General features: G+C 66.5%; 55 protein-coding genes and 5 tRNA genes (1 of these 60 only partly in view). 16 read left to right on the forward strand and 44 right to left on the reverse strand.

The genetic code is table 11. The features are described from left to right. The first annotated feature begins 190 nt into the window (after positions 1-190). Positions 191-1,126 carry a cysteine synthase A gene (gene cysK, locus LH390_RS09420; protein ID WP_227281565.1) on the forward strand — a complete coding sequence of 312 codons (936 nt, stop codon included), beginning with the start codon at positions 191-193 and terminating at the stop codon, positions 1,124-1,126. A gap of 136 nt (positions 1,127-1,262) precedes the next feature. Continuing rightward, a complete protein-coding gene (gene epsC, locus LH390_RS09425) occupies positions 1,263-1,814 on the forward strand; it encodes a serine O-acetyltransferase EpsC (protein WP_274709878.1) in 552 nt (183 codons plus the stop codon). Between the two features lie 22 nt (positions 1,815-1,836). Here the strand turns inward: epsC and LH390_RS09430 are convergent, their stop codons facing one another. From LH390_RS09430 to LH390_RS09450, 5 genes are all read right to left on the reverse strand, one after another. Then, a complete protein-coding gene (locus LH390_RS09430) occupies positions 1,837-2,118 on the reverse strand; it encodes a GNAT family N-acetyltransferase (protein WP_227281564.1) in 282 nt (93 codons plus the stop codon). Between the two features lie 73 nt (positions 2,119-2,191). Next, positions 2,192-2,264, reverse strand: a tRNA-Phe gene (locus tag LH390_RS09435). Positions 2,265-2,296: 32 nt separating this feature from the next. Beyond that, positions 2,297-2,370: transfer RNA gene (locus LH390_RS09440), tRNA-Asp, on the reverse strand. Positions 2,371-2,506: 136 nt separating this feature from the next. Then, a tRNA-Asp gene (locus LH390_RS09445) sits at positions 2,507-2,583 on the reverse strand. A 37-nt stretch (positions 2,584-2,620) separates the two neighbouring features. Continuing rightward, a tRNA-Glu gene (locus LH390_RS09450) sits at positions 2,621-2,693 on the reverse strand. Between the two features lie 89 nt (positions 2,694-2,782). Here LH390_RS09450 and LH390_RS09455 point away from each other — a divergent pair. Beyond that, positions 2,783-3,100 (forward strand): metal-sensitive transcriptional regulator, encoded by a 318-nt coding sequence (locus LH390_RS09455; protein ID WP_227281563.1) that lies wholly within the window; start codon positions 2,783-2,785, stop codon positions 3,098-3,100. Here LH390_RS09455 and LH390_RS09460 read toward each other — a convergent pair. Together LH390_RS09460 and LH390_RS09465 are read right to left on the reverse strand one after the other, a co-directional pair. Beyond that, positions 3,097-4,395: a threonine/serine exporter family protein gene (locus LH390_RS09460; RefSeq protein ID WP_227281562.1), complete on the reverse strand. Its 1,299-nt coding sequence runs from the start codon at positions 4,393-4,395 to the stop codon at positions 3,097-3,099. The two genes, LH390_RS09455 and LH390_RS09460, sit on opposite strands and share 4 nt — an antisense overlap. Positions 4,396-4,504: 109 nt before the next feature. Further along, positions 4,505-5,140, reverse strand: coding sequence for a Fic family protein (locus tag LH390_RS09465; protein WP_227281561.1), 636 nt, complete (start codon positions 5,138-5,140; stop codon positions 4,505-4,507). A gap of 420 nt (positions 5,141-5,560) precedes the next feature. Between LH390_RS09465 and LH390_RS09470 the strand changes: the two genes are divergently transcribed. Further along, positions 5,561-5,773, forward strand: coding sequence for a hypothetical protein (locus tag LH390_RS09470; RefSeq protein ID WP_227281560.1), 213 nt, complete (start codon positions 5,561-5,563; stop codon positions 5,771-5,773). Between the two features lie 71 nt (positions 5,774-5,844). On the opposite strand, the gene LH390_RS09475 is transcribed toward LH390_RS09470, so the two are convergent. Both LH390_RS09475 and scpC read right to left on the reverse strand, forming a co-directional pair. Next, a tRNA-Lys gene (locus LH390_RS09475) sits at positions 5,845-5,920 on the reverse strand. Between the two features lie 71 nt (positions 5,921-5,991). After that, the gene (gene scpC, locus LH390_RS09480) at positions 5,992-7,497 is read right to left on the reverse strand and encodes a succinyl-CoA:acetate CoA-transferase ScpC (RefSeq protein WP_227281559.1); all 1,506 of its coding nucleotides are present in this window, start codon (positions 7,495-7,497) and stop codon (positions 5,992-5,994) included. Positions 7,498-7,667: 170 nt separating this feature from the next. Between scpC and dusB the strand changes: the two genes are divergently transcribed. Both dusB and phoU read left to right on the forward strand, forming a co-directional pair. Continuing rightward, positions 7,668-8,813 carry a tRNA dihydrouridine synthase DusB gene (dusB, locus tag LH390_RS09485; protein ID WP_227281558.1) on the forward strand — a complete coding sequence of 382 codons (1,146 nt, stop codon included), beginning with the start codon at positions 7,668-7,670 and terminating at the stop codon, positions 8,811-8,813. Between the two features lie 20 nt (positions 8,814-8,833). Next, positions 8,834-9,478 (forward strand): phosphate signaling complex protein PhoU, encoded by a 645-nt coding sequence (phoU, locus tag LH390_RS09490; protein WP_227281557.1) that lies wholly within the window; start codon positions 8,834-8,836, stop codon positions 9,476-9,478. Here the strand turns inward: phoU and pstB are convergent. The 5 genes from pstB to mshD form a co-directional block, all read right to left on the reverse strand. Next, on the reverse strand, positions 9,475-10,248 hold the full coding sequence (gene pstB, locus LH390_RS09495; protein WP_227281556.1) for a phosphate ABC transporter ATP-binding protein PstB: 774 nt from the start codon (positions 10,246-10,248) through the stop codon (positions 9,475-9,477). The two genes, phoU and pstB, sit on opposite strands and share 4 nt — an antisense overlap. A 23-nt stretch (positions 10,249-10,271) precedes the next feature. Beyond that, the gene (gene pstA, locus LH390_RS09500) at positions 10,272-11,168 is read right to left on the reverse strand and encodes a phosphate ABC transporter permease PstA (RefSeq protein ID WP_227281555.1); all 897 of its coding nucleotides are present in this window, start codon (positions 11,166-11,168) and stop codon (positions 10,272-10,274) included. Positions 11,169-11,180: 12 nt separating this feature from the next. Then, positions 11,181-12,131 carry a phosphate ABC transporter permease subunit PstC gene (gene pstC, locus LH390_RS09505; protein WP_227288210.1) on the reverse strand — a complete coding sequence of 317 codons (951 nt, stop codon included), beginning with the start codon at positions 12,129-12,131 and terminating at the stop codon, positions 11,181-11,183. Positions 12,132-12,145: 14 nt separating this feature from the next. Continuing rightward, positions 12,146-13,252, reverse strand: coding sequence for a phosphate ABC transporter substrate-binding protein PstS (gene pstS / locus LH390_RS09510; protein WP_399524975.1), 1,107 nt, complete (start codon positions 13,250-13,252; stop codon positions 12,146-12,148). A 151-nt stretch (positions 13,253-13,403) separates the two neighbouring features. Beyond that, on the reverse strand, positions 13,404-14,261 hold the full coding sequence (mshD, locus tag LH390_RS09515; protein WP_227281554.1) for a mycothiol synthase: 858 nt from the start codon (positions 14,259-14,261) through the stop codon (positions 13,404-13,406). Positions 14,262-14,293: 32 nt separating this feature from the next. Here mshD and LH390_RS09520 point away from each other — a divergent pair, with 32 nt between their 5' ends. Beyond that, positions 14,294-15,088: an LmeA family phospholipid-binding protein gene (locus LH390_RS09520; RefSeq protein WP_274709877.1), complete on the forward strand. Its 795-nt coding sequence runs from the start codon at positions 14,294-14,296 to the stop codon at positions 15,086-15,088. Here LH390_RS09520 and LH390_RS09525 read toward each other — a convergent pair. Beyond that, complete coding sequence (locus tag LH390_RS09525) at positions 15,085-16,119, reverse strand: diacylglycerol/lipid kinase family protein (protein ID WP_227281553.1); 1,035 nt, start codon at positions 16,117-16,119, stop codon at positions 15,085-15,087. The two genes, LH390_RS09520 and LH390_RS09525, sit on opposite strands and share 4 nt — an antisense overlap. Before the next feature lie 38 nt (positions 16,120-16,157). On the opposite strand from LH390_RS09525, the gene LH390_RS09530 reads away from it, so the two are divergent. Next, on the forward strand, positions 16,158-16,799 hold the full coding sequence (locus LH390_RS09530) for a heme-binding beta-barrel domain-containing protein (RefSeq protein WP_227281552.1): 642 nt from the start codon (positions 16,158-16,160) through the stop codon (positions 16,797-16,799). Here LH390_RS09530 and LH390_RS09535 read toward each other — a convergent pair. Continuing rightward, entirely contained in the window at positions 16,796-17,704 is a 909-nt protein-coding gene (locus tag LH390_RS09535; RefSeq protein WP_227281551.1) for an aminodeoxychorismate lyase, read from the reverse strand. The genes LH390_RS09530 and LH390_RS09535 overlap by 4 nt on opposite strands. A gap of 40 nt (positions 17,705-17,744) precedes the next feature. Here LH390_RS09535 and ygfZ point away from each other — a divergent pair, with 40 nt between their 5' ends. Further along, positions 17,745-18,854, forward strand: a complete 1,110-nt coding sequence (gene ygfZ / locus LH390_RS09540) for a CAF17-like 4Fe-4S cluster assembly/insertion protein YgfZ (RefSeq protein ID WP_227281550.1) — start codon at positions 17,745-17,747, stop codon at positions 18,852-18,854. 141 nt (positions 18,855-18,995) lie between these two features. After that, positions 18,996-19,190 carry a DUF3073 domain-containing protein gene (locus tag LH390_RS09545; protein WP_227281549.1) on the forward strand — a complete coding sequence of 65 codons (195 nt, stop codon included), beginning with the start codon at positions 18,996-18,998 and terminating at the stop codon, positions 19,188-19,190. A 66-nt stretch (positions 19,191-19,256) separates the two neighbouring features. Here the strand turns inward: LH390_RS09545 and LH390_RS09550 are convergent, their stop codons facing one another. The 4 genes from LH390_RS09550 to LH390_RS09565 form a co-directional block, all read right to left on the reverse strand. After that, the gene (locus tag LH390_RS09550) at positions 19,257-20,345 is read right to left on the reverse strand and encodes an inositol-3-phosphate synthase (RefSeq protein WP_227281548.1); all 1,089 of its coding nucleotides are present in this window, start codon (positions 20,343-20,345) and stop codon (positions 19,257-19,259) included. 102 nt (positions 20,346-20,447) lie between these two features. Then, positions 20,448-21,494 carry a phosphoribosylformylglycinamidine cyclo-ligase gene (gene purM / locus LH390_RS09555; protein ID WP_227281547.1) on the reverse strand — a complete coding sequence of 349 codons (1,047 nt, stop codon included), beginning with the start codon at positions 21,492-21,494 and terminating at the stop codon, positions 20,448-20,450. A gap of 22 nt (positions 21,495-21,516) precedes the next feature. Further along, a complete protein-coding gene (gene purF, locus LH390_RS09560) occupies positions 21,517-23,055 on the reverse strand; it encodes an amidophosphoribosyltransferase (protein WP_399524980.1) in 1,539 nt (512 codons plus the stop codon). A gap of 24 nt (positions 23,056-23,079) precedes the next feature. Continuing rightward, entirely contained in the window at positions 23,080-23,451 is a 372-nt protein-coding gene (locus LH390_RS09565; RefSeq protein ID WP_227281546.1) for a sterol carrier family protein, read from the reverse strand. A 19-nt stretch (positions 23,452-23,470) separates the two neighbouring features. On the opposite strand from LH390_RS09565, the gene LH390_RS09570 reads away from it, so the two are divergent. The 4 genes from LH390_RS09570 to LH390_RS09585 all read left to right on the forward strand — a co-directional run bounded on the left by LH390_RS09570 (position 23,471) and on the right by LH390_RS09585 (position 27,312). Continuing rightward, positions 23,471-24,472 carry an acyl-CoA thioesterase gene (locus tag LH390_RS09570; RefSeq protein ID WP_227281545.1) on the forward strand — a complete coding sequence of 334 codons (1,002 nt, stop codon included), beginning with the start codon at positions 23,471-23,473 and terminating at the stop codon, positions 24,470-24,472. 82 nt (positions 24,473-24,554) lie between these two features. Then, positions 24,555-25,601 (forward strand): FecCD family ABC transporter permease, encoded by a 1,047-nt coding sequence (locus LH390_RS09575; RefSeq protein ID WP_227282703.1) that lies wholly within the window; start codon positions 24,555-24,557, stop codon positions 25,599-25,601. A gap of 11 nt (positions 25,602-25,612) precedes the next feature. After that, positions 25,613-26,569, forward strand: a complete 957-nt coding sequence (locus LH390_RS09580; protein WP_227281544.1) for an ABC transporter substrate-binding protein — start codon at positions 25,613-25,615, stop codon at positions 26,567-26,569. Beyond that, positions 26,566-27,312, forward strand: coding sequence for an ABC transporter ATP-binding protein (locus LH390_RS09585; protein ID WP_227281543.1), 747 nt, complete (start codon positions 26,566-26,568; stop codon positions 27,310-27,312). Before LH390_RS09580 ends, LH390_RS09585 begins: the two co-directional genes overlap by 4 nt. Here the strand turns inward: LH390_RS09585 and trhA are convergent. From trhA to purD, 17 genes are all read right to left on the reverse strand, one after another. Continuing rightward, on the reverse strand, positions 27,309-27,980 hold the full coding sequence (gene trhA / locus LH390_RS09590; protein ID WP_227281542.1) for a PAQR family membrane homeostasis protein TrhA: 672 nt from the start codon (positions 27,978-27,980) through the stop codon (positions 27,309-27,311). The genes LH390_RS09585 and trhA overlap by 4 nt on opposite strands. Positions 27,981-27,984: 4 nt before the next feature. Beyond that, positions 27,985-30,279: a phosphoribosylformylglycinamidine synthase subunit PurL gene (gene purL, locus LH390_RS09595; protein ID WP_227281541.1), complete on the reverse strand. Its 2,295-nt coding sequence runs from the start codon at positions 30,277-30,279 to the stop codon at positions 27,985-27,987. Between the two features lie 24 nt (positions 30,280-30,303). Further along, on the reverse strand, positions 30,304-30,975 hold the full coding sequence (purQ, locus tag LH390_RS09600; protein ID WP_227281540.1) for a phosphoribosylformylglycinamidine synthase subunit PurQ: 672 nt from the start codon (positions 30,973-30,975) through the stop codon (positions 30,304-30,306). Next, on the reverse strand, positions 30,972-31,211 hold the full coding sequence (purS, locus tag LH390_RS09605; protein WP_227281539.1) for a phosphoribosylformylglycinamidine synthase subunit PurS: 240 nt from the start codon (positions 31,209-31,211) through the stop codon (positions 30,972-30,974). The genes purQ and purS overlap by 4 nt, the downstream gene beginning before the upstream one ends. Before the next feature lie 42 nt (positions 31,212-31,253). Continuing rightward, positions 31,254-31,988 (reverse strand): hypothetical protein, encoded by a 735-nt coding sequence (locus LH390_RS09610; RefSeq protein ID WP_227281538.1) that lies wholly within the window; start codon positions 31,986-31,988, stop codon positions 31,254-31,256. Then, positions 31,978-32,616, reverse strand: coding sequence for an ABC transporter ATP-binding protein (locus tag LH390_RS09615; RefSeq protein ID WP_227281537.1), 639 nt, complete (start codon positions 32,614-32,616; stop codon positions 31,978-31,980). The genes LH390_RS09610 and LH390_RS09615 overlap by 11 nt, the downstream gene beginning before the upstream one ends. Further along, positions 32,609-33,367 carry an MTB12 C-terminal domain-containing protein gene (locus tag LH390_RS11615; protein WP_311516962.1) on the reverse strand — a complete coding sequence of 253 codons (759 nt, stop codon included), beginning with the start codon at positions 33,365-33,367 and terminating at the stop codon, positions 32,609-32,611. Before LH390_RS11615 ends, LH390_RS09615 begins: the two co-directional genes overlap by 8 nt. Then, positions 33,364-34,155, reverse strand: a complete 792-nt coding sequence (locus LH390_RS09625) for a class I SAM-dependent methyltransferase (protein WP_227281536.1) — start codon at positions 34,153-34,155, stop codon at positions 33,364-33,366. Before LH390_RS09625 ends, LH390_RS11615 begins: the two co-directional genes overlap by 4 nt. A 51-nt stretch (positions 34,156-34,206) precedes the next feature. Then, positions 34,207-34,893 (reverse strand): DUF2334 domain-containing protein, encoded by a 687-nt coding sequence (locus LH390_RS09630; protein ID WP_227281535.1) that lies wholly within the window; start codon positions 34,891-34,893, stop codon positions 34,207-34,209. A gap of 38 nt (positions 34,894-34,931) precedes the next feature. After that, complete coding sequence (locus LH390_RS09635; RefSeq protein WP_227281534.1) at positions 34,932-36,413, reverse strand: cation:dicarboxylate symporter family transporter; 1,482 nt, start codon at positions 36,411-36,413, stop codon at positions 34,932-34,934. 191 nt (positions 36,414-36,604) lie between these two features. Beyond that, entirely contained in the window at positions 36,605-38,701 is a 2,097-nt protein-coding gene (locus tag LH390_RS09640; protein ID WP_227281533.1) for a S9 family peptidase, read from the reverse strand. Continuing rightward, the gene (locus LH390_RS09645) at positions 38,689-39,264 is read right to left on the reverse strand and encodes an aminotransferase class IV (protein ID WP_227281532.1); all 576 of its coding nucleotides are present in this window, start codon (positions 39,262-39,264) and stop codon (positions 38,689-38,691) included. Before LH390_RS09645 ends, LH390_RS09640 begins: the two co-directional genes overlap by 13 nt. Positions 39,265-39,274: 10 nt before the next feature. After that, positions 39,275-41,017 carry a chorismate-binding protein gene (locus LH390_RS09650; RefSeq protein WP_227281531.1) on the reverse strand — a complete coding sequence of 581 codons (1,743 nt, stop codon included), beginning with the start codon at positions 41,015-41,017 and terminating at the stop codon, positions 39,275-39,277. Continuing rightward, entirely contained in the window at positions 41,001-41,894 is an 894-nt protein-coding gene (locus LH390_RS09655; protein WP_227281530.1) for a phosphoribosylaminoimidazolesuccinocarboxamide synthase, read from the reverse strand. Before LH390_RS09655 ends, LH390_RS09650 begins: the two co-directional genes overlap by 17 nt. Before the next feature lie 45 nt (positions 41,895-41,939). Beyond that, complete coding sequence (gene purB, locus LH390_RS09660) at positions 41,940-43,364, reverse strand: adenylosuccinate lyase (protein ID WP_227281529.1); 1,425 nt, start codon at positions 43,362-43,364, stop codon at positions 41,940-41,942. Continuing rightward, positions 43,364-44,434: an HNH endonuclease signature motif containing protein gene (locus LH390_RS09665; protein WP_227281528.1), complete on the reverse strand. Its 1,071-nt coding sequence runs from the start codon at positions 44,432-44,434 to the stop codon at positions 43,364-43,366. The genes purB and LH390_RS09665 overlap by 1 nt, the downstream gene beginning before the upstream one ends. 240 nt (positions 44,435-44,674) lie before the next feature. Beyond that, positions 44,675-45,907 (reverse strand): phosphoribosylamine--glycine ligase, encoded by a 1,233-nt coding sequence (purD, locus tag LH390_RS09670; RefSeq protein WP_227281527.1) that lies wholly within the window; start codon positions 45,905-45,907, stop codon positions 44,675-44,677. A gap of 34 nt (positions 45,908-45,941) precedes the next feature. Here purD and LH390_RS09675 point away from each other — a divergent pair, with 34 nt between their 5' ends. Further along, positions 45,942-46,355: an HIT family protein gene (locus tag LH390_RS09675; RefSeq protein WP_227288212.1), complete on the forward strand. Its 414-nt coding sequence runs from the start codon at positions 45,942-45,944 to the stop codon at positions 46,353-46,355. Here the strand turns inward: LH390_RS09675 and LH390_RS09680 are convergent. The 5 genes from LH390_RS09680 to LH390_RS09700 all read right to left on the reverse strand — a co-directional run bounded on the left by LH390_RS09680 (position 46,336) and on the right by LH390_RS09700 (position 53,581). Beyond that, positions 46,336-47,739 carry a sensor histidine kinase gene (locus LH390_RS09680; RefSeq protein ID WP_227324285.1) on the reverse strand — a complete coding sequence of 468 codons (1,404 nt, stop codon included), beginning with the start codon at positions 47,737-47,739 and terminating at the stop codon, positions 46,336-46,338. The genes LH390_RS09675 and LH390_RS09680 overlap by 20 nt on opposite strands. Positions 47,740-47,748: 9 nt before the next feature. Beyond that, entirely contained in the window at positions 47,749-48,456 is a 708-nt protein-coding gene (locus LH390_RS09685; RefSeq protein WP_428845114.1) for a response regulator transcription factor, read from the reverse strand. Positions 48,457-48,573: 117 nt separating this feature from the next. Then, complete coding sequence (locus tag LH390_RS09690; protein WP_227337368.1) at positions 48,574-51,003, reverse strand: LamG domain-containing protein; 2,430 nt, start codon at positions 51,001-51,003, stop codon at positions 48,574-48,576. A gap of 37 nt (positions 51,004-51,040) precedes the next feature. Continuing rightward, positions 51,041-51,787 carry a MerR family transcriptional regulator gene (locus LH390_RS09695; RefSeq protein ID WP_428845002.1) on the reverse strand — a complete coding sequence of 249 codons (747 nt, stop codon included), beginning with the start codon at positions 51,785-51,787 and terminating at the stop codon, positions 51,041-51,043. Between the two features lie 45 nt (positions 51,788-51,832). Continuing rightward, entirely contained in the window at positions 51,833-53,581 is a 1,749-nt protein-coding gene (locus LH390_RS09700; RefSeq protein WP_227281521.1) for a pyruvate dehydrogenase, read from the reverse strand. A 168-nt stretch (positions 53,582-53,749) separates the two neighbouring features. Between LH390_RS09700 and LH390_RS09705 the strand changes: the two genes are divergently transcribed. After that, positions 53,750-55,075 carry an MFS transporter gene (locus LH390_RS09705; protein WP_227288214.1) on the forward strand — a complete coding sequence of 442 codons (1,326 nt, stop codon included), beginning with the start codon at positions 53,750-53,752 and terminating at the stop codon, positions 55,073-55,075. On the opposite strand, the gene LH390_RS09710 is transcribed toward LH390_RS09705, so the two are convergent. Continuing rightward, entirely contained in the window at positions 55,038-55,817 is a 780-nt protein-coding gene (locus LH390_RS09710; RefSeq protein WP_227281519.1) for a heme ABC transporter ATP-binding protein, read from the reverse strand. The two genes, LH390_RS09705 and LH390_RS09710, sit on opposite strands and share 38 nt — an antisense overlap. Beyond that, positions 55,814-56,686, reverse strand: the 3' portion of a protein-coding gene (locus LH390_RS09715; RefSeq protein WP_227281518.1) for a FecCD family ABC transporter permease. Its footprint extends 114 nt past the window's final position; only the last 873 of its 987 coding nucleotides appear in the window; its start codon lies beyond the right edge, outside the window — the gene reads right to left on this strand; the stop codon is at positions 55,814-55,816. The genes LH390_RS09710 and LH390_RS09715 overlap by 4 nt, the downstream gene beginning before the upstream one ends.

Consider the following 56,686-nt stretch of genomic DNA (forward strand, 5'->3'; position numbering starts at 1 on the left):
ACCTACCCCCGGTGGTAATAGACCGCTCAGTTCGCTGTTTCAGACTGGACTGTCTAGTCGGAGCGTGTATCATGGCCCCCACACGGCGCAGCGCCCGGCACAACACCTGCCCCGCGGAACCGTTAGCTGCGAGAGTGCCCACTCCGGAAGCGGCACTAGTACCAAAACACAGAAAGGTTGTCTGTCTCCCATGGCAAAGATTTACCAAGACATCACCGAGACCATCGGCCGCACCCCGCTCGTCCGACTCAACCGGCTCACCGCCGACCTCGACGCGGAGATCCTGGTCAAGGTCGAGTCCTTTAACCCGGCCAACAGCGTTAAGGACCGCATCGGCAAGGCCATCATCGAGGCCGCCGAGGCCGCGGGCGAACTCAAGCCCGGCGGCACCATCGTCGAGGCGACCTCCGGCAACACCGGCATCGCCCTGGCCATGGTCGGCGCCGCCAAGGGCTACCACGTGGTCCTGACCATGCCGGAGACCATGTCCACCGAGCGCCGGGTCATGCTGCGCGCCTACGGCGCCGAGATCGTGCTCACCCCCGGGGCCGCCGGCATGCAGGGCGCGGTGGACAAGGCCGATGAAATCGTCGCCGAGCGCGAGGGCGCCATCCTGGCCAAGCAGTTCTCCAACCCCGCCAACCCGCGCATCCACCGCGAGACCACCGCCGAGGAGATCTGGGAGGACACCGACGGCAACGTGGACATCTTCGTCGCCGGCTTCGGCACCGGCGGCACCGTCTCCGGCGTCGGCGAGGTACTCAAGGAGCGCAAGCCCGACGTCCAGGTCTACGCCGTCGAGCCCTCCGCCTCCCCGCTGCTGACCGCAGGCAAGGCCGGCCCCCACAAGATCCAGGGCATCGGCGCCAACTTCATCCCCGAGGTCCTTGACCGCAAGATCCTCGACGACGTGCTCACCGTGGACAACGACGCCGCCGTCGAATGGGCCCGCAAGCTCGGCGAGGCCGAGGGCATCCTCGGCGGCATCTCCTCCGGCGCCAACATCAAGGCCGCCCTGGACCTGGCCGCCAAGCCGGAAAACAAGGGCAAGACCATCGTCACCGTGGTCACCGACTTCGGCGAGCGCTACGTCTCCACCGTCCTCTACGAAGACATCCGCGACTAACCCACCGCCCCCAAGGCCCCGCGTTGCGACGCCCCCAGCGTCACCGCGGGGCCTTAAAACTACTCTCCCCCACCCCCCGTGACTGATAGGATGAATGCCCATGCGCACAGTGTCCACAGTGGTGTCCATGATCGCCATGATTCGGGAGGACCTGGCCAACGCCAAGGAACATGACCCCGCAGCGCGTGGCAACGTTGAAAACGCGCTCGTCTACTCCGGGCTTCACGCCATCTGGTCACACCGCATCGCCCACCGCCTGTGGATCCGCGGGGCCAAGGGGCCAGCACGCATCCTCGCCCAATTCACCCGCTTTCTCACCGGCATTGAGATCCACCCCGGGGCGACCATCGGGCGGCGCTTCTTCATCGACCACGGCATGGGCGTGGTCATCGGGGAGACCACAGAAATCGGCGACGGCGTCATGCTCTACCACGGCGTCACCCTCGGCGGGCAGGTGCTCACCCAGACCAAGCGCCACCCCACCCTGTGCGACAACGTCACCGTAGGCACCGGGGCGAAGGTCCTTGGACCCATCACCATCGGCGAAGGCTCCGCCATCGGCGCCAACGCCGTGGTGACCAAGGACGTGCCCGCACAGCACATCGCCGTGGGCATCCCCGCCACCTACCGGCCGCGCGGCTCCCACGAGCGCGTCAAACTGGTCGACCCTGACTTTTACGTCATCTAGCCGCCCCGTACCACCTGCCCGCTTAGGCCAGCAGTGCGGAGAACTCTGGGTGCTTGTCCACGAAACCCGCCACGGCTGGGCAGGTGGGGCGCACGCGCCAACCCTCCTCGCGCGCGTACTCCAGGGCCCCACTGATCAGCGGGCCGGATAACCCCTTGCCGCGAAATTCCTCGGCGACCACCGTGTGGCGGAAATCCGCCACCCCAGAGTGGTCCAGAACATAGTCCAGGTGGCCCGCCGCAGTGCCATTGACCTGAAGGACAAAACGCTGCAGCTCAGGCTCGTGCGTCACAGAAGTCTTCATGTGCGCCCACCGTACGCGAAAAACCGGCCCGGGTGATGGTACTCATCACATCCGGGCCGGTTTGTGTCGGTTGTGGCCAGAGCCAGGATCGAACTGGCGACCTTCCACTTTTCAGGCGGACGCTCTACCGACTGAGCTATCTGGCCGAGAATGTCACGCAACAATGAGGACATTCTTGCGACCCTGACGGGACTTGAACCCGCGACCTCCGCCGTGACAGGGCGGCGCGCTAACCAACTGCGCCACAGGGCCTAACGTGATGCAAGGAGACCCGCTGGGGTGCCCTGTGCACGAGAAGATACTCTACACAGAAGCTTCCAAAGCTTTCAAATCCGCAGCTTAAGCATGAAAAAAGCGCCGGATCGCTCTCACGATCCGGCGCTGTGTGTGGCGACCCTGACGGGACTTGAACCCGCGACCTCCGCCGTGACAGGGCGGCGCGCTAACCAACTGCGCCACAGGGCCTTGCCATCAAGATGTGCCCCTTGCGGGCCACATCTAGTACCCCCAACGGGATTCGAACCCGTGTCGCCGCCGTGAAAGGGCGGTGTCCTAGGCCTCTAGACGATGGGGGCAATCATGATGTCCGCGCCATCGGCGCGGCCCCCTGCAATATACGTGACGGTGCCCACGACACCAAAATTGGACCCACTAGGATGGGCCCATGAGCTCGCCCAAGGACCCCTGCTGCCCGGAGACCACCCCCGGATACTCCCCCGCAGCCAGCAGCTACATCACCCGGCTCAAGCGCATCGAGGGTCAGGTCCGCGGCCTCCAGCGCATGATCGAAGCGGACGAATACTGCATCGACGTGGTCACCCAAATCAGCGCCGCCGCCGGGGCGTTGAACTCCGTGGCCGTCGCGCTCATGGAGGACCACCTGCACCATTGTGTCGCGCAGGCCGTGCGCGCCGGCTCCGACCAAGGCGACGAAAAGATCGCGGAAGCCATGCGGGCGATCTCGCGGATGGTCAAGGGCTAGTCGTCGGCTGCGGGCTCGAGCTTCTTATCAAAGTTGATGTAGACGCCGAAGGCCCAGTCCTTATCGGTGAGCATTCGGGCGGCCACCAGGCCTGCGCCGATGGCAATCACCGTCATCATCGCCGTCGCCGCGTGGGAGACGGCATCATCCATCAGCCCCTCGTTGAGGGCGTGAATGGCCCGAAACATGGCAGGCCCCGGGATCATGATCACCGCGGCTGGCACCGTGGACGTCACCCGCGGAATATGTGCGGTGGTTACCGCTACCGCCCCCAAGCCACCGATGATCAGCCCGCCGATGAAGGCCGCCATATAGGGGCTTAAACCCGCCTCCACGAGTGCCAGCCGCGCCACGTTCGCCGTGGTGCCCACCAGGGAGGCAACGAGCACCATCCTGCGCGAGGAGTTAAACAGGAACGCAAAGCCGGCGATCCCGGCAAAACTGGCCACCGCTGCCAGCGGGTACCACTGCCACCACGCCATGGGATCAGCAACAACCGGTGCCGGATTCATCCCCGTCACCCAACTGATCATCCCCACCGAGAAGGTCGCGGTGATGATGATCGTCAGCGCGTAGGTCAGCCGTGAGATACCGGCATCCATGTCAAAGCGCGATAGGTCAATCATCGCCGAAAATAGCGGGAAACCCGGCACGAGGAACAGCACCGCCGCCACGAATCCGACGTTGAGCCGCTCCGGATCCACCACCCCCGTCAGCCCCAGCACCTGGATGATCAGGTAGTACACCAGGCAGGCGACCACCCCGCCGGCGGCAACCCCGCCGAGCTGGCGGACCTTGTGCTTGCCCATCCACCCGCGCACCGACTGCCCCGCGCACGCGGACAGCGCAACAAGGACCACCTCGGGCGTCGCAAAGCGATTAAGCACCGCAAAACTCGCGCACGCCACCCCCGCAGCCACCGCGCGAAACCAGTGCGGCCATCGCTTGACGACGCCCCGGTCAATCTCATCGAGGTACCCATTCAGCTCATCAACAGTAATGCGCCGCTGCAGGCCATGGGTGAGGTTTTCCAGGGCCTCAATGCGCGAGGCATCCACGTCCGGACTGTCCTGGTTAGCCACAATCGTGCGAAATTGTTCGCCGCGATGAAAAGTACACGTAATCGTGGTCACGGAAATGACCGCATCCATATTGTCAAAACCCAGCGCCCGCGCCGCGCGCTTCATTCCCCGAATCACCCGATAACCGCCCGCGCCCGCACCCATGAGCAGCATGCCCAGCCGCAATACCGCATCAGCTTCCAGGCCCATCTTGAACTGAGTATCTTGCGCCACGTGCCCGCACTCCTTTTGTCATCGGGTCGGCTACCTCGACGAGTCCTAAGGTAGTCGCAGCGGAGCATGAAGGCTGGCATCACCCTGGCCACCTGCACATATGCCGGCCTCACACGGTGATCAGCCCCTTGTCCAGCAGGAGCGAACGCACAGGAGCCTCCGCCCCAAAGATGTACGCGCGCGCCAGCGCATCATGAAACGCTTCCGCCAATTCGGGATCATTGTCCCGATGCGGAACCATCAACAGCTGCCCCGTGCCCGCATGAATCAGTATGTGATTGGCGGCCATAAGCGCCGTGCGCTTATTCCCATCACCAAACGGTTGCGCCGCACTTATTCGAATAAACGCCGTCAGCGCCGCATCAACGGCGGATGGCTGCGCACACATCTCGGGCACCAGCCCCTCCACATCATCGTCTGTCATCGCGGCTGGCTCGTGGCGCCCATACCGGGTGTTCACCCCAATTCCTTGCCCCGCTTGCCGCAATGCGCCGGGAACAAGCGCTGCGCTTCGCGTCATGCTCGCATTAATGCCGCGGACTATCTCAGCCGAAAGCGGCAGCTCACTAGCTTTAAGAAGATACGCCGCCGCAGCACTAAGGTCCTGCAGCACAGCCAGGTCAGCGCGGCTGACCACGTCGGAGGCATCCCCGATGGTCAGGAACTTCACCGCGCCGGCACGCCCCGTACGCACACCTTCAAAGACCACTGCCGCGGAATACAGGACCGGGACGAGATCGAGCACCGAGACCATGAATCTCCACCCACTTTCTTACAGTTCGCCCACACCGGCGAGTTCTCCCCGGACACATAGACTGAAGAAACGAATCCAACAATTGTGTAAGTAAACGGCAATTATCCAAGAGCGCTGGGCCGACTATATCTCCGCGCACTCCAATTTGCTCCACGCCAAAGCGGAGGGAGACCGGATCATCATTGGAATGAATAATTCCTTATCTGAGCGCGACGTCAATGGACTACCGACTATCACACAGTGGCGCGCATAGGCGATGCACCATTGTCCGTCCCGTGGCTACACCGTGAAGAAGCGATCTCCCGGGCACTGACCACCAATATCATCCATATCAATTGTGTACGATGGATGCTTCACGGCAACCAGCACGCACTACCCCCACAGACATGACGTATCTCTCACTTTCCTGGGATGAAGAATTCCGAAGAGATCATGATTAACGCCGTAGAAGACGGCACAGTGGTTTTTCCGCACTTCCAGGCGGCCTGGTATGGGCTGCCCCCAGGTGAGACACGCACCTTCACCGTTCCAGACGAGGTGCGCGGGCATAGCCTCCACGCCGACTTCTGGGTGCACATCGACGATCGTCACGAGCAGCAGGACTGGCCCAGCCCGACCGAATAAGGCCGGGAATGTGGCCGCAGGCAAGGGATGACTTGAACACAAGAAAACCCTCATTAACCTGGGGGTTTTAGTGGTGGGCCCCGTGGGGATCGAACCCACGACCTGCGGATTAAAAGTCCGTAGCTCTACCAACTGAGCTAGAGGCCCAACAGCGCGCCGCGCCAGGCGGCACGCTCCCGGCTATTTTAGCCTGTGCCGGTGCCAGGTCAAGATTGGGGTCACTTCAGGCGCATGGTGCCGTTTTCTGCCAGGTTGAGGTGGAAGGAGAAGGCTGTGCCCAGGTCGTGGGGGGTCTGGGCGTAGGGGCCCTTGCCAGCGCGTTCCACGTATTCTTCCAGCTGCGCGCGGTAGTCCGGGTGGGCGATGGAGATCATCTTGGCTACGCGGTCGCGGGGGGCCAGGCCACGCAGGTCGGCGTAGCCGTATTCGGTGATGACCACCATGACGTCGTGTTCGGTGTGGTCGATGTGGGAGGCGAAGGGCACGATGGCGGAGATGGCGCCGTCCTTGGCTACGGAGGGGGAGATGAAGGAGGAGATGTAGCCGTTGCGGGTGAAGTCGCCGGAGCCACCGATGCCGTTCATGACGCGCGATCCGGAGACGTTGGTGGAGTTGATGTTGCCGTAGATGTCGGCTTCGATCATGCCGTTGGTGGCGATCAGTCCAACGCGCCGGATGACCTCAGGGTGGTTGGAGATCTGCTGGGGGCGCAGGATGATGGAGTCGCGGTAGCGGGCGGCTTCGGCGTTCATCTTCTCTGCGTATTCGGGCGACAGGGAGAAGGAGGTGGCGGAGGCGACGGTCATCTTGCCGGCGTCGATGAGGTCGACCATGCCGTCTTGAATGACCTCGGTGTAGGCCTGGATGTTTTCAAACTTGGAGTCCAGCAGTCCGGCCATGACTGCGTTGGGGACGTTGCCCACGCCGGATTGCATGACGTAGTGGTCATAGCTCAGGCGCCCGGCGGCGACTTCGCCTTCGAGGAAGTCCAGGAAGTTGCCGGCGATGCGCTGGGAGATTTCATCGGCGGGCTTGAAGGGGGCGTTGCGGTCGGGGTCGTCGGTCTCCACCACGGCGACGATCTTGGCGGGGTCGACCTCGATGTAGGTGGTGCCAATGCGGTCGCCGGGCGCGGTGATGGGAATGGGGGTGCGGTTGGGCAGTGCGGGGATGTGGTAGATGTCGTGCATGCCCTCCAGGTCGAGGGACTGCCAGGAGTTGACCTCCACGATGACCTTGTCCGCGGCGTTGATGAACTCCACGTTGTTGCCCACTGCGGAGGAGGGCACGATGTGGCCGTCTTCGGTGATGCGCACGGCCTCGACGATGGCGACGTCGAAGTTGCCAAAGAATCCCTGCTCGACGTACATGCCCAGGTGGGACAGGTGGATGTCCGCGTACTTGATGTCGCCGCTGTTGATCTTGGCGCGCATGGTGGGGTCGGACTGGTAGGGGGTGCGGAAGCGGACGGCGTCGGCTTCAGCAAGCACGCCGTCGCAGTCGGGCGCGGTGGAGGCGCCGGTGAAGACGTCGATGCGGAATTCCTCACCCCGGCCGTGGGCCTCCTTGGCGCGGCGCGCGATGGCGGAGGGCAGCTCCTTGGGGTAGCCGGCGCCAGTGAATCCGGACATGCCCACTTTGTCGCCGTTGTTGATGAAGGCGGCAGCGTCGTCGGCAGTCATGACCTTGGAACGCAGCTCGGCGTGAGCAATTCTTTCAGACATGGCAGGTACTCCTGGTTCTTCGTCGACTGGTGTGATCTACATCTCCGCAGTGGGAGAAGTGGGCACCAGAGTAGCCGAACATGGAGCCGTTTGCAGGATGCTTTCCGCGCCAAATGTGGGAATTTACCCCCACGGCACTCCCCCGCGCCGTGGCATGCACAATAAGAGGCGTGACTGTGCGCATCGGTAGCTTGACCCTGGCCTCCCCCGTCATCCTGGCCCCTATGGCCGGGGTGACCAACGTGGCCTTTCGCATGCTGTGCCGGGAGATTGAGCAGCGGCACACGGGGACGGTCTCTGGGCTGTATGTCTGCGAGATGATTACCGCCCGCGCCCTGGTGGAGCGCAATGAGAAGACCCTGCGGATGACCACCTTTGATCCGTCCGAGTCGCCGCGCAGCCTGCAGTTGTATACCACCGATCCGGCGTACACCTATGACGCGGTGAAGATGATTGTGGACAACAACATGGCCGACCATGTGGATATGAATTTCGGCTGCCCCATGCCCAAGGTCACCCGCCGTGGTGGCGGGGCCGCGCTGCCCTATAAGCGCCGCCTGTACGGCAATATTGTGGCCGCCGCGGTGCGCGCCACCGCGGGCACGGATATTCCTATTACGGTGAAGTTTCGCATCGGTATTGATGAGGAGCATCACACGCATGTCGACGCCGCCCGCATCGCCGCCGCGGAGGGTGCCGCGGCGGTCACGCTGCACGCCCGCACCGCCGCGCAGCGCTATTCCGGTTCTGCCCGCTGGGAGGAGATTGCTCGCCTGGTTGAGCACATGGATGGCACGGGGGTGCCGGTGCTGGGCAACGGGGACATCTTCGCCGCCTCTGATGCTGCGGCCATGATGGCGGCCACGGGCTGTGCGGGCGTGCAGGTGGGCCGGGGGTGCCTGGGCCGGCCGTGGCTATTTGCGGAGCTCTCGGCGCACCTGCGCGGCCAGCCCATCCCGCAAGAACCGACTCTGGGACAGGTGTGCGGGGTCATCGAGCGCCACGCGCAGCTGTTGGCCGAATATGAGGGCGAGCAGCACGCGTGCCGGGACATCCGCAAGCACATCGGCTGGTATTTGCGCGGCTTTCCCGTGGGTGGCCAGACGCGCCGCGAGCTGTCCCAGGTGACCTCGCTGGATCAGCTGCACGAGCGGCTGGCCCCGTGGGCGGAGTCGATGGAGCGGGCAGCCGCACCGGATGATGCGCGCGGGCGGCAGGGATCGGCGTCGACAATCGCGCTGCCGGATGGCTGGCTGGATGATCCGGAGGATCCCACCGTCCCGGTCGGCGCGGACATTGAAAACAGTGGCGGCTAACCTGCGGATATAGTGGTTTCATGCGCACAGCTTTTAGGGAACGTTTGGACGCCTTCGCCGCGGACGTGGTCGCGCTGTGCACCCTGGTCGAAGAGGTCCTGGCGCTGTCGACCCGGGCGCTGCTGCAGTCCTCTTTGCAGGCCGCGGAGGACGCCATGTCCCGGGAGCAGCAGGTACCTGCCGTGGTGCGCCGCTGCGAGGAGCGCGCCGTCAAACTGCTGGCTTTGGAGGGGCCGGTGGCCCGCGACCTGCGCCAGGTGGTGGCCTCTATCTACATCGTGGAGGACTTAGAGCGCATGGCCAGCCTGACGGTCCACGTGGCTAACGCCGCCCGGCGCCGCCACCCGGAGCCGGTGCTTTCTGCTGAGTTGCACCCGGCGTTTGATTCCTTGGCGCAGTTGGCTGCGGGGATGGCGGCCACGACTCGGACGCTGTTGACGCACCCGGATCCGCAGGCCGCGCAGGCGCTGGAGCGCGACGATGATGCCGTTGATCGCCTCCACGAGGCCATCATGACGGCGGTGACGCGCGCGGACTGGCCGGGCACTTCCCAGGAGGCTGTGGACGCCGCCTTGGTGGCGCGCTACTTCGAGCGCTTTGCGGACCACTGCGTCAACGTGGGTACGCGGGTGATCTACCTGGCCACCGGCGAGTACCGGGACTAGCCGAAGCGCCCGGCGATGTAGTCCTCGGTCTCCTTGCGGGTGGGGTTTTCAAAGATGGTGCGGGTGGGGCCCACCTCGACGAGCTGGCCGGGCTTGCCGGTGGCCTCCAGGGAGAAGAAGGCCGTCTGGTCGGACACGCGGGCGGCCTGCTGCATGTTGTGGGTGACAATGACGATGGTGAAGTCCTCCTTCAGCTCATGAATGAGGTCTTCGACGGCCAGGGTGGAAATGGGGTCCAGGGCCGAGCAGGGCTCGTCCATGAGCAGCACTTCGGGCTCCACGGCGATGGCGCGCGCGATGCACAGGCGCTGCTGCTGGCCGCCGGACAGCCCGCCGCCGGGCTTGTCCAGCCGGTCCTTGACCTCCTCCCACAGGTTCGCGCCGCGCAGGGACTTCTCCGCGACCTCGCGTAGGCGCTTTTTGTTTTTCACCCCCGCCAGCTTCAGGCCGGCCACCACGTTGTCTTCGATGGACATGGTGGGAAAGGGGTTGGCCTTTTGAAAGACCATCCCGATGGTGGTGCGCACGGACACCGCGTCGACCTTCGGGCCGTAGATGTCCTGGCCGTCGAGGAGGATGGAGCCGGTCACGCGGGTGTTCGGGGTGACCTCGTGCATGCGGTTGATCGCGCGCAGCACGGTGGACTTGCCGCAGCCGGACGGCCCGATGAAGGCGGTGACGGACTGGGCGGGCACGGAGAGGCTGACGTCCTGGACGGCGTGGAAGTCCCCGTAGAAGATGTTGACGTCTTGAAGCTCAAGCTTGGACATAGAAAAGTGCTCCTCCTTGGGGGCTAGTTCTTCACGGAGAATCGTGCGGAGATGAAGCGGGCGGCAATGTTGAGTACGGCGATGATGACCACGAGGGTCAGTGCCGCGCCCCACAGCTTGTCCAGCACGGCCGGGGCGGTGCCCGCCTTGTACATGTCCACCATCATCAGGGGCAGGGAGGACTGGGGCCCGTGCAGCGGGTCCCAGTTGATCGCCGGGGTGGAGCCCACCAGGATGAGCACGGGGGCGGATTCTCCCATGACTCGCGCGATGGCGAGCATGATGCCGGTGATGATCCCGGACAGCGCGGTGGGCAGCACCACGCGCAGGATGGTCACCCACTTGGGCACGCCGAGCGCCAGGGAAGCCTCCCGCAGTTCCTGGGGCACCACCCGCAGCATCTCCTCGGTGTTGCGCACGATCACCGGCACCATGAGCAGCACCAGCGCCAGCGAGACGGCCATGCCGGAGCGCTGGAAGCCGAACAGGACGATCCACAGGGAGTAGACGAACAGGGCGGCGACGATGGACGGCACGCCGGTAAGGATGTCCACCATGAAGGTGGTCAGCCGTCCCAGCCGCCCGCCGCGGGAGTATTCCACCAGGTAGACGGCGGTAAATACGCCGATGGGGATGGAGATGGCCGAGCAGATGGCCGTCTGCACCAGGGTGCCCACAATGGCGTGCAGCGCCCCGCCCTTGGGCTGGGTGTACATCACCCGGTTCTGCGACAGCGTCCACCAGTCGGCGTGCAGCAGCGGGGAGATCCCCCGCGAGATGAGCACGCACAGCACCCAGATCAGGGGGATCAGGGCGAGCGCCATGGTGGCATAGACGGCCACCGCAGCCACGGAGTTTGTTGCTTGTCGACGCCGCGAAATCCCGCCAAAGCTCGACCGCTTCGGAGTCAAGGTAGTCATGACAGCACCTTTCTATTTCTTGGCCACGAGCGCGCGGGCAATGGAGTTGACCACGAAGGTGAGCACGAAGAGCACCAGGCCGGCGGCGATATAGGCGCCGGCGGAAATATTGTTGTTGAACTCCGGGGCGGCGTTGGCGATTGCGGTGGCGAAGGTGGTGCCGCCGTCGAAAAGCGAGAACCGGAAGCCCGCCGCCGGGGAGATGACCATGTACAGGGCCATCGTCTCCCCCAGCGCCCGGCCCAGGCCCAGCATCGCCCCGGAGATGTAGCCGGACATGCCGAAGGGCAGGACCGTCATGCGCACGACTTCCCAGCGGGTCGCCCCCAGCGCCAACGCGGCCTCCACCTGGCCTTTGGGGGTCTGCACAAAGACCTCGCGGGCCGTGGCGGCGATGATCGGCAAGATCATCACGGCCAGGACGATCCCGCCGGTAAACAGGTTGCGCCCCGTGGCAAACGCCGGCGAATTGTCATACTGCGTAAACAGGAAGAACCCGCCCGCCCAGCGCGCCAGCCACTCGTAGAGCCCGGACAGCCAGGGCCCTAAGACCAGCCAGCCCCACAGGCCGTACACAATCGACGGCACCGCGGCGAGCATGTCCACCAGGTAGCCCAGCGGGCGCACCAGCCGCGCCGGCGCGTAATGGGACAAGAAGATGGCAATGCCCAACGCCACCGGCATGGCCAGGGCGAGGGCCACCACGGAGATGAGCACGGTCACGGCCAGCAGGTTGGGGATGCCAAAGTGCATGGCCTGGGTGTTTTGCGTCTCCCAAGGCCCGGCGTAGCTGAAGAATCCCCACAGTCCGCCCTCGTTGCGGCGCAACGCTGGCACCGCCCGCCACACCAGGAACACCCCGATGGCGGTGATGAGGACGGTGATCAGCGTCGCCGCGGAGGTGGACAGGCCACGGAAGATCCGATCCCCGGGACGGGTATGAGTTGAGCCCACGGTAGTCATCAACACCAACGGATCTACTTGATGGCCGCGACGGCCTGCGTCAGGCGCTCTAAGTGGCTGCCGGTGACCGGGATGTAGCCGAGCTCGGCAAGCTGATCATCCTGGGAGTGCAGCGCGACGGTGAGGAAGTCCTTCACCCGCGCGGCCGTGCCCTCGGACGCCCCGGCATTGGTGTAGTCCGAGCAGACGATCTCATAGGTGGTCAGCACCAGCGGGTAGGCGCCCTGCGCGTCCATGGAAAACAGCGCGTCCGAATCCACCACCATGTTGTTGCCGGTTCCCTTGAAGCTTAAGTTGTCCAGCGCCACGCCCACGGACTGCGCGTCCAGCGCCACCGGGCCGTGGCCGAAGTCAATGTTGGCCACCGTGATGGCGGGGTTGGCCTTGGCAAAGCCGGCCTCCACATAGGTCACCGCGCCGTCGATGTTGCCCACCTCCGTGGCCACGCCGTTGGAGCCGTTGGCCCCGGAGCCGACCTTCTGGGGGAACTGCTGGCCGGTGGTCTCCCACAGGTCCGGGGCGGCGGCCTTGAGGAACTTCTGGAAGTTATCAGAGGTACCCGACTCGTCGGAGCGGTAAACCACGCTGATCTGCTTATCCGGTAGGGAGGCACCCGGGTTCTCCGCCGCGATGGCCGGATCATTCCAGGACGTGATCTTCCCGGAGAAGATCTTGGCCACGGTGGGCACGGACAGGTTGATTTCCTCCACGCCATCAAGGTGGACGGCCACGGCCACGGGGCCGATGACAAACGGCAGGTGCCACGCATCCGAGCCGCAGCGCTGCTTGGCCTTGTCCACCTGGTCATCCTTGAGCGGGGAGTCGGACCCGGCAAAATCCACCTGCCCGCCGATGAAGTTCTGGCGCCCGGAGCCGGATCCGGACGAGTTATAGGCCAGGGTTGCCCCGCCCACGGCGTGGCCGTACTGGACGCCGAAGTAGTCCATGGCCTGCTGTTGCGAGGAGGCTCCCTCGGCGACGACCTGGCCTGCGGTGTTGCTCACACCGTCAATCTGGGTGGCGGAGGAGCTGCCGGTGTCTTCGGAGCAGCTGGCAAGCAGGGTCGTCGCGGCGAGAAGGGCGATGGAGCCGGTAACGCAGCGACGCGGAGAAATAGTCACGGACGGGACAACCTTTCTTACAAGGGGTAAGTGAAAGGGGCACACACGCTCCCTACCCTGGGCACGCTAGGCACCCTGAGCAACCCGTTGCCCAACGCCGCGTAAACGTCCGGTTAATTTCGTGATATCTTTACGTGTCTTCAGGGCTGCCTTAGTCCTTGGGGGCGAAAAGCACGTGCTCTTCTGCCACCACAAACCCCTGCGCGGCGTAGACCTTCAGCGCCGCGGCGTTGTCCGCCTCCACGTACAAGATGACCCGGCGCGCACCCCGCGCCACCTGGCGAGCCAGCCCCAGGCGCAGCAGCGGGCCGGCCAGCCCGCGGCCCTGGAAGTCCGGGTCGAGGCCGATGACGTAGACCTCGCCGAGGCCCTCGCCGTGCCACTTGGTCCAGTGGAAGCCCGCCAGCTCACCGGTGTCCTCCTGCCATAGCAGCAGCACGTCGGCGGGGTCGAACCAGTCCGCGTCCATCGCCCGGCGCAGGTCCGCGCGCGTCCACCCGCCCTGCTCCGGGTGCCAGTCGAAGGCCCGGTTGTTCACGGCCAGCCACGCCTCCTCCACGTGGTCGCTGCCCCACCGGGTGCACGATTCGGTCAGGTTGAGGCGGCGGTACCCCTCCGGCGCGGCGGCCCCTTCGGCGGCGTCCCGCAGCTGCGGGTCACTCAGCGCGAGCACCTGGAGGGTGCGCACCGGCTGCCAGCCGAGGGCATCGGCCAGCGCGTGGGCAGGCTCGGCGTCCGCACCCTGCTGGTGCAGCCACACCGGCAGGGGCTCGGCGCGCAGGAGCGCGGTGGCGATGCCGCGGCGTCGATAAGCGGGATCCACGGCGAGCTCTGCGGTAGTGCCGTCGGTGGCCCACAGCCCTACACACGCGCCGTCGCACAGCGCCAGCCGGTGGCGGTGGCCAAGCTCCGGCTCCACCAGTCCGCGCAGGAATTGCTCAGAAAACGCCCCGGAGGCGTGCGCACAGTCGACGGCCTGCTGGGTGGGGGTGGTCTGCTGTATCTCCATGAGTGCCACCCTAGTTGGCCGCGCCCCGTAGGATGATCCAGGTGAGTATCCCCCGGCCTGTCACCGTGACCGCCCTCGGCCTCACCGCCACCGTGGCGGTGGCCTGGTGCGCGGACGCCGTGGTGGCCACCCACGCCGAGCACGCCCTCTCCAGCGCCGTGGCCCACAACTCCCGCCTGGAGGTGGCCCCCAACGTCTACCTCGCCGGCTTGCCCTACCTGCAGGCGGTGGTCACGGGCAAGATCCCGCGGCTGTCAGTCGAGGCGCTTGACGTGGACACCCCCGGCTTGGGCCTGGTCAACGCGCGCACGGAGCTCGAGGCCGTCAAGGTCACGCCGCAGCAGGTTTTCAGCGGCGATCTCACCGGCGCGCAGGCGGAACTGGCAACCCGCAAGATTGGCCTGGACGGGGTGGCCGTGGGCGCCCAGCTGGGGATGACGGACCTGGATATTGCCAACCCCTATGACATCTCGCCGAAGGGCGGGCCGGCCGTTGAGGCGCAGCTGACCGGCACCCCGCATGGTTTTGACAAGCCCGTGACCGTCATTGTCACGCTGCGACTGTCCGGCCCCCAGTTCACCATGGAGCCGGTGGAGTTCCCGGACGTGCCCCCCGAGCGCATCGTCGCCGCCCGGCGCGCCTTCACCTGGACGCTCAACACCCGCTCGCTGCCCCTATCGGGCCAGGCCCAGGCCGTGTTTGTCACCGGGGGGTCGATCTACTTTGAGTCCCAGGCGCGCACCATCACCGTCGACTCCGCCGACCTGTCGCCCCTGGAGACCGCCCGCAAGTCTGACTTTGATAGCACCGACTACGGGCGCGGCTAGCTCAGCCGCACAAAGTCGCGCAGGATCTGCGGCCACGAGCGCTGCGCCAGCCGGGCGCGGTGCAGCGGCGCGATGACGCGCAGGGCGTCCGGGACGCAGCCCAGCTCCACGCGCATCCGGTCGCCCACGTATTCGCCGTCTATTTGCAGCTGGCGCGGCTGCGGGCAGGTCAGCACCACCTCGGTGGCGTCATCGCAGCGCACGGTGCGCCGGTTGATCCACCGCTCGAACCACCGATTGTGGCCCACCCCCACCAGGTGGAGCATGCTGGCCACCCCGCCCGGACCGCTCAGAGAGGTCAGCGCGAAGACCCCTAGGCCCCGGTCGAAGGAGTTCTCCGGGTTGGTCACCACCGGCAGCGGGCCCAAAAACGTCCACGGGTTGGTGTTGGAGGCCACGCACAGCGGCACGCGGCGCAGCACCAGGCCGGCGGCGCGGGGGCCCCGGGCGGTGACGTCCATGCGCGGCGGCACCAGTTGGGCGCGCACCCAGGCGTCGACGCAGACCACCAGGTAGCGCAGCGGGGTGGCGCTAAACCCCCGGGAGCGGGCGCGCTCGACTCGGGCGATGACGGTGGCGTCAATGCCTACCCCGGCGTTGACGGCGAACCAGCGGTCTTCCCAGGTGCCCAGGCAGATGCTGCGCACGTGGCGGGCGCGCAGCGCCGCGGCCAGCGCCCGGGCGGCGCGCACGGGGTCGGCAGAGTAGCCCAGGGCGCGGGCGAAGACGTTGGCCGATCCGGTGGGAATGATGCCCAGCGCCGGAACGTCGCCCCCGTCGCGGCGGCGCGAGACCGGACCGAGCAGCCCGTTGACGGCCTCGTTGACGGTGCCGTCCCCGCCGAGGACCACCACGGCGTCGAAACGCCCCGGCTCAATGTCTGCGCACAGTGTCCGCGCGTGCCCGGCGTGGTGGGTGGGCCGGGCGTGCAGCCGAATGCCCGGCACCGCCTGCAGGATGGCGATGACCTGCCGGAAGACTCGCGGCGTTTGGCTCGTCGAGTTGGGGTTAGAGATCAACAGCACATCCACGGCCACCACCCTACGGGGCGATTAGTACCCTGGGGGCCATGACGCAGCCGAATGAACCGAGTACCCCCAAGCTAGACGGCAACGCCGCGGTCAACCTCGCCGCGGAACAGTCCACGAACACCGCCGGGCGCAACATTCCGGCGTTGGAGGATCTGCCGATTAGCGCGGACACCGCCAACCTGCGCCAGGGCCCCAGCCTGCACGACGGCCTGCTCGCCCTGCTGCCGCTCGTCGGCGTGTGGCGCGGCCACGGGCAGGCCGATACCGCCGAGGACGGCCAGTACGCCTTCGGCCAGCAGATCACCTTCGCCCACGACGGGGAGAACTACCTCACCTACGAGTCGCGCCTGTGGCGCGTCGATGACAACGGCGAGCCCACCGGCTTGGACCAGCGCGAAAGCGGCTTCTGGCGCATCAGCCTGGACGACGACATCGAGTTCGTGTGCACCCACTCCACCGGGGTGGCGGAGATCTTCTACGGCCGGCCGGTCAACGAGCGGGCCTGGCAGGTCGAGTCCGCCTCCACCATGGTCACGGAGACCGGCCCGAAGGAGCTGGGCCCGGGCAAGCGCCTCTACGGCCTGATGCCCAATAACCACCTGGGGTGGGTCGACGAGCGCGTCGTCGATGGTCAGCTGCACCCGCGCATGTCGGCGGAGCTTGAGCGGGTGGTGGGCTAGGCCTGCGCGAGAGCGGCGTCGATAAGCGCCCGCACCTGCGCCTCATTGGCGGGGGCGGGCAGGTCGTGGTCATCGATGCGGGTGACCCGGGCGGCGGTGCGCACCGAGGAGACCAGCCACACCGACTCCGCGCTCAGCAGGTCCGCCACCGTCAGCTCCCGGGTTTTGCAGCGCCACCCGTGGGCGGCGGCATACTCGAAGAGCGCGTCCTGGGTGGTGCCAACCAGCACGTCCCCGCCGGGGGTGGGGGTGCGCAGCTTGTTGCCCTTGCGCACCACCACGACGGTGGAGGTTGCGCCCTCAAGCACGCGCTGGCCGTCGGTGTAGATGACGTCATCGCAGCCGTGCTTCTTCGCCCACCGCAGCGCGGCCATCGTCGCCGCGTAGTTGAGGGTCTTGGCCCCCAGGGTCAGCCAGGGCACCGCCTGCGCGCCGGCGTCGATGGTGTAGCCGCGCGGGCTGGTCATCACCGCCACGCCGGTCTCACGCTGGCGCAGCTGCTCGGCAGACAACCCCCGCACGGTCAGCCAGGCGCTGGGGATGCCGGTGGCGGCCCGGCCCCGGGTGTAGGTCCACGTGCACTGGGCGTCCGGGATGGGGCCATCGCCGAGGTGGGCGGCCCACGCGCGCGCCGCCTCGGCGGTGGCTTTGGCCCAGTAGCTCGGGTCCGGGGCGGGCAGATCAAGCAACGCCGCCGAGGCGATAAAGCGGTCGAGGTGGCGGCGCAGGTTCGCCGGCGCGGCGTCGCGGATGAGGATCGTTTCAAAGACGCCGTCTCCGCGGGTGACGGCGGCGTCATCGAAGAACACGCTGGGTAGCGCCGGGTTGTGCTGGCGCACCGAGCCCCCGAAGGGTTCGAGGACAAAGACGATCGGCGGGGCTACGTGTGCCGGAGGCAGTGGCATACCTTGGATTATGCCTTGCCCGGCGCGTTACCATGCAGTGGTGGCCGACTTTGACGCATCTTCGCCCTACCGCTCCCCCTTGCTCGACGTGCCGGGGGCGGCCGCCAACCAGGAGCCCGTCAGCGTGGACTGCCAGGGGGTGGCGTGGCATTACGGGGATCCTTTCGCCGAGCAGCGCGCCGTGTCCCACGGGGTGCTGGTGGACCGTTCCCACCGCGGAATCGTGCGGGTCAGCGGTCCGGATGCGGGGCAGTTCCTCAACAACCTGCTCTCCCAGAAGCTTCTCGACGCCCCCGCCGGCACCCGCGCCGCGGCCCTGGACCTGGACATGCAGGGCCACATCCTCCACCACGCAGACGTCACCGTGGCGGCTACCAACACGGACTACTACCTGGATCTGCCCGCCGAGCAGGCGGACTCGCTCACGGCGTTTCTGCGCCGCATGGTCTTCTGGTCCCAGGTGACCATCGAGCCCACCGATCTGGCGCTGGTCACGGTCCTTGGCCCCGGGGCCGCTCCCGACGGCGCTGTGTGGGCCGCCGCCTACCCGTGGGGCGGGTGCCCGCGTATCGACGCCGCCGTCCCCCGCGCCGAGCTTTCCTCCCTCGCCGCAGGCCCCCTGCCCCTGGCGGGGCTCATGGCGTTTACCGCCGAGCGCGTCCACGCCCTGTGGCCGGAGCTGCCCGCGGACCTGGATGCCCGCTCCATTCCCCACGAGGTGCCGGCCTGGATTGGCCGCGGCGACCTGCCGGGCGCGGTGCACCTGGATAAGGGCTGCTACCGCGGCCAGGAGACGGTGGCCCGGGTAGAAAACTTGGGCCGCGCGCCGCGCCTGCTGGTGCTGGCGCACCTGGATGGCTCGGCGCCCACGCAGCCGGCCCCGGGTGATCCCATCACGGCCGGGGGGCGGGCCGTGGGCCGGGTGGGCACGGTGGTTCATGATCATGAGCTTGGGCCCATCGCGCTGGTGTTGCTCAAGCGCTCCGCCCTCGGCCGGCCACTGGCTTCTGGCGAGGTGGCGCTGAGCGTGGATGAGGCGAGCGTGCCGCGCACGGAGAACGCGCAGGCCGGGCGCCGGGCGATCGATGCCCTGCGCGCCAAGCCATTGATATCCCCCACGAACTCCGCGCCACCGAAGCCACGAACTTAGCCCACAAACCCGCAGGTCAGGGCCTGGAGCGGAAATTTCTGCGCGTAACCGCTATTGTGTCTAACAGGAATAGACATACGAGAAAGCCGATGGGGCATCCGAATTCCCTGGATTGCCCTCAACCTCAAGGGGGTCATGGCCATGGGTCGCGGTCGCGCGAAGGCGAAACAGACCAAAGTCGCACGCCGATTGAAGTACAGCACGCCAGAGATGGACCTTGAGTCCTTGCAGCGAGAGCTCGCGGGGCAGGCCCCGCAACGCTCCTATGAGGCCGTCTCGGATCCGTACGCACAGTATGGGTCCTGGGATGATGAGGGAGATGACACCAGCCGCTAACTCCCGGCGCCGCAGAGAAAGGCAGTCAGGCATTGCGCCTGACTGCCTTGCTGCGTATGTGGTGGCCTAGCCCGCGATGAACTCTTCGAGCTGGGCGCGCGCCTGATCGTCCGGAAGCTGGTTCGGCGGGGACTTCATCAGGTAGGAACACGCCGGCAGGATGGGCCCGCCGATGCCCCGGTCCAGTGCGATCTTGGCCGCACGCAGGGCGTCGATGATGATGCCCGCCGAGTTCGGCGAGTCCCACACCTCCAGCTTGTACTCGAGGTTAAGCGGCACCCCACCAAACGCGCTGCCCTCCAGGCGCACGTAGGCCCACTTGCGGTCATCGAGCCACTCGACGTAGTCCGAAGGCCCGATGTGGACGTTACGGTCCGCGATCTTGCCGGCCAGGGGCCCGTCGACCAGGTTGGAGGTCACCGACTGCGTCTTGGAGATCTTCTTGGACTCCAGCCGCTCCCGGTCCAGCATGTTCTTGAAGTCCATGTTGCCGCCCACGTTGAGCTGGCTGGTGCGCTCCAGGCGCACCCCGCGCTCCTCAAAGAGCCGGGCGAGCACCCGGTGGGTGATGGTGGCGCCAACCTGGGACTTCACGTCATCGCCCACGATGGGCAGGCCGGCGGCCCGGAACTTCTCGGCCCACTGCTCATCGCTGGCGATGAACACCGGCAGCGCGTTGACAAAGGCGCAGCCCGCATCGAGGGCGGCCTGCGCGTACGCCTTGTCCGCCTGCTCGGAGCCCACCGGCAGGTAGGACACGAGCACGTCGGCGTGGGTGTCGCGCAGCTTCTGGGCGACGTCGATAGGCTCCGCGCTCGACTCCTCGATGGCCTGCCGGTAGTGCACCCCCAGCCCGTCGAGGGTGGGGCCGCGGTCCACGGTCACGCCCAGGTTGGGAACCTCGGCGATGGTGATGGTGCAGTTGCGGGAGGCCCGGGTCGCCTCGGACAGGTCCACGCCCACCTTGGCGGCGTCCACGTCAAAGGCGGCAACGAACTCGATGTCGCCGACGTGATAGCCGCCAAAGTCGACGTGCATGAGGCCCGGGACGTGCTCCTCGGCGGGGGTATCCCGGTAGTACTCCACCCCCTGGATCAGCGAGGTGGCACAGTTGCCCACCCCCGCTATGGCGACCCGAATGCGCTGGTCGGTCATGAAAATCCTTCCTGGTCAACGTCTTGCTTGCACCAGGATGGTAGGCCCGATCGGGGGCGATAAGGGGCGGGTTAGCCAGCTGTATCGGTCAAGGTGTCCGGATTAATAGCCCGGGTGGTTGCCGGTGAGCACCACTCGCGGGCCGTCCTCGGTGGCCTTGGCTACCTCACCGATGACAAAGCTGGGCACGTGGCGGGCGGCGAGCATGGCCAGGGCGCGCTCGCTGTCGGCCGCGGAGACCACCGCCACCATGCCCACGCCCATGTTGAAGGTCTTGTCCATCTCTTCCTGGGAGACCTTGCCCAGCGAGGAGATGGTGCGGAAGATCTGGCCCGGCGTCCACGCCCCGCGGGAGATGGTGGCGCGCAGGTGCTCAGGGATGACGCGGGCGAGGTTGCCGGCCAGCCCGCCGCCGGTGACGTGGCAGAAGGTGTGCACGTCACACTCGGCGGCCAGCGCCAGGCAGTCGAGCGCGTAGATGCGGGTGGGCTCCAGGAGCTCTTCGCCCAGGGTGCGGCCAAAGTCCTCCATCTCCGCGTCCAACGGCAGCCCGGCGCGCTCTAAGAGCACGTGGCGGGCCAGGGAGTAGCCGTTGGAGTGCAACCCGGAGGATTCCATGGCGATGAGGACGTCGCCGGCGCGGACGCGATCGGGCCCAAGCACCTCGTCGGCCTCAACGACGCCGACGGCGGTGGCGGAGACGTCATAGTGGCCGGGTTCCATCACGCCGGGGTGTTCGGCGGTTTCCCCGCCGAGCAGGGCGCAGCCGGCCTGCACGCAGCCCTCGGCGATGCCGGAGACGATGGCGGCCACGTGCTCGGGCACGACCTTGCCCACGGCGATGTAGTCCTGAAGGAAGAGCGGCTCGGCGCCGCAGACAACGAGGTCATCGACGCACATGGCCACCAGGTCGATGCCGATGGTGTCATGGATGTCCAGGGCCTGCGCGACGGCGAGCTTGGTGCCCACGCCGTCGGAGCCTGCCGCCAGCAGCGGCTTGCGGTACTTACCTAATTCGAACAGGCCCGCAAACCCGCCGAGCCCGCCGCGCACCTCCGGCCGGGAGGCGCGCTTGGCCAGGGGAGCAAACAGCTCGACGGCGCGCTCGCCGGCTTCGATGTCTACTCCGGCAGCAGCGTAGGAGGTCATGGGTGATCCTTTCGGGGTTGGTTTAACGGTCGGCGGGGGTTGCTTGGAGTTGGGCGACGAGCTCGGCGTTGCTGTTTCCGGCGGGCAGCCCGAGCGGGTAGTTGCCGTCGAAGCAGGCGGCGCACAGCTGTTCTGGGCGCTGCTCGGTGGCCTCGATCATCTGCTCGACGGAGACGAACGCCAGGGAGTCCGCGCCGATGGCGGTGCAGATGTGGTTGGCAATATCGGCGTCGTCGGCAGAGTCCCCGGAGTTGGCAATCAGCTCCCCGGGGCTGGCAAAGTCGATGCCGTAGAAGCAGGGCCATTTCACCGGCGGGGAGGCGATGCGCACATGGACTTCGGCGGCGCCGGCCTCGCGCAGCATGCGAATCAGGGCGCGCTGCGTGTTGCCGCGGACGATGGAATCATCCACCACGATCAGCCTTTTTCCGGCGATGACCTCGCGCAGCGGGTTGAGCTTGAGCCGGATGCCCAGCTGGCGCAGCGTCTGGGAGGGCTGGATGAAGGTGCGGCCCACATAGGAGTTCTTTACTAGGCCCTGGCCGAAGGGAATACCGGACTCGCGGGCGTAGCCCACGGCGGCCGGGGTGCCGGACTCGGGAACCGGCATGACAAGGTCGCCGTCTGTGGGGAACTCGCGGGCTAGTCGGCGCCCAATTTCTACGCGGGCGGCATTGACGGTGCGCCCGCGGATGACCGAGTCGGGGCGGGCGAGGTAGACGTATTCGAAGACGCAGCCCTTGTGGTTGGTGGGGGCGAAGCGCTCGGAGCGCACGCCGGCGGCGTCGATAGCCACCATCTCGCCGGGCTCGATTTCCCGAACAAAGGACGCGCCGACGATGTCCAGGGCACACGTTTCAGAGGCAACCACCCAGCCGCGGTCGAGCCGCCCCAGCGCCAGGGGCCGCACCCCGAAGGGATCGCGCGCGGCGTAGAGGGTCTTGCCGTCCGTGAACGTCAGGCAGAACGCGCCGTGGACGCGGGGCAGCAGTTCGGCGGCGGCGGCGAACACGGAGGTGTCATCGTTGACGTTGTGGGCGAGCAGGCTGGTGAGCACGTTGGTGTCTGAGGCGGAGTCGGCGTCCAGGACGCCGAGTTCCAGGGCCTCGTCGCGCAGCTGCTGGAAGTTGACCAGGTTGCCATTGTGGTCCAGGGCGATGTCCACGCCGTTGGGGGTGGTGCGGAACATGGGCTGGACGTTGTTCCAGTCGGTGCCGCCGGCGGTGGAATAGCGGGTGTGGCCAATAGCCACGTCGCCTTCGAAGGCGCCCAGCAGGTCCTCGTCGAAGATTTGGGAGACGAGCCCCATGTCCTTGTAGACGATGATGCGCTCGCCGTCGCCGACCGCGATGCCCGCCGCCTCCTGGCCGCGGTGCTGCAAGGCGAACAGCCCAAAGTAGGTAAGTTTGGCCACCTCCTCGCCCGGAGCCCACACTCCGAATACGCCGCATTCCTCCCGCGGTTTCGTCTCGCCGCGGTCATCAAGACGCGCAGGTTCGGCGGGAGCGGGAGTGGTAGTCGGTGGTGTGCAGAACAGGTTCCTGGATGCCACGGGCAACATCATAGCCACGCAACCGGTAGCACACTAATGACCAATGGGCAGCCAGTGCGCCACCTCCCCGGCGCGCGCGCCGGACGCGTCGACTCCGCCGCGGGCCAGGGCGGCAGCAAAACTCTCTATTCCCAGTGCCAGGCGCACCCACGTCCACGGGTCCATCTCCACCACATTGGGCGGGGTTCCGCGGGTGTGGCGGGGCCCATCGATGCACTGCACGGCCACAAACGGCGGTACCCGCACCTCCACGGATTTGCCCGGGGCGACCTCGGCGAGCCGGCGCACGCTGGCCCGCACCGCCGCGGCGAGCACGGCCCGGTCGGGGTGGGGATGCTGCTGGGGTTCGCGCGCCCAGTCCGCGAGTCCCGCAAGCTGGGCGTTCGGGGTGTTCGGGGTGTCCATTGCCGCTATCCTAGCTGTCATGACACCACCAGCAGCGCCGTCCCGCCCGCACGAGGTCACCCTACGTTTCATGGCCGCGCCCACGGATATTGTGTTGGCCGGTTCGCATGGGGTGGGTGGCGGCCGGGTCTTGGAGTGGATTGATAAGGCCGCCTACGCGTGCGCGACGCAGTGGTCCGCCACGTATTGCGTCACCGCCTATGTGGGCCATATTCACTTCACCCGGCCTATTCCCTCGGGCCACCTGGTGGAGGTGCGCTCGCGCATCGCTATGACGGGGACGTCGTCGATGCACATCGTCAATGAGGTCCTGTCCGCCGACCCGCGGGAGGGCGTGTTTAGCCGCGCCTGCGATTGCCTGGTCATCTTCGTGGCCATGGATCCCACCACGGGCCGGCCCACGCAGGTGCCCACCTTTGTGCCCCGCACCCCGGAGCAGGAGCGGGTCCTCGACGCCGCCCGGTCGCGCATTGAGCTGCGCCGGGCCATCGAGGAGGAGATGGCGCGCCAGACCTACGCGGGCCCGTCCGACGCCCCGCGGCTGATCACCCGCTTTTTGGCCAAGCCCACGGACGTCAACTGGGGCGGCAAGGTCCACGGCGGCACCGCGATGGAGTGGATCGATGAGGCGGGCACGGCGTGCACGATGGAATTCTCCGGGGAGCATACCGTGGCGGTGTATGCCGGGGGGATCCGCTTCTACCAGCCGATCTGCATCGGCGATCTCATCGAGGTGGATGCTCGACTCATGCGTACCGACGCCCGTAGCATGCAGATGTCCATCCACGTGCGCGCCGGCGACGCTCACCGCGGCCGGGCCGAGCTGGAAACCGCCATCCACGCCTCGGTGACGTACCTGGCCCTCGACGTGGATGGCCAGCCGCTGCCGGCCCGCCCATTCGTCCCCGTCACCCCCGAGGATCAGCGCCTGGCCGAGCACGCCACCGTGCTGCGTGAGCTGCGCGCCGAGTACTCCCCCCGCCCATTGATCACACCTAGGCGTGCCCAATATCTGGACTAGCAACCGGCAGTCCTAAGATGTCCTGCGTTAGTTTTCCCGCAGCCATCGGAGGCCCACCACGCGCACCCTTACTACCGACGTCCTGGGGCTGCGCGCCGCGCGCCGCCGCGCCCGCCGCTGGGCGATAGCCACCGCCGTCGTCCTGGCCGCCACCGCGCTCATCAGCGTCGGCGCCGGCCCGGTGCCCATCAGCCCCGCCGACAGCCTCCACGTCATCGCCCACCACCTGCTGGGCACCCCACTGGACCGCGCCGTGGAGCTATCCGACGCCATCGTGTGGGACATCCGCGTGCCCCGCACCCTCCTGGGCATATGCGTCGGCGCCGGGCTGGCACTCGCCGGGGCGGTCCTGCAAACCCTGGTGCGCAACGTGCTGGCCGACCCTTTCGTCCTGGGCATCAACTCCGGCGCCTCCACCGGCGCGGCGCTGGCGATTTTGACCGGCGCCGGGGTCGCTCTCGGCGACTACGCCCTCCAGGGCTGCGCCTTCTTAGGCGCCCTGGCCGCCTCCGCCGTGCTGTTTATGGTGGCCCGCTCCCAGGGCAGGCTCACCGCGCTGCGCCTGCTCATGGCCGGGGTGGCGCTCGGCTATGCGCTCTCCGCCGTAACGTCCTTTGTCATCTTCGCCTCCGATGATGCCCAAAGCTCCCGTTCGGTGATGTTCTGGCTGCTCGGCTCGCTCGGCCTGGCCTCCTTCAACGGCTCGCTGGTGGTGGTCGCCAGCATCGTTGTCCTCGCGCTGGTGGTGCTGGTGGCCGCAGCACCGCACCTGGATGCGCTGGCCATCGGCGATGAGACGGCCTGGAGTCTGGGAATCAACCCGGAGCGCTTCCGGGCCGGGCTCCTTGTCATCGTGTGCCTGCTCGTCGGCGCCATCGTGGCCATGGCCGGCTCCATAAGCTTCGTGGGCCTGGTGGTCCCCCACCTGGCGCGCCGCGTCGTCGGCGGCGCCCACCGGGCCGTCCTGCCGCTGTCCGCGCTGGGCGGGGCGGTGCTGCTGCTGTGGGCCGATATTGGGGCGCGCACGCTGCTGGCCCCGCGAGAGCTGTCCATCGGCATCATCACCGCCCTGGTGGGCGCCCCGTTCCTGCTGCTCCTGGTCCGCCGCATGTACCGCACCACTGAATAGAAAGAACCCCCATGAAGTCCGTGACCCCCATTGCCTGCATGCTTGCGCTTGCCGCGGCGTCGATAAGCGCCTGCTCCTCCACCCCCACCGAACCGTCGGCCCAGGACACCACCGTGACCAACTGCGGGCGCGAGGTGGCCTTTGGCGCCGAACCGCAGCGCGTCACCCTGCTCAAACCCGCCGCCGTGACCACCCTGGCCGGACTCGGCGTCCTCGACCGGGTGACCGCGCGGGCCGGACAATACCCCGACGACTACTTCGACGCCGCCACCCGCTCGACGCTGGCAGCCATCCCCTCGCTCAGCGACAAACTCGACACCAGCGGGCACCTCCAGATCTCCAAAGAAGAGGTGGTGGCCAGCCGCCCGGACCTGGTGCTGGGGTTTACTGACACCGTCAACCGCCAAACCATGGCCGACACGCACATTGCCACCCTCGAAGAACCCGCCTTCTGCGGCGCGCTAAGCGGCCCCGCCAGCTGGGAGGACGTCTACGCGGAGATCCGCCTCTACGGCACCGTCTTCCACCGCGAGCAGCGCGCCGAAGAGATGATCGCCCAGGCCCGCGCCCGCATCACCGGACTCGAAGGCCACGCCGCCGGAGCCGGACGCAGCGTCGCCGTGATCTACCCCACCATCGGCGGCGGGGTGACCTACGCCTACGGCACCGCATCCATGTCCCACCCGCTAGTGACCTCCGCGGGCCTGCGCAACGTCTACGCCGACAACACCCAGCGCGTCTTCGAAGTCACCGCCGAAGACCTCATCTCCCGCAACCCGGACGTCATCATCGCCCTCTACTCCAGCGGGGACGCCCAGCAGGTCACCCAGGCCGTGGCCAGCATGAAGGGCATGGACCGCGTCTCCGCCGTCGCCCAGCACCGGATCATCCCCCTGCTGCTCAACTTCGCCGAGCCGCCCACCCCCTTGGCCGTCACCGGCCTCGAACGCCTGGACGCCGCCTTGTGATCCGCGCCCGGGACCTCGCCGTGGCGGGCATCCTCACCGACATCAACCTCGACGTCCCGCCCACCAGCACCGTCGCGCTCGTCGGGCCGAATGGCAGCGGCAAAACCACCCTGCTGCGCACCCTGGCCGGAACCCGCCGGCCCACCTCCGGCACCGTCCACATCGACGGCACCGACCTGGCCGACCTGCGCGGGCGAGACCTGGGGCGCGCCATCGCCGTGGTCGCCCAAGAACACGACGCAGACATCCCCCTGACCGTCGCCGAACTGGTGCTCCTCGGCCGGCTGCCCCACCGGGGCTTCCAGGCCCGGCCCACCGCCGCAGACCAGGACATTGCCGCCCACTACCTGGACGCGCTGGGCCTGCTGCCGCTGGCCCGCCGCCCCTGGTCCAGGCTCTCCGGCGGGGAGCGCCAGCGCGCGCTCATCGCCCGCGGCCTGACCCAGCAGGCCTCCTACCTGCTGCTCGACGAGCCCACCAACCACCTCGACGTGCGCTACCAATTCGACGCCCTCGACGCGGTTGCCCGCCGCGACGGCGGCGCCGTGGTGGTCCTCCACGACCTCAACCTGGCGGCCCGGTATTGCGACACGGCCATCGTCCTCAACGCCGGCGGCATCGTCGCCCAGGGCACCCCCGACGCCGTGTTTATCCCCGAGATCCTCGAGCCGGTCTACCGCACCCGCGTGACCCGCATCGAGCACGCGGGCCGGCCCACCCTGCTGTTTGACAGCGCCACCTAGGCGCCCACCACCACCATCCACACGGCGACAAGATGCACCACCGCGGCCACGAGCGTGGCGGCGTGGAAATGCTCGTGGTAGCCAAACCAGCGGGCCTGGCGGCCGGGCCAGCGCGCCCCATACACCACCGCCCCGGCGGTGTAGATCAGGCCGCCGGCAAACAGCAGCCACACCACCGCCGGGCCGGCGTGCACCCACAGCTGAGGGATCAGCGGCACGATGAGCCAGCCCAGCGCCAGGTAGACCGCCACGTCCAACCAGCGGGGATGCTCGATCCAGCCGATGGACAAAAACCCCGCCGCCGCAGCCCCAGCCCACGCGATGGACAGCATGACCGCGGCCGCGACCGGGCGCAGCACGATCAGGCACAGCGGCGTATACGTCGCCGCGATGAACACGGCGATGGTGGAGTGATCAGCACGCCGCCAGCGGCGCACGGTCTCGCTGCGCCGCCAGGGGCCCAAATGATAGGCGGCGGACACGCCAAAGAGCAGCACAAAGCCCACCGCGTAGACGGTCACCCCCAGGGCCTGCCACCAGGCGAGCGTCATCCACGCGTAGGTGACCAGCACCGCCCCGGAGACCAGGCCGCCGAGTGCGGCGATGAGGTGGATGACGCCGCGCAGGGCCGGCCGGGGTCCGCGGTCATACGGGGCGGGGCCTGCCATTGGGCTATTCCACCACCGCATTCGCTCCGGCCGCGTGGCCGAACAGGTCCGGCAGCGTTGCCTCCCAGGCCTGTGCCAGCTCGTCGAGGTTGAGGGTGTGGTCCTGGCCGCTGCTGCGCAGCACCAGGTTGCGCTCGGAGGTGGTGGCGCCGATCCGGGCGATGGGGACCCCGGCGCTGGCGGCAGCGGCCTCCACGGCGTCGGCCCGGTCCGCGGTGGTGGCCACCACGGCGCGGGAGGCGGACTCGGAGAACAGCGCGACAGTGAGGTCCTCGTGCACCTGGTCGAGCTCTACCTCAAGGCCGCCGGGGCTGCGCAGCGCCAGCTCCACCAGCGTCTGGGCCAGTCCGCCCTCGGAGACGTCGTGGGCGGCGGTCAGCGCCGTGTTGCCCACGAAGAAGCGGGCGAGCGCTTCCTCGTTGGCCAGGTCCACGGCGGGCGGCATGCCTTGCAGGGCGCCGTCGGCGACCTGCTGCCAGATGGATCCGCCGAGCTCGTCGTGGGTGCGGCCCACCAGGTAGATCACTTCCGGCTCTGCGACGGTGCCCAGGTCGTGGCCGATCGCGTCGGCGACGTCATCGATGACGCCGAGGACGCCGACGACCGGGGTGGGCAGGATCGGCTCGTCGCCGGTTTGGTTGTAGAAGGACACGTTGCCGCCGGAGACCGGGATGCCCAGCTGTGCGGCGCCGTCGGCCAGCCCGTGGACTGCCTCGCGGAACTGCCACATCACGTCCGGGTTTTCCGGGGAACCAAAGTTCAGGCAGTTGGTCACTGCCACCGGCCGGGCACCGGTGACCACCACGTTGCGGTACGCCTCAGCCAGGGCGAGGCGCGCACCGGTGTTGGGGTCCAGGTAGGTGTAGCGCCCGGAGGCGTCGGCGGAGATGGCCACGCCGCGCCCGGAGGTTTCATCGATGCGCAGCACGCCGGCGTCGGAGTCCTTCGCCTTGACGGTGTTGCCGCGCACGTAGCGGTCATACTGCTGCGTGATGAACGCCCGGGAGCACAGCGCCGGCGAGGAGACCATGTCCCGCACCGCCTGCGCCACGTCGGTGACCGTGCTTACCGACGCCGCCTCCTGCACCTTGTCCTGCCACTGCGGGCGGGCATAGGGGCGCTCGTAGACGGGGGCCTCATCAGCGATGGTCGCCGCGGGCGCGTCCACCACGACCTCGCCGTGGTGGGTGATCACCAGGTGATCGCCCGTGGTGACCTCGCCGATTTCGGCGCAGGTGACGTCCCAATGCGCACAGATCTGTGTGAAGCGCTCCACGTTCTCGGGGGTGACAACGGCGCACATGCGCTCCTGCGACTCGGAGGCCAGGATCTCCGCGGCGCTCATGTGCTCTGCGCGCAGCGGCACCGCATCCAGGTTGACGGCCATGCCGCCGTCGCCGGAGGCCGCCAGCTCGGAGGTGGCGCACGCCAGGCCCGCCCCGCCGAGGTCTTGGATGCCCACCACGACGCCGGCCTGGTACAGGTCCAGGCAGCATTCGATGAGCACCTTCTCCGCGAAGGGGTCGCCGACCTGCACGGCCGGCAGCTTGCGCTGGGCGCCGTCCTCGAAAGTGTCGCTGGCCAGCACGGATACCCCGCCGATGCCGTCCAAGCCCGTGCGGGAGCCAAAGAGCAGGACCTTATTGCCCGTGCCGGAGGCGAAGGCCAGTTTCAGGTCCTTGGTTTTCAACGTGCCCACGCACAGCGCGTTGACCAGGGGGTTGCCCGCATAGGTGGGGTCAAAGACGGTCTCGCCGCCGATGTTGGGCAGGCCCAGGCAGTTGCCGTAGTGGGAGATGCCGGCGACGACGCCGGGCAGCACCCGCTGGGTGTCGGGGGCGTCGGCAGGCCCGAAACGCAGCTGGTCCATCACCGCGATCGGGCGCGCGCCCATGGCCATGATGTCGCGGACGATGCCGCCCACGCCCGTGGCCGCCCCCTGGTGGGGTTCCACGTAGGAGGGGTGGTTGTGGGATTCGACGCGGAAGGTCACCGCGTTGCCATCTCCGATGTCCACCACGCCCGCGTTCTCGCCGATGCCCGCGAGGAGTTTGGCGTTCATCTCCGGGGTGGTGGTCTCCCCGAAGTAGCGCAGGTGCACCTTGGAGGACTTGTAGGAGCAGTGCTCGGACCACATCACCGAGTACATGGTCAGCTCCGCGTCGGTGGGCCTCCGGCCCAAAATGGAGCGGATGCGCGCGTATTCGTCATCCTTGAGGCCCAGCTGTGCGTAGGGTTGCACGGCATCCGGGTCCTCGATAGCCCGCGCGACAGTGTCATTGTTGACGATGCCAGTCATCTTGTGTGGACTTCCTTTTGGGGCTCAGGCGGCGATGCTGCCGACGGCGGACAAGAACAGCTCAAGGCCATCAAGCGAGGGGCCGGTCAGCGCCTCCACGGCGTGCTCCGGGTGGGGCATGAGTCCCACCACGCGGCCGGTCTCATTGGTCACCCCCGCGATCGCGTTGACGGATCCGTTGAAGTTGTCGGTGTAGCGGAAGACCACCTGGCCCTCCCCCTCCAGGCGCTCGACCGTGGCGGCATCCGCCTGGAAACGCCCCTCGCCGTGCTTGGCGGGGACCAGGATCTTCTGTCCCTCCTCAAGGCGGTTCGTCCACGCCGTATCCGCGTTGACCACCTCAAGGTAGGTGTCCACGCAGTGGAAGTGCAGGCCTTCATTGCGGGTCAGGGCGCCGGGCAGCAGGTTGGCCTCGGTGAGGATCTGGAAGCCGTTGCAAATGCCCAGCACCGGCATGCCGCGCCCGGCGGCGTCGATGACGCTGCGCATCACCGGAGCCAGGGCGGAGATTGCGCCGGAGCGCAGGTAGTCGCCGTAGGAGAAGCCGCCGGGGACAACCACGGCGTCCACGGACTTCAGGTCGGCGTCGGCGTGCCACAAAGACACCGCCTCTGCGCCGGCAATGCGCACGGCGCGGGCGGCGTCACCATCGTCGAGCGTTCCGGGGAAGGTGATGACCCCAATCTTGGCGCTCACTTGGCCTCCTCGACGACCTCGAAGTCCTCGATGACGGTGTTGGCCAGCAGCGTGGCGGCCACCTTCTCAATGTCCGCCAGGCTCGCAGAGTCCGCGACTTCTAGCTCGAAGCGCTTGCCCTGGCGCACATCGGTCACCCCCTCCACGCCGATGCGGCCCAGGGCACGAACCACGGCCTGGCCCTGCGGGTCCAGGATTTCTGCCTTGGGCATGACGTTGACAACTACACGGGCCATTGATGATCCCCTTGCTCGCTTCAGGTTAGTTTCCCCCACAGCTTAACGCCGCCAGCGCCAGCGCAACACCACGAGTCCAACGGCCATGCATACCACCGCCACCACCGCAACATACGCCAGCGACCCGTTGAGCCCCCAGCGCGGCGGCAGGGCCAACTCTTGGCCCGTTCCTGCGATCCCGGCCAGGAAGGGCAGCCAGGGCTGCGCCCGGGTAACCCCCAGCGCATTTTCGATGAGCAACGCCCACACGGTCACCGCCCCCACCGCCAGGCCAGCCGAGCGCAGCACCGTGCCCACCGCCACGCCAATGCCCACCGCCAGGCCCGCATACAGGGGCATGGCCCACAGCGCGCGCAGGCCCGCCGCATCCCCGATGCTCACCGCCCCGTACACCTGGGGAAACAGGGCAGGCAGGGCGAGGAGAACCACAACAACCTCCACGAAAATGCAGGCCGCGGCGACGAGCGCGAGCCAGGCCCAGCGGCCCAGCAGCAGGCGAACCACCCCGACGCGAGCCAGCCGCTGCGGCGCCTCGGGGGCCGCGGCGCTGACGTACGCCGCACCGGCAGCCAGCACGATGACCCCCAGGTTGACCACCCAATACAGGGCCCCGCTCGTGCGCGCCGCCTGCACGGACAGCAGCCCACCCGTGGCGTTGATGCGGGTGGCCACCGTGGCCACCAGGGCGGTCACCGCCAGCGGCACGAGCACCGCCAGCGGGACGATGGCGCACCACAGCGGCCCGCGCCCGCCGGTTCTGATCCGCTCAACGTTCATCGCGGTTCCACACCTCCCGCAGCGCCGACTCCACGGCAGCGCAGTCCACGTCCCGGATCCGCCCGGCATCCACCAGCAGCGCCCGATCGCAGGTGCGCTCCACCTCTGCCAGGGCATGGGTGGCCATGATCACGATTTTTCCTTCCTCCCGCCAGGTGGCAAGCACCTCGCGCATCCACCACACGGCGGCCACGTCCATGCCGTTGAGCGGCTCGTCGAGCAGCAGGATCGGCGGGTCCGTCAGCGCCGCCGCCGCCACATCAAGGCGGGCGCGCAGTCCCGTTGAGAGCGTGCGGACCTGCGCGTGCGCGACGTCGGCAAGCCCGGACCACTCCAGCACCTCGGCGACGCGCCGCTTATCGACGCCCCCCAGCGCACCCACCCAGCGCAAGTGCCGGGTCACACTGTGGCTCGGGTGGGCCCCCACGCCATCGAGCACGCAGCCGATCGCCCCGCGCACCCGCACCGTACCGGAATCGGGGCGGCGCAGCCCCGCGATGATGCGCAGCAGGGTGGACTTCCCGGCGGCGTTGCGGCCCACCAGCGCGCACACCCCGGGCGCAAGCTCCACGGACACATCAGCGAGCGCCGGGGCACACGCGACGTGGCGCAGCTCAACCTCAGGCATTGCAGTGCAGCGGCAGCCCCACGGTGCGCACACCCTCGCACACCGAGGAGTTGGCCAGCTTCCAGTTGCCGTCGTAGACGAAGTGGATGCGCAGCTCAATGTCCGGCCGTCCCGCCGACCCGCTGCGCAGCGTGGCCGTCGCCTGCCCGCCGTCAAGCTCCAGCGGCCCGCTGATGCGCTTCCAGCCCTTTGGCGCGCGGAAGAGGCCCAGCCGGTAGACCGTCTGCGGCACGACCACCGCGGCGCGCCCGGCCTCCAGGTTGGCGGCCTTGGCGTCATCGGAGGCGTCCGTGGCCACCAGGAAGTGCACGATGGCGTTGAGGTCATCCAGGGTGGGCACCGGGTTGGTCACCCGAAAATCCGCCGGCAGCGGCGAGTCCGGTTCCCATCCCCGCGCTTGAGGCTGCGTTTCGGTGTGGGTCTGAGCCTGGGTCTGGGTGTGAGTCTGGGTCTGAGTGTGGGTGCGGGTGTGGGTGCGGTTCTGCTGAGGTGCCCGAACCAGTGCTTGTGGCTGTGACTGCATCTGCGTTGGGTCCTCGCGGAGGGGTTCCTGCTCCACCGACACGTCCGGCAGCTCCGGCGCGGTTTCTTCCGCGGTGGAGGTCTGCACCTGGGACCGCGCCTGGGTCTGGGGTTCGTGCGGCTGGACCTGTGGCTGGCTGACCATCCCCACCGCCAGCAGTATCGCCGTGGCACACGAGGAGGCGACCACTGAGACCACGACCGTGGGCCAGTGGATGGGCCGGCTCACCGCTTCACCGCCACCAGGGCAACTCCCGCCAGGTTGTCCTTGTTGGAGTTAAACACCCGGCGCATCTCCAGCACGCGGGCGCGCGCCTTCTTGTCCCGGGCGACGTTGAAGAGGATGCGCGCCACGCCGAGCACGCCTTCGTCGGCGAGGTTGCGCTTGGGCTCGAGCAGCGCCATGGGGGCGGTCTGCACGGCTTCGACCTCGAAGCCGTGGCGATCAAAGAGGTCGCGCCACTCGGCCACGGTCAGGGGCCGCGCGTTGACCTTGATGGCGCGCGCGAGGGCGCGGCGCAGTTCCAGCTTCTGGTCATCGGGAACATCGTCGGGGGTCAGCGCCAGCTCGTGGACGGCGTAGCGCCCGCCGGGGGCGAGCACGCGGCGGGCTTCCTCGACGATGGCGTCCTTGCCCTTGTCCCCCTGCATGGTCAGCATGGCTTCCCCGATGATGACCTCGGCAGAGGCGGCGTCAAGCCCGGTGTCTTGGGCGGTGGCGTTGACGGTGCGTCCGGTGCCGCTGACCACCTTCGCGGTGGCTGCGGCGGCCTGCGGGTCCTCGTCCACGCCGACATAGCTGGCGGGCTTCTTGTCCACGATCAGCGCCGCGGTGCGGCCGAGACCGGGGGCGAACTCCACCACTTTCTTCCCGGTGAGCTGGGCGTGGTCGAGCAGCCAGGTGGTCAGTTCCAGGCCGCCGGGGCGCAGGACGCGCTTGCCCAGCCGTGCGAGCAGCCAGTGGCCGGGCACATCCTCGGTCTTACGGTCCGCCATGGGTAGATGAGAATGTGGCATGTGCGCCATCCTTCACTGCAGGTAGTAGTTTTATTCTCATAATAGCCGTATTTAATGTGGGAGCCCAAAGTCCGCGTAGCGGGCCGGGTGCGCCCCCGCCCGCACAGCCGCATCGACTGCAGCAACAAAGTCGCGCGCCACCTCCGGCTCGCACAGGTTGCGCCCCGACGCCGACAGCCGCACGGTATTGCCCCGACTCGCCCCACGCCTGGCCGCCGTAATGAGGTTGCGCCGCCACCACCCGGGCGCCCCAAAGCCCTCCCCCACGGAGAGATTGCGGCCCCGCTCCAGCGCCCACCGGCCCGCCGGATCCCGGTACCACACCCCCTTGGTGCTGCCGACGACCCAAAACCCAAACTGGGGCACCACCTGGAGGGTGCCCTCGGACAGGCGCCACCGCGGGGGCGCAAACATGTCCGTGTCTAGGCCCAGGCGGTGCATCTGGCGCACCGCCCCAGCTAGCCGCAGGCGCGCCTCATGGGCCGGCAGCGTGGCAAACTCGGCACGCCTGCCCTGCACCGCCTGATCAAACCCGTTGAGGATCATCCCGTCGGCGTGGTCCTGGATAAACGCCAGCGTGGCGGGGTCCTTGGCCAGGTGCCAGTTCCCATCGATGTGGGGTGCGACCAGCAAAGATACCGGAACCCCGCGGTCGGCAAGCTGCGAGCAGACGGTGGCGACGGCGGGGCGGGTGGCGTCGAAAAGCGAAGAGATAGAGACAAGTAAACGCCCGGTCATGGGGGAATTGTCCCACGGCCGGGCGGTGTTGTCGCGGCTTACTTATCCGCGTGCGTGTTTTGGTAGGCCTCCAGGTTGATCTGGGGGGTGGGCTGGAGGCGCTCGTAGGCGGGGTTTTCCACCGAGGGGTCGCGGCGGAAGTCGCCGTGCTCATCGTCGTCCTCGTGGGGGACGTAGGGGTCCTCGCCGTGGAGGACGCGGCGCACCTGGTCCTGATCCACGGTGCCCGTCCACTTGCCCACCAGCAGGGTGGCCACCGAGTTGCCGGCGAAGTTGGTCAGCGCGCGGGCCTCGGACATGAACTTATCGATGCCCAGGATGATGTCCACGCCGCCGAGCAGGGCCGGCTTGTAGGACTGCAGGCCCGCGGCCAGGGTGGCAATGCCCGCGCCGGACACGCCGGCGGCACCCTTGGCCGCGATGATCATGAAGGCCAGCAGGCCGATCTGCTCGCCCATACTCATGGGCATGTCCATGGCGTCAGAGATGAAGATGGCGGCCATGGTCAGGTAGATAGCAGTGCCGTCCAGGTTGAAGGAGTATCCCGTGGGGACCACGATGCCCACCGTGGACTTTTCCACACCAATATGCTCCATCTTGCGCATGAGGTTGGGCAGCGCCGACTCCGACGAGGAGGTGGCGAAGATGAGCAGGAACTCCCGGCCCAGGTACTTGACCAGGCGGAAGATGCTGTGCCCGGTGAAGACCTTGAGCACCAGGCCCAAGATGACGAACACGAAGATGAAGCAGGTGATGTAGAACCCGAGCATGAGGTAGGCCAGCTGCCCCACGGCCTTGATGCCGCTGGCGCCGACCACGTGGGCGATGGCGCCGAACGCGCCGATGGGGGCAAGCCACAGGATCCAGCCCAGGATCTTGAACACCAGGCGCTGCAGATGCGCAACGAAGCTCAAGATCGGCTCCCCCTTGGGCCCCATAGACTGCACCGCAAAGCCGACAAGCAGCGCGATGAGCAGCACCTGGAGCACGGAGACGGTGTGCTCGGGGGCGTTGTAGGAGCCGGTGAACGCGGAGAAGAAGGAGTCCGGGATGATGCCGTGGACGAAGCCGGCGACGCCGCCGCCTTCCTCATTGTGCTCGATGGTCTTTTTCACCATCTCGCTCGGCGCGCCCGCGGCGTGCAGCCCGCCGCCCGGCTTGAGCACGTTGCCCACGACCAGGCCCACGAAGAGCGCGAAGGTGGACATGGTGATGAAGTACGCCAGTGCCATGCCGCCGGCCTTGCCTACCGACGCCGCCGCGCGCACGGACCCCACACCCAGCACGATGGTGCAGAAGATCACCGGCGGGACGATCATCTTGATCAGGCTGACGAACATGGTGCCCAGAATTTTGAAATTCTTGGCCACGTCCGGGGCAACGAGCCCCAGGACGATACCGGCGACCACGGCGATGATGACTCCGATGTAGAGCCAGTGGGTACGGTCCTTCGTGGGCTTCTTAGGCTCAGCAATTTTGATGGAGCCAGAAGACAGGTCCGTTGCGGAGGGTTTAACCATGATTTCTCGATTCTGCTTCTGCGACCAGTTGGTTTATTATGGCGCCCGCATAACCATGAGCCAATTCACTGGCATCCCCCGGGGGTAGCGCACGTCACGTACGCTGCGCGTTTCGCCCACAGGAGGGGGTAATTTTCCCAAATCCTGGGATGCCCAGTTCTGCACTCATGGGCCAAACTACCCCCATTTGGCTAGTCCAGTCGGCCGGTAGCGGTGTGCACGAGCCACGCATACTCAAACGCCGTCTGGCGCCACCGGGCATAACGCCCAGAGACTCCGCCATGACCGGCGGCCATCTCCGTCTTGAGCAGGAAGTGCCCGCCGGTGGCCGTCGCCCGCAGCCGGGCGATCCACTTGGCGGGCTCAACGTAGAGCACCCGCGTATCGTTCAGGGAGGTCACGGCCAAAATATTCGGATATTCCTGGGCCGTCACGTTCTCATAGGGCGCATAGGAAGCCATGTAGTCATAGGCCTCCGGGTCGTGCAGCGGGTCGCCCCACTCGTCCCACTCGGTAACCGTCAGCGGCAACTCCGGCTTGAGCATGGAGGTCAGCGGGTCCACGAAGGGCACCACCGCCTCGATGCCGCAGAAGCGATCCGGCGCCATGTTGGCCACCGCGCCCATGAGCAGCCCGCCCGCCGAGCCGCCCTCCGCGACCATCATCTCCGGGGTGGTCATGCCCTTGGCAATCAGCGCGTCGGCCACCGCCACAAAGTCAGTAAACGTGTTCTTCTTCTCCCCCATCTTGCCGTGGTCATACCAGCCGCGCCCCAGCTCGCCGCCGCCCCGCACGTGGGCGACCACAAAAATCATGCCGCGATCAAGCAGCGACAGCCGCGCCACGGAAAACCCCGGGTCCGTGGACGCCTCATAGGACCCGTACCCATACAGCAGCACCGGGTTGGCCACGGTGGTATCCACGTCGGCGCGGTGCACCACGGACACAGGAATGCCGTCCACCCACAGCCGGTAGGCGGTATAGTCCGCCGGATCGTAGCCGCCGAGGACTTCCTGCTCCTTGAGTAGTGTGCGCGCCCCGGTGGCCACCGCGACGTCGTAAAGCTGTGCCGGGGTGATAAAGGACCCGTAGGTGATGCGGATGACGGGGGCGTCCCATTCGGGGTTGCCCATCACCCCCACGGTGTAGAGCTCCTCGTCGAATTCGAGTTCCTTAAATTCCGTGTAGCCGCCCTCATCCAGCAGCATGATGGCCGCGCGGCCGATCCCGCCGCGGCGGTAGGCGGCAACGATGTGCCCGGCGTAGGTGTCCACGCCCTCGATGCGCACATCCTCGCGGTGCGCGATGATCTCCTGCAACTGACGCAGCCCGGGCAGCGGCTCATCCACCGCGCACTCGCCCACTGAAAAGTTCGGGCCCAGGGCATTGTGGGTGACCAGCCAGCGGTCCGATCCCGCCACCACGGCGTGATCGACGCTATATTCCACCCCGGCCTCGCGCTCCCACAGCAGCTCTGGGGCGCGCTCCGGATCCGCCGTAGGAATCACCCACGTCTCCGAGGTCAGCTTGGAGGCGGACTCGACCAGGATGTACTTTTCTGAGCGCGTGCCACCCACGCCGGTATTAAACCGGGCGTCCTCTTCCGTGAACACGCACACGTCGGCGCTTTGCGGGGTGCCCAGCCGGTGGCGCCACACCGTGTCCGGCCGCCACGCGTCATCGACGCGCTGATAAAAGATGTGGCTCTCCCCCGCCCAGGTCGCGCCGTAGAAGACGCCCTCGAGTTCGTCTGCAAGCAGCTCCCCGGTGGACAGGTCCTTGACCCGCAGGGTGAAGCGCTCATCGCCGCGGGTGTCCACGGAGTAGGCCAGGTAGCGCCCGGAGGTGGTCACCGCCGAGGCACCCAGGGAGAAGAATTCGTGGCCCTCAGCCAGCTCGTTGAGGTCCAAGATGACCTCCTCGCCGGAGTCCACGGGCAGCTGCGGCGGCACCCACGGGTCCCCATCAGGGTCCACGGCCACCCGGCAGGACACCCCGTAGCTCTTGCCCTCCTCGGTGCGCCCGTAATACCAGTAGTTCCCGGCGCGCTGTGGCACGGACATGTCGGTTTCTTTGATCCGGGAGCGGATCTCCTCATAGATGGCGTCTTGCAGCGGCTTGAGGTGCGCCGTTTCCTGCTCGGTGTAGGCGTTTTCTGCCTCCAGGTAGGCGAGCGTTTCTGGGGCGTCTTTGTCGCGCAGCCACTCGTAGTCATCCACGAAGGTCTTGCCGTGGGTGACGCGGTCCTGCGGGTGGATCGGCGCAATGGGGGGTGTTAGTTCTGCCATGGCGTCGATGGTACCCACGCGCTCACGGGCGTCACCCCGTGCAGCGAGGACAGCCACCACGCGTTGAGGTGTGCCAGTTGCGCTATCTCGACGGGCCGCTCGATGACCGCAGGCAGGCGCGTCAGCGTCACCGAGGCCAGCCGCGGGCCGGGCGGGACGCACAGCTGCCCGCGCCACTCGTAGACGATGGTCCCGCAGGCGGCCTCCACCAGCCAGCCATCGCGGTGCAGCACGGCGTCATCGCAGCCCTGGTTGCGGGCCTGGGCGCGCAGCCCAAGCTGCCACGGCATGTCCGGGCCCTTGACGGTGGGCCAGCAGCGCTCGTCGCTGCACGGCGGGATCCACAGCCGGGTCACACTGCGCCGCGCCGGCGCAGGCCGCCAGTCCATGCCCGCGGTCTGCCCGTCGAACCACACCTGCGGGAACCAGCGTCCCGCCCGCTGCGTGCGCACAGCCACCTCAGGCGGTTCAGTGCCGAACACCTGCCGGCAGCCGTCCCGCCAGCGCCGCAGGTGGGCGTCCAGGTTATACACCGCGCCGTCGGTGGCAAGCCAAGAATCCACGACCCGCATGTCAGTCAAACTCCACCGTCGCGATTGCCCGCAAGGCGGTGGCCTTGGTGATGATCTCCGCGTACTCCTCCTGCGGGTCCGACGCCGCCAGCACCGCCCCGCCCACGCCCCAACTTAAGGTCCCGTCGCGGGCGATCAGGGTGCGGATGGTCATGGCCAGCTCCGCCTCGCCGCCCACGCCGACCCACCCGAACGCGCCCGAGTACACGCCCCGCGGCTGGCCCTCAATTCCCGCCAGCAGCTCCATGGTGCGCACTTTTGGCGCCCCGGTCATCGACCCGCCAGGAAACGCCGCGCGCACCGCCACCCAGGGGTCCGTCCCCTCCAACTGCCCGGTCACGGTGCTGACCAGCTGGTGCACGCTGGGAAACGTCTCCACCTGGCAGAGTTCTTCAACCCGCACGCTGCCCGGCACGCACACGTGCCCAAGATCATTGCGCACCAGGTCCACGATCATGAGGTTTTCGGCTGCGTCCTTCGGGTGGGTGGCCAGGTCCGCGGCCAGCGCGGCATCGTCGGCGGGGGTGGCACCCCGCGGCCGGGTGCCCTTGATCGGCCGCGAGACAACCCTGCCGTCGCGCACGGACAGGAACGTCTCCGGGCTCGTGGACATCAGGGTGGTTCCGCCAATGCGCATGAAGGCGCCGAACTGGCTGGGGTGCGCGGCGCGCAGCGCCAGGTATTCGGCCAGCCCCACGCCCGGATCCGGCCCACTGAGCTGCGTGGTCAGGCACGCCTCATAGGTCTGCCCTTGGGCGATGAGCTGCTGAATCTCACGCACCTTGCGCACGTACTGCTCGCGGGTGTCCCGGCACCGCAGGTGCAGCTGCTTCGGCTCGCTTATCGACGCCTCCCCTTCCGGACGCAGGCGCTCCAGCCCCTCCTCGCTGAGGCTAAGCAGGTGCACCCCGTCCGGGCCGAATGCCACGCACGAATCCACCCACAGCCCTTCGGCCTGGCCCTCATAGGTCAGCCAGCCGACCCACCCGAGCACCGCCGGGCAGGGGCACGCGCTCGTGTCCGCGCGCATCATTCGAGGCGGGCCAGGACGCCCACACCCCACGAAGCTCCAGCCGGTCTCGCGGGCATCGTCAAGCCAAAAGCAATTGTCCTGGCCCACCAGATCCTGCGGGCGCAGGTCAAGCCGCCCCACAAAGCGATGCCACACCCGCGGCCGCTCAATCAGGCGCACAAAGTTAGCCAGCACCGCCCGCGCCTGCACCGCACCCGCAGACTCCGGATGAAATTGCACCCCCCACCAGGGCCGCTGGCGGTGCTCCAGCGCCATGATCGCGCCACTACTATCCCACGCGGTAGCAACAAGCTCCGCGGGCAGTTCGGTGACCCCCAGCGAGTTGTACCGGACTGCAGGAAAGGGTGACGGGAGGGCGTCGAAAAGCGGCGAAGAATCGTGCACAATGTCCACCACCTGGCCGTGCGCGGCAGACACCTGCTCCACGCGCCCGCCGCACACGTGCGCCATGAGCTGATGGCCCAGGCACACCCCCAGCACCGGCAGCCCGCTCTCCAACGCCTCCCGGCTAACCCCCACATCCGCGGCCACCCCAGGATGGCCCGGGCCGGGAGAAATCACAAAAGCATCCACGCCTCCACTGGGCAGCGGGCACTGGTGATCCGCTACGGTGACCTGCGCGCCGCACTCCTGCAACGCCGCCACGATATTCCAAGTAAAAGAATCCCGATTATCGATGACGTGGATGCGCAGCCTAGACGCAGGAGCCAACCCACTTACCAAACTTCTCGCCGGAAATACGCTCATAGGCCTCCACATAGCGCTCGCGGGTGGCCTCCACCACCGAGCCCGGCAACGCCGGCGGCTGCTCCCCCGACTTGCGGTCCCAACCCGACTTCGCGCTGAGCAACCAATTGCGCACAAACTGCTTATCGAAGCTCGGCTGCACCTTCCCCGGCTCATAGCCCTTCGCCGGCCAATAGCGCGAAGAATCCGGGGTCAGCACCTCATCTGCCAACACCAGCGTGCCGTCCTCCGTCACACCAAACTCCAGCTTGGTATCCGCCAACACCAAACCGTGCTCCTGCGCAATCGCGGCAGCCTGCTCATAGATGCGCAGCGTGGCCGCACGCAGCTCCTCCGCGCGTGCCTGCCCAATCTTGTCCACCACGTACTGAAAATCGACGTTTTCATCATGCTCGCCCTGCTCAGCCTTGGTGGCGGGCGTAAAAATCGGCTCCGGAAGGCGCGAGGCCTCAACAAGGCCCGCCGGCAGCTCATTGCCGCACACGGAACCGGTCTGCTGATACTCCGTGAGCGCAGAACCCGTCAGGTAGCCCCGGGCCACGCACTCGAAAGGAATCATGGTCAACTTCCGGCACACCATAGACCGGCCCAACACCTTTTCCGGGATGCACGGATCATCCGCCGCACCAGCCAAATGATTGGGGTAATCCAGGGCATCAAAGAAGAAGAAACTCATCGCCGTGAGGATTCGGCCCTTATCCGGGATCTCAGTATCCAAGATGTAATCAAACGCAGAGATCCGGTCAGAGGCCACCATCAACAGGTGGTCCTCATCAACCTCATAGATCTCGCGGACTTTTCCGGCCGAAACATGGGCGTACTCGGAGAGTTCAGGACGCATGCCAGGGAGTCTAACCCCGCCCCAACACGGACGGTAATTTAGCGCCTAGATGATCTCCCCACCGCTATACGACGCCGCCTGAGGATCCTCCTTGACCAGCTCCTCCACGCGGGCAACAACCCGATCAACCTGAGACTCCGCAGCCCCAATAAACGCGTGCCGATCCGCCAACGCCGCCTCCAACTGCTCGCGCGACAGCGGCAAACGATCATCCTCAGCCAGCCGCTCCACCAGGTTCTGCTCCGCACCGTTGTTGCGCATATCCAGAGCCATCGCCACCGCATTTTCCTTGATCACCTCATGGGCGGTCTCCCGGCCCACCCCGGCGCGCACGGCGGCCATCAAAATCCTGGTCGTGGCCAAGAACGGCAGATAGCGCTCCAACTCGCGATCAATCATCGCCGGGAATGCGCCAAACTCACGCAACACGGTCAGGAATGTTTCACACATCCCATCGAACGCAAAGAACGCGTCCGGCAGCGCCACCCGGCGCACCACCGAACAAAAGACATCACCCTCGTTCCACTGCTGCCCAGCAAGATCCGCCGCCATGGTGAGATAGCCGCGCAGGATCACCTGGAAGCCGCACACGCGCTCACACGACCGCGCATTCATCTTGTGCGGCATGGCAGACGATCCGACTTGCCCCTCCTTGAACCCCTCCGTGACCGTCTCATTGCCGGCCATCAGGCGAATCGTGTGCGCCAAAGAACTCGGGCCCGCACCCAATTGCACCAGCGCACTGACCGCATCCAGGTCAAGAGAGCGGGGGTAGACCTGGCCCACCGAGTCGAGGGTGCGCTCCACGCCGAGGTGCTGCGCGACCGCCGTCTCCAGCTGCGCCAGCGCATCCTCGCTGCCAAGCAGGTCGAGCATGTCTTGGGCGGTGCCCATCGGCCCCTTGATGCCGCGCAGCGGGTAGCGGCTCAGGAGGTCATCGACCCGCTCCACGGCGATGAGCATCTCATTGGCCGCTGAGGCGAAGCGCTTACCGAGCGTGGTGGCCTGCGCCGCAACATTGTGCGAGCGACCCGCCATGACGAGGCTCTCATACTGGTGGGCATGCTCAGCTAGGCGCGCCAGAATGGCTAACGCCTTGGATCGGACGATGCGCAGCGAGCGATAGATTTGCAGCTGCTCAACGTTTTCGGTGAGGTCCCTACTGGTCATCCCCTTATGAATGTGTTCGAAGCCGGCAAGGGCGTTGAACTCTTCGATGCGGGCCTTGACATCGTGGCGCGTGACGGCTTCGCGCCGCGCGATGGAGTCAAGGTCCACCTGGTCGATGACGGCCTGGTAGGCGTCGATGGCTTCCGTCGGAATGTCAACGCCCAGTGACTGCTGGGCGCGCATGACTGCAATCCACAGCTGCCGCTCCAGAACGATCTTGTGCTCCGGACTCCACAGCTGAGTCATTTCCGCGGATGCGTACCGCGATGCCAGGACGTTTGAGATCTTCATGGCCGCCATTATCGCACGCGGCTGGGCATCCTCCTGCGCTTATTCAGATAGTCGGCCTTATTCCTTATTCGCCCGGCCGTATCTTGGGCCCACCTGACCTTCCGCGGATCCCCGAGTGGGCCCTGCGGCTCAGTCACCAGCTGCTTGCCGTTGGGGAAGTGCCAATGGCACACCCCGCTGTGGCGCATGTGCAGACGAACATGCTCAAAGGTGACCTTGTTGTGGTGGTGCGGGCATAACGCCACCAGATTGGACAGCGTGGTGGGGCCGCCCTGCTCGAAAGCGATGACGTGGTGGAGCTGGACTCCGTGCTTACGCGTGCAGTCTGGGTAGCGGCAATGCCCATCCCGCAGCAGGGTCGCGGTGGAGAGGGCGTCGGGGGCGTCGTGAAGCGAACTGAGGTACGTGCCCACGTTGGTGAGGTCCCGGGAGCGGTCAATGCGCCGTGCCCAGTAGTCCTGCTGCGCGCGCGTGAGTTCGCCGTGGCCGAGCAGGTATTGCGGGCCGTCGGTGCCAAAGAAGTTGAGCACGCAGGTGAACGAAACCTTCTCCTCGATGAGGGCGAGCAGGGCCTCCCCCATGGTGCACGAGCGAGCCCTTGCCAGGCGCCGCAGCGCCACGAAGACCCGCGTGCCTTCCGCAACCGACATCTCGGCGGTAACCACCGTGCGATCGTCCGTGGTCGTAGCAAAGTCGACGGTGGGCTTCTGCGGTTCCGGCTGCTCCGGCTCCGGCGGCGGAGTCAGCGCGTCAACCAGCTGGCGCACCTTGTTGTATATCGCCCGCGGGCTGGGCAACAACTGGCACTGCGTCCGCGGCGTGAGATAGGCCACCAGCTGCGAATCAATGGCCCCAAGGACCTCATCCGGAGCCCCCAGACACCCACGCGCGATGGCGCACAAGCGGCGCATGCACAGGTGGTTGAGGGCCTTGCAGTGGGCCCGCAACAGTGGCAGCTGGCTCAACACGTCCATGGCCACCATGTTTTCCTCAACGGCACGACCGCTCAGGCCGCACTCCGCACCGAGTTCATCGCAGAATCCCTCACAGTCAACGGCCTCACGGAACGGCCCAAGCATGCTCTCCCACAACGCGATCTGCGCGCGGTTTGACTGCTGATACCACGCCGACGCCGGACTATCCGGCGCACAGCAAGAATAATATGGGTCGCCCATCTTCCCCCCTTCCCCTTTCGATCATCCTTTCCCCACACCCTACCACACCCCCACCCTCCCCCACATAACGTTTCTATAACGATCCGCAGGTTGGGGCCGGTGCGGTGGCAATCACACAAAAAAACGGATGATCGAAAGCCAGTCCTATATCTGGATGCGCCCCTCCACCGCCGGCAACGCGATATCACTCCGGTAGAAAGAGCCCTCCAGCTCAATCTGACCAATCACGTCATACGCGCGCTGCCGGGCCTGGCTCAGGCTCTCACCCGTCGCCACCACCGACAGCACCCGTCCCCCAGCCGACACCGGCCCCGGCGCCGTACCTGCATGCAACGTGTAGGCCTGCGGGGTGTCCTGCGGGATCGCCGTAATCGGATCACCCTTGCGGGGACTGTCCGGGTAACCCTGCGCCGCCAACACCACCGTCACCGCATAGCCGTCCTCCCACTCAAGCGGCGGCTGCTGCGCCAGCGTGCCGGTGGCCACAGCGTGCAACAATCCCGCGAGCGGGGTGCGCAGCAACGCCAGCACCGCCTGCGTCTCCGGATCCCCGAAGCGCGCGTTGAATTCCACCACCGCCGGGCCCTCTGGCCCCCACGCCAGGCCCGCATAGAGCAACCCCGAATAGGGGGTTCCCCGGCGCACCATCTCGCGGGCGACAGGACGGCATACCTCATCGACGATGCGCTCGACAGCCCCCTCCGGAAGCCACGGCAGCGGCGCATAGGCGCCCATACCACCCGTATTTGGGCCCTCATCGCCGTCATAGGCACGCTTATGATCCTGCGCCGGAAGCAGCGGAACCACCGTCTCCCCGTCCACCAGGCAGAACAGGGACACCTCCGGGCCGGGCAGGAAGGACTCGAACAGGACCGGATTGCCGGCCTGCAGAATCGCCTGGGCATGGGCGCGGGCCTTTTCTCTGGAGTCCGTCACCACCACTCCCTTGCCCCCGGCTAGGCCGTCATCCTTGACCACGAACATCGGGCCAAACTGATCCAACGCGGCCTCAACGTCGCCATCCGTGGGAGTGACCTGCACGGACTGGGCGGTAGCCACGCCCGCAGCGGCCATGACCTCCTTGGCAAACGCCTTGGAACCCTCCAGCGCCGCAGCCGCCTTGGAGGGGCCAAAGACCGGGATGCCCGCGGCCCGCAGCTCATCTGCAAGCCCAGCGACGAGCGGAGCCTCGGGGCCAATGACCACCAGATCGGGGTGGAGCTCGGCGGGGGCCACGGAGGCGTCGTGAAGCGTGGCGATGTCTGCCATCCCAGCGTTACCGGGGCTGACGTGGAGTTCCGTAACAAGGGGATCGCGGGACAGGGCGCGCAGGAGCGCATGTTCGCGTGCGCCCGCGCCGATGACTAGGATTCGCATGCCGCCATTCTAACGGCGGGCTAACCTGGGCCACATGGCTACAGTATTTAGCAAAATTATCTCCGGAGAACTGCCCGGCCGATTCGTCTACCGCGATGAGACCGTCGTGGCGTTTCTATCCATCGAACCGGTCGCCTACGGGCACACCCTGGTAGTCCCCGTCGCGGAGGTTGACCGCTGGACCGATCTGGATCCCGCCGTCTGGGCCCACGTCAACGAGGTGGCGCAGTGGGTGGGCCAAGCAATCATGGACGTCTTCGACTGCGAACGCGCCGGCCTACTCATCGCCGGGTTCGAGGTCCCGCACACCCACGTGCACGTGTTCCCCGCCAACGACATGTCCGGATACGACCTCTCCGCAGCCATGGACGCCAGCTCGACTGACGACGCCGCCATGGATGACGCCGCCACGAAACTGCGCGAAGCACTCAGTCGTCGCGCTTCCTAGCCAGCCGAATGCTGAAGGTGGAGCCCTCCCCCACGACGGACTCCACTCCCACGGTGCCGCCGTGCTTATCGATGAGCGACTTCACAATTGCCAAGCCCAATCCCGTTCCCCCAGAAGCCCGAGAACGCGACGTGTCAGCCCGATAAAAACGCTCGAAGATATGCTTGGTGTGATCCTCTGGCATGCCGCGGCCATCATCAATAACCTCAATGAGAACCTGGTTATTGCTCAGCCCCGTATAAGAAAGCCGCACAGTCACAGTCGCATCCGGGCCACCATGGCGCAAGCCATTAGTCACCAAATTCAGTACCACCTGGTGCAGCCGTGACGCATCACCTTCCACCAGCGGAATACCGGCCGCCTTATTTTCCACTCGCACCGTCCGGCCGGGGAACGCCGCACGCGCCGTCGACGCGACACCCAGCGCCAGCTCAAGAACATCCACGGTGGTAAATTCCAGCCGCTGACCCTCCGCCCGAGTCAACGCCAGCAGGTCCTCTACCAGCATGCTCATGCGCTTCGACTCGGCCTCAATCTTGCCGAGCACCATATCCACATCATCCGTGGCGCCACTACGATACAGCTCCGTATAACCGCGCAGCGACGTCAACGGGGTGCGCAATTCATGCGACGCATCACCCACAAAGCGCCGCATTTGCTCCTCTTTAGTCTTGGAATCCTCCACCGACTTTTGCAGCTGCGAGAGCATAATATTGAGCGCGTAGGCCAGTTGACCAACCTCCGTACTCACCGGCCACTGCGGAACACGCCGGCCCAAGTCACCATCCGCAATAGCCCGCGCCGTTGATTCAACTTCCCGCAACGGTCGCAGCGCAGTAAACACAAAATAGTACGCCAGCATGGCCATCACGGTCAGGACCATCAAACTAATTATTGTTTGCACCGCAGTAAGGCGAGCAACAATGCTGTCCTCGGTGGCCATATTCTTAGCCACCACCGTAATAACGCCGCCCTCATTGCTGACCATCGCCCGCCACCGGGACGTACCCCCCGACTGCGGATCCGACGACACCGTCTCCGGCCTGCCCGTATCCATTAATTCAGACAAATCTGGCCGGCCGCCGGCGCCATAAAACTCCTGAATCCGCCCGTTGGGAAAACGCCACGACACATAATACGCCGTGGGTACCCGCACCGCGGCAGGATTAGCCTGGAAAATCTGCGCATTACGCGCCCAGCCATTAATGGAGTCCCGCAGGTCATTATCTACGCGGCTTTCAATAACATTCCGCATCACCTGCGACACCGCCACAGACGTGCCAATAAGACCGGCACCGCTGATGGCCACCACAATGACCACCAGCCACACCCGCAGCGGGATGCCCCCCACCGCTTCCCGACGCCCCGTCGCCGTCGCCGTCACGCAGCCCTCCTAGTTGCGGGGCTTGCGCAGGACATAGCCCACACCGCGGACCGTATGGATGAGCGGCTGCTCGCCAGTATCCACTTTCCTCCGCAGATAAGAAATGTAGGATTCGACCACATTTCCGTCGCCCCCAAAATCATAATGCCACACGTTATCCAGGATCTTCGCCTTTGAAAGAACGACCTCAGCGTTGAGCATCAGGTAACGCAGCAGGTTAAATTCCGTGGGAGACAGGTCCACAAACTCGCCCGCTTTAGTCACCTCATGGGTGTCATCATTGAGCGTGAGATCCGCGTACACAATCGTGGCGTCATCGCGCTCTTCATGGAGCAAATGACCGCGACGCAAAATCACCCGCAGCCGCGTGATCACCTCCTCCAAGGAGAAGGGCTTAGTCACGTAGTCATCTGCGCCGATAGTCAGGCCGTGGATGCGGTTTTCCACCGCGTCCTTCGCCGTCAGGTACAGGACCGGGCCCTCCATCCCCTCGTCGCGCAGCCGCGGCAACAGCTCGAAGCCATCCATGCCCGGCATCATGACGTCCAGGATGAACGCGTCCGGATGGAACTCCCGCGCCACCTCCAGCGCCGACTCCCCATCGCCAGCCGAACGCACCTCAAAGCCCTGGAACTTCAGCCCTACGGTCAGCAGCTCAACGATGTTGGGCTCGTCATCGACCACCAGCACTTTGATGTCATTCGCCTTTTGATTCATAGTCGCCATTGCTACCACCTTCGGGTTGTGAAGTAATTACCCTCCAGTAAAGGCCTCTCCACTGCCGCGCCACTGCTAGGTCACTGAACGAAGTCTGAGAGTTACGTGGAGGCTCAGCTAGAACGAGAAAATGCTGCGAATCCAGTGCCACGCAGTAATGACCTTGGGGATCCACCGCGCGAAGAAGGATGTTGCCACAGCCAGGACGTCTCCAATCACCACGGAGCTTCCGATGGTTATAGTGGTCGGCTCAGTGGTCGGCTCAGTGGTCGGCTCAGTGGTCGGCTCAGTGGTCGGCTCAGTGGTCGGCTCAGTGGTCGGCTCAGTGGTCGGCTCAGTGGTCGGCTCAGTGGTCGGCTCAGTGGTCGGCTCAGTGGTCGGCTCAGTGGTCGGCTCAGTGGTCGGCTCAGTGGTCGGCTCAGTGGTCGGCTCAGTGGTCGGCTCAGTGGTCGGCTCAGTGGTCGGCTCAGTGGTCGGCTCAGTGGTCGGCTCAGTGGTCGGCTCAGTGGTCGGCTCAGTGGTCGGCTCAGTGGTCGGCTCAGTGGTCGGCTCAGTGGTCGGCTCAGTGGTCGGCTCAGTGGTCGGCTCAGTGGTCGGCTCAGTGGTCGGGGCTGCTTCGGGGGCAGTGGTCTTTTCTGTGGTCGCTTCCTTTTCAAATTCGACGGATACGGCGTCGATGAGGAAGTGGGTTTCTGGGAAGTCGCGGTTTTCGTCGACGTGGGCGATCCAGCGGTCGACACCCTGCTTTTCCACCATGGCGTTGAGGATGAGGCCCCAGGGGCGGGCCATGACGGCGTGGTGGGTGTCTTCGTTGAGGCCGCGGAATTCGGATGCGGGGATGGGGGCACCTTCGGTGGTGGCGTGGCCGAAGACGTTGGGGCCGGTGTTGTTGACGGGGTTGCCGTCGAGTGTGTAGGTGAGCACGCCGTCGACGTATTCGACTCCCCATTCGTGCCACTGGCCGATGAGGCTGTCGCCGTTGAGTGGCATTTGGCGGGTCACCATGGAGGGGCGTCCGTTCGCCCCGGAGCAGCCGAGGTGGGTGGCCGAGTATTGGGTGCCGGTCCGCGAGCTGTAGAGCTCGACGAGGTCGAGTTCGCCATATTCGGTGGGCGCATTCTTGGCGCACATCTTTTCGTCGTTTTGCATCCAGATGTTGTAGCGCACGCCGTCGACGACGGGGTCGGCTTCTACCTTGCCGCGCACGACGACACGGAAGTCGTCGCTGCCGGGGGCGTCGAAACGCGGGGCGTGGAGGCGTGCGGAGCTGTAGCGCGGCTGGGTGCCGGCGGGGCAGGGTGTCTCGGTGGCGTTGGCGTTGGTGGGTTGTTCGCTGCCTGCGACGCAGTGGCGGCGGGTGCGGATGTCTAGGACACCGTCGTGGATGCGCACGGCGTCGGGAGTTTCGGTGAGGCGGTCGTTGCGCCAGGAGGTCTGGTCGAAGACTTTCCAACCGTCGAGCTGGTCGTCGGTGGTGAAGTCATAGCTTGCGGCCTCGTCGCGCTGGAATTCGCGGGTTGCCACCGGCGCAAAAGCAGGCTTATCGACGCCCGCCCCGCTCACCGACGCCCACGCATCCGCCATGCCCGCAGGCTTTGCGGTGATCTCATCGATGACGAAGGTGCGCTCCGGGAACGCCTCGTCGGGGGCGGTGGGATGCGCCCACGCCGCGCTTTCTACGAGGGAATTCAGCGTCAGCGTCCAGTCATGGTCGAGGAACTGTGCCAGCCCTTCGGGCGTGGTGCCCAGGTCTGCGGCGGTGGCGTGGCCGAGGTCCGTGTTCGGCTGCCACGACTTGGCCGTAATCGGCTCCCCGTCAATGAAGTAGGCGATGCGCTGCGGGGACGTGCTCACCTTCCACTCGTGGGGGCTGCCCGCCAACGTTTCGGGGAAGTTGCGCTCCCGGGGTGCCCGGTTGGTGCCGTTGGTGCCTGCGGTGTTGCAGCCGAAGTGCGAATTGGACGGCGACCAGGTGGCGCGGTCCGGGTAGGAGAAGTACTCCACCAGGTCTAGCTCCGCGTACATGCCGTTGTTGGTGGGCTGCGAGCACGCCTTCTGGCCGTTTTGCATCCAGATCGACGAGCGCACGCCCGCCACATCGGCGGTGTTCATGGTGGCTGTGACGGAGACGTCGAAAGAGCCGCGGGCCAGCGGCGGGGTGACGATGCGCGCCGAGGAGAACTTTTCAAACTCCCCCGGCGCGCACGGCTCCTCGGAGGCGTTGGCGTCAGTGAGCACGCCGCGCGTGGCGTTGCCCTTGAGGGTGGATAGGTCAATGTCCTCGGCCAGGCAGTGCCGGCGCGTGGTGATGGTCAGCGCGCCGTCCTGGATGCGGATCGCCTCATCGGTAAGCAGCAGGTTCTTGTTGGCGTAATCCTGCTGGCGGAAGATGTTCCAGCCCTTGAGGTACTGGGAGACGTTTTCCCCCGTATAGGTTGTGCCTCCCGTATCAAAGCCCTCGTGGAACCCGGCGGGTGCGGCTACGGACACCGCCGGCAGGACCAGGACGGCGGCCAGCGCACAAGAAATGAGACGATGCAGTTTCACAGCTCACATCGTCTCATTTTTTAAGTGGGCTCACAATTTATTCCCAGGAAACGTCGTCGAGGTCTACCCCCTCCTGCGCGGCACGCCACTCCACCACGGCGCGCAGGAACGCGCGCTGCGATGCCGTACCCAGGGAGTCAGCCCACCGCTCATCATCCCCGCAGTACATCCGGGCCAGGCACACCTGCTTTGAAGGGCTCGCCTCGTAGAACTGCTCGATGAGGCCGCGGTGGCGATCCACCAGGGCGCTCGACTGCTCAGCCAGCTCGGCGATGTCCGCCTTGAGCTGATCCCACTGGGCCTTGACGGCCTGCCAATCGTCCGTTTTCATGCCCGCCGTACGCTGCTGGGATTGCTCCCACTCCGGGGTATCGCCCCAGCGGTCGTGGGCCTCTTCTTCAAAGTCCGGCCACGTCGAACCGAACAGCTCACATTTGTCTGCTGTAGACATGTCTTCCTCCTGCAATAGGGTGTCCACTGCCTCGATCATTCGAGACAGGTGACCGACCTGCTGTTGCAAGACGTCGCGCTGATGCAGCAGCTGCGCGCGGCGCGCGGAAGGGGAGGCGTCGGCAAGCAACTCGGCGATGGTTGCCAACGGCACCCCGGCGGCGCGATACGCGAGGATGCGCAACGCGCGATCCATGTCCGCATCCGTATACAAGCGGTAGTCGCCCATCGTGCGCCACTGCGGGACCAGCAATCCAATCTGGTCCCAATGGCGCAGCGTGCGCGGTGTAATGCCCAACGCCTGCGCGGCCTGTCCCACGGTGTAATCGGTCACAATGACCATCCTGCGGGTTGCCGCGGCGTCAAGGTCAAGCCCGCCCTAGAACTGGCTCGGGCTGGTAGGAATGTTGCGCAGGTTCGAGCGCGCCAGGTTGATCATGGAGCCCACGCCGCCACCGAAGACCGTGCGGGTGGCCGCCTTGGAAAAGCCCATGAGCATATCCCACGTGATGTTCGGCGGGATGGACAGCGCGTTGGGGTCAGTGACAATGTCCACGACGATCGGCCCCTGGTAGGCCAGCGCCTCCTTGATCCCGGCGCGCAGCTGCTTGGGATCCTCGATGCGAATCGACTTAATGCCCGCGGCCTCTGCGATCTTGGCAAAGTTCACGTGCTCATGATCCGTCTCATACTCCGGCATGCCCTGGACGAGCATCTCCAGCTTGACCATGCCCAGCGAGGAGTTATTGAACACAAAGCACTTGATGGGCAGGTCATGCAGCTTCATGGTCAGCAGCTCGCCCATGAGCATGCCCAGGCCGCCGTCGCCGGAGAACGTGATCACCTGTCGGTTCTTGTCCACGCACTGCGCGCCGATGGCCTGCGGCAGGGCGTTGGCCATGGTGCCGTGGCGGTAGGAGCCGATGTCTTGGCGCTTGCCGTTGGGGGTGAGGTAGCGCGCCGCCCACACGTTGCACATGCCGGTATCCACGGTGAAGATGGCGTCCTCAGCAGCCAGCTCGTCGATGAGGTCCGCGGCGTACTCCGGGTGGATGGGCAGATGCTTTTCCACGTTCTTGGCGTAGGCCTCCACCACGCCCTCGAGGAGCTTGGCGTGCTTGCGCAGCTGGCGGTCCAGGAAGGAGCGATCCTTCTTTTCCTCGACGTGCGGCAGGATCGTATCGATCACCGCGGCCGCATCGCCGATCACCGGGTACTTCACCTTGGTGCGGTGGCCAATCTTGGTGCCGTCCACGTCGATCTGCGCCACGTTGCCGGAGGGCAGGAAATCGTTGTACGGGAAGTCCGTGCCGATGAGGATGAGCAGGTCTGCCTCATGGGAGGCATCCCGGCACGCGCCGTAGCCCAGCAGGCCGGACATGCCCACGTCGAAGGGGTTGTCATACTGGATGTAGTGCTTGCCGCCGAAGGCGTGGCCGATGGGAGATTTGATCTTCTCCGCCAGGGCAAGAACCTGCTCGCGCGCATCCTTGACACCCGCGCCCACAAAGAGCGTCACCGACTTCGCCTTATTGATCGCCTCCGTCAGGCGCGCCGCCTCACCGGCATCCGGGTAGAGCAGCGGGCGCCCGGTGGTAAACGTCGACTCGATGAAGGTGTCATCCTCCACCTCCTGGGTGGCAATATCGCCCGGGATGACCAGGACGGACACACCGTGGCCCGAGAGCGTGGACTGGATCGCGTGGTGGGTAATCACCGCACCCTGCTCGCCGGAGTTAACCATCTCGCAGTAGCCGGAGCACTCCTGGAAGATCATCTCCGGGTGCGTCTCCTGGAAGTACTGGGAGCCAATCTGGCGGGAGGGGATGTGGCTGGCCAGCGCCAGGACCTTCGCGCCGTTGCGGTGCGCGTCATACAGGCCCTGGATCAGGTGGGTGTTGCCCGGGCCGCAGGACGCCGCGCACACCGCCAGCTCCCCGGTAACCAAGGATTCTGCGCCGGCGGCGAAGGCGGCGGCTTCCTCGTTGCGGACGTGGATCCATTCCAGGGAGGAGGAACGCACGGCGTCGACGATGGGGTTGAGCGAGTCTCCCACGACGCCGTAGATCCGTTTCACTCCCAGTTTCTCCAGACTCTCCACGAGCATCTGGGCGTAGGTGTGTGCCAATGTCCCTCCTATGGGTCGGCTTCCAACATTTTGTTTCTGCTTCAAGTATGGACCGCTGCGGCACGGAATTCCAGGTCCCAGCCTATGAGTTTCGCTTCCCCCCGCACGCACATGTGACCCAGGAGGCAGTTTTTTCCCTCGCCCGAGCCAATGAGTACCGTCGACACCATGCCTCACCGCCGGTGGATCTTCCTCGCAGTCATCTCCACGGGACTCTTCCTCCTCGGGGTGGACAACTCCATCCTCTTTACCGCGCTGCCCCAACTCCAAGAACTCCTCGGGGCCACCGACCTGCAAGCGCTGTGGATCATCAACGCCTACCCGCTGGTCATGTCCGGACTGCTGCTCGGCACCGGCACGCTGGGCGATCGCATTGGGCACCGCCGCATGTTCCTCATCGGCCTGGCGCTGTTTACCAGCGGCTCACTGTGCTCCGGGCTCGCCCCCGGACCCTGGTGGCTCGTCGCCGCCCGGGCACTGCTGGGCTTCGGGGCGGCCACCATGATGCCCGCCACCCTGGCGCTGATCCGGCACACCTTCTCCCGGCCCCGCGAGCTCAACATCGCCATCGGGCTGTGGGGCGCTGTGGCCATGGTCGGCTCCGCGATGGGGCCCGTCATCGGCGGGGCGCTACTGGAGCACTTCTGGTGGGGCTCAGTGTTCCTGATCAACGTGCCCGTGGGCATTCTCGCCTTGGCGCTTACCCCCCTGGTCGCGCCACCCAACGTCGCCGACCCCACCCGGCGCTGGGACATCCATAGCTCCGCGCTCGCCCTGGTCTTCTTGGTGGCCATGGTGCTGGCCATCAAGATTCACCAGCCCCGCGTGCTGCTGCCACTCCTGGTGCTCGCCGTCGTGACCGGCTGGGCCTTCGGGCGGCGCCAACACCGGCTTGCCGAACCGCTGCTCGAACTCGCGATCTTTAAAAACCCCGTGTTCAGCGGCGGGGTGCTTGCGGCCGCCGCCGCCTGCTTCATCTCCGCGGGCATGGAATTCATGACCACCCAACGCCTCCAGCTTGCACTGGGCATGACCCCCCTGGAAGCAGGACTGACCGTCACCGTCGCCGCCGCGGCCGCCATGCCCATGTCCGTCCTCGGCGGGGCGATCCTGCACCGCACCGGCTTTGTGCCACTGATCAGCGGCGGATTCCTCCTGTGCGCCGTCGGCTGCGCGGTCACGGTCCTGGCCGTCCTCGGCGGCGGGCACGGGGTGCTGCTCATCGGCCTGGCGTTCATCGGCGCCGGGTGCGGGGCGGTCATGAGCGTCTCCTCGACCGCCATCGTCGGGTCCGCCCCCCTCAACCGCGCGGGCATGGCCTCCGGCGTGGAGGAAGTCTCCTACGAGTTCGGGCACCTCCTCGCCGTGGCCATCCTGGGCACCACCTGGGCACAAATATCGCCTTACGACGCCGCCTACCTCGCCGCGATCGGCATCCTCACCGCCGTGGCGGTGGCTAGCGCAGCCGTGACGGCGCGGTGCCTGCGGGCCTGATCCACAGCGCACCCGAACCATCGCCACTGACCGCCAGCGGCCAGTCATAGACCTCGCTCAAAATCTCCTCCGTGCACACCTGCTCCGGGCTGCCCTGCGCCACCACCGCCCCATGATGCAGCAGCACCAAGCGGTCACAAAAACGCGCCGCCGCCCCAAGATCATGGAGCACCACCACCACGCCCGCACCCTCCTGGGCCAGCCGACGCGCCAGATGCAACGTCAACTCCTGGTACCGGATATCCATCGCCGCCGTCGGCTCATCCAACAGCACACACCGGGCATGCTGCGCCACCACACGCGCCAACGCCACCCGCGCCCGCTCCCCGCCAGACAACGTGGTCACCTGACGATCCGCCATATGCGCCACGTGCGCAGCCTCCAACGCCGCATCCACCGCCGCGTCACTCGCCTCATCCCGCGCCCACGCATGCCGCCCCATAGCCACCACGTCACGCACGTGATAGGCATACGCCACCGACGAATCCTGGAGCATCACCGCCCGCTGCCGGGCCGCCTCCCGCGACGACCACTGCGCATACGGCTTACCCTGCAACACCACCGTGCCCGAATCCGGATCCACGTCACCGGCCAGCGCGGCCAGAAGCGTCGACTTGCCCGCGCCATTCGGGCCGATGAGCCCCACCACCTCGCCCGGGGACACATCCACAGACACACCCCGCAGAATGTGATTGCCCGCGATGGTCACATGGACGTCGCTGGCCTGCAGGACCGGGTTCATCGCATGCTCCTTCGCAGCAGAATAAAGAACGTGGGGCCGCCAACCAACGCCGTAAACACGCCGATGGGCAGATCCGCATACGGGATAGCCACCCGCGCCGCCAGGTCCGAGGCCGTCACCAGGACCGCCCCACCCAACGCAGACATGGGCACCAGCCACGTATTCGACGGGCCCATCGCCTGGCGCAAAATGTGCGGCACAATCAGGCCCACAAACCCGATGATCCCGGCAAAAGACACCGCCGCCGCAGCCAATGCCGTAGACAACCCGATGATGGCCACGCGCAAGAACGCCACGTTAACCCCCGCGTGCTCGGCGGCGCGCTCTCCCAGCGCCAGCACATCCAACTGCCGGGAGATCACACACGCCGCAATGAGGCACACCACCACCGGCACCGCCGCCGTGAGCACCTGCGGCCACAGCGCACCGTTGAGGGAGCCCATCTGCCAAAAGATGATCTGATCCCGCGCGGTCGTGGGCGCCAGGAAAATGAGAATGGAGATCATCGCACCGGCCACCGCGTTGACGGCAATGCCCGTCAAGATCAGCGAAATGACCCGCACCTTCCCCCCGATGGACGCCAACCGATACACCGCAACCGAGGTGCCAATACCCGCCACAAAGGCCAGGATCGGGATGGTGGCCAGGCCCAAGAAATGCAGGCCGAAGACGATCCCCACGGCCGCGCCGACGCCCGCGCCGGAGGTCACGCCGATCACGGACGGCTCCGCCAGCGGGTTACCAAAAAGGCCCTGCAACAAGGTGCCGGCGACGGCTAGCGCCGCACCCACAATGATGCCGAGCACGATGCGCGGCAGGCGGATCTGCCACAGCACACTACCGTTGAGATCCGTGGAGGGGCCGGCGAC

The organism is Corynebacterium uberis (assembly GCF_020616335.1).
Classification (GTDB): Bacteria; Actinomycetota; Actinomycetes; order Mycobacteriales; family Mycobacteriaceae; genus Corynebacterium; species Corynebacterium uberis.

Excerpts from the sequence above, each read along its gene's own strand:
- purB (WP_227281529.1), bottom strand. The coding sequence starts at position 43,364 with ATGGCGGCCATGAAGATCTCAAACGTCCTGGCATCGCGGTACGCATCC.
- pstA (WP_227281555.1), bottom strand. The coding sequence starts at position 11,168 with ATGACTACCTTGACTCCGAAGCGGTCGAGCTTTGGCGGGATTTCGCGG.
- trhA (WP_227281542.1), bottom strand. The coding sequence starts at position 27,980 with ATGGCAGGCCCCGCCCCGTATGACCGCGGACCCCGGCCGGCCCTGCGC.
- pstB (WP_227281556.1), bottom strand. The coding sequence starts at position 10,248 with ATGTCCAAGCTTGAGCTTCAAGACGTCAACATCTTCTACGGGGACTTC.
- LH390_RS09550 (WP_227281548.1), bottom strand. The coding sequence starts at position 20,345 with ATGACCGACCAGCGCATTCGGGTCGCCATAGCGGGGGTGGGCAACTGT.
- LH390_RS09570 (WP_227281545.1), top strand. The coding sequence starts at position 23,471 with ATGACACCACCAGCAGCGCCGTCCCGCCCGCACGAGGTCACCCTACGT.
- LH390_RS09615 (WP_227281537.1), bottom strand. The coding sequence starts at position 32,616 with ATGCCTGAGGTTGAGCTGCGCCACGTCGCGTGTGCCCCGGCGCTCGCT.
- LH390_RS09630 (WP_227281535.1), bottom strand. The coding sequence starts at position 34,893 with ATGACCGGGCGTTTACTTGTCTCTATCTCTTCGCTTTTCGACGCCACC.
- LH390_RS09610 (WP_227281538.1), bottom strand. The coding sequence starts at position 31,988 with ATGAACGTTGAGCGGATCAGAACCGGCGGGCGCGGGCCGCTGTGGTGC.
- LH390_RS09655 (WP_227281530.1), bottom strand. The coding sequence starts at position 41,894 with ATGCGTCCTGAACTCTCCGAGTACGCCCATGTTTCGGCCGGAAAAGTC.
- scpC (WP_227281559.1), bottom strand. The coding sequence starts at position 7,497 with ATGTCTGAAAGAATTGCTCACGCCGAGCTGCGTTCCAAGGTCATGACT.
- purD (WP_227281527.1), bottom strand. The coding sequence starts at position 45,907 with ATGCGAATCCTAGTCATCGGCGCGGGCGCACGCGAACATGCGCTCCTG.
- purS (WP_227281539.1), bottom strand. The coding sequence starts at position 31,211 with ATGGCCCGTGTAGTTGTCAACGTCATGCCCAAGGCAGAAATCCTGGAC.
- LH390_RS09705 (WP_227288214.1), top strand. The coding sequence starts at position 53,750 with ATGCCTCACCGCCGGTGGATCTTCCTCGCAGTCATCTCCACGGGACTC.
- purF (WP_399524980.1), bottom strand. The coding sequence starts at position 23,055 with ATGTTGCCCGTGGCATCCAGGAACCTGTTCTGCACACCACCGACTACC.
- LH390_RS09545 (WP_227281549.1), top strand. The coding sequence starts at position 18,996 with ATGGGTCGCGGTCGCGCGAAGGCGAAACAGACCAAAGTCGCACGCCGA.
- LH390_RS09535 (WP_227281551.1), bottom strand. The coding sequence starts at position 17,704 with ATGCCACTGCCTCCGGCACACGTAGCCCCGCCGATCGTCTTTGTCCTC.
- purL (WP_227281541.1), bottom strand. The coding sequence starts at position 30,279 with ATGACTGGCATCGTCAACAATGACACTGTCGCGCGGGCTATCGAGGAC.
- phoU (WP_227281557.1), top strand. The coding sequence starts at position 8,834 with ATGCGCACAGCTTTTAGGGAACGTTTGGACGCCTTCGCCGCGGACGTG.
- cysK (WP_227281565.1), top strand. The coding sequence starts at position 191 with ATGGCAAAGATTTACCAAGACATCACCGAGACCATCGGCCGCACCCCG.
- LH390_RS09710 (WP_227281519.1), bottom strand. The coding sequence starts at position 55,817 with ATGAACCCGGTCCTGCAGGCCAGCGACGTCCATGTGACCATCGCGGGC.
- LH390_RS09685 (WP_428845114.1), bottom strand. The coding sequence starts at position 48,456 with ATGAATCAAAAGGCGAATGACATCAAAGTGCTGGTGGTCGATGACGAG.
- LH390_RS09625 (WP_227281536.1), bottom strand. The coding sequence starts at position 34,155 with ATGCCACATTCTCATCTACCCATGGCGGACCGTAAGACCGAGGATGTG.
- LH390_RS09635 (WP_227281534.1), bottom strand. The coding sequence starts at position 36,413 with ATGGTTAAACCCTCCGCAACGGACCTGTCTTCTGGCTCCATCAAAATT.
- LH390_RS09565 (WP_227281546.1), bottom strand. The coding sequence starts at position 23,451 with ATGGACACCCCGAACACCCCGAACGCCCAGCTTGCGGGACTCGCGGAC.
- mshD (WP_227281554.1), bottom strand. The coding sequence starts at position 14,261 with ATGGAGATACAGCAGACCACCCCCACCCAGCAGGCCGTCGACTGTGCG.
- epsC (WP_274709878.1), top strand. The coding sequence starts at position 1,263 with ATGATTCGGGAGGACCTGGCCAACGCCAAGGAACATGACCCCGCAGCG.
- LH390_RS09520 (WP_274709877.1), top strand. The coding sequence starts at position 14,294 with ATGATCCAGGTGAGTATCCCCCGGCCTGTCACCGTGACCGCCCTCGGC.
- LH390_RS09455 (WP_227281563.1), top strand. The coding sequence starts at position 2,783 with ATGAGCTCGCCCAAGGACCCCTGCTGCCCGGAGACCACCCCCGGATAC.
- pstC (WP_227288210.1), bottom strand. The coding sequence starts at position 12,131 with ATGACTACCGTGGGCTCAACTCATACCCGTCCCGGGGATCGGATCTTC.
- LH390_RS09430 (WP_227281564.1), bottom strand. The coding sequence starts at position 2,118 with ATGAAGACTTCTGTGACGCACGAGCCTGAGCTGCAGCGTTTTGTCCTT.
- LH390_RS09530 (WP_227281552.1), top strand. The coding sequence starts at position 16,158 with ATGACGCAGCCGAATGAACCGAGTACCCCCAAGCTAGACGGCAACGCC.
- LH390_RS09665 (WP_227281528.1), bottom strand. The coding sequence starts at position 44,434 with ATGCTTGGGCCGTTCCGTGAGGCCGTTGACTGTGAGGGATTCTGCGAT.
- LH390_RS09675 (WP_227288212.1), top strand. The coding sequence starts at position 45,942 with ATGGCTACAGTATTTAGCAAAATTATCTCCGGAGAACTGCCCGGCCGA.
- LH390_RS09640 (WP_227281533.1), bottom strand. The coding sequence starts at position 38,701 with ATGGCAGAACTAACACCCCCCATTGCGCCGATCCACCCGCAGGACCGC.
- purM (WP_227281547.1), bottom strand. The coding sequence starts at position 21,494 with ATGACCTCCTACGCTGCTGCCGGAGTAGACATCGAAGCCGGCGAGCGC.
- LH390_RS09580 (WP_227281544.1), top strand. The coding sequence starts at position 25,613 with ATGAAGTCCGTGACCCCCATTGCCTGCATGCTTGCGCTTGCCGCGGCG.
- LH390_RS09470 (WP_227281560.1), top strand. The coding sequence starts at position 5,561 with ATGAAGAATTCCGAAGAGATCATGATTAACGCCGTAGAAGACGGCACA.